This is a genomic window from Stenotrophomonas maltophilia complex sp. Om-AH-Sm3, from assembly GCF_059337855.1.
On the sequence record NZ_JBYBLQ010000001.1, the window covers coordinates 110,860 to 167,673 of the forward strand.

The following is a 56,814-nucleotide window of genomic DNA, read 5'->3' on the forward strand; positions in this document are numbered from 1 at the left end:
CAGCGAACGATAGTCGGCCGCTTCTTCGGCCACACTCGCCCGGCCCTTGCCCTTACCCTTCTTGGCTTCCTTCTCGGCGGCATCCGAACGCGCGCCTTCGAGGACATCGACGATCGGGCGCGCCACCGAGCGCGGCACGATGCCATGTTCTTCGTTGTACTCGACCTGCTTGGCACGGCGCCGGTCGGTCTCATCGATCGCCGCCTGCATCGAGCGGGTGATCTTGTCGGCGTACAGGATCGCCTTGCCGCGCACGTTGCGTGCGGCGCGGCCGATGGTCTGGATCAGCGAGCCAGTGGAGCGCAGGAAGCCTTCCTTGTCGGCATCGAGGATCGCCACCAGCGATACCTCGGGCATGTCCAGGCCTTCACGCAGCAGGTTGATGCCGACCAGCACGTCGAACTTGCCCAGGCGCAGGTCGCGGATGATCTCCACGCGCTCGACCGTATCCACGTCCGAGTGCAGGTAGCGCACGCGGATACCGTGTTCGGTGAGGTACTCGGTGAGGTTTTCAGCCATGCGCTTGGTCAGCGTGGTGACCAGCACGCGGTCGCCCGCCTTGATGCGCGCGTTGGCCTCGCTCATCAGGTCGTCGACCTGGGTACCGACCGGCCGGATCTCCACCACCGGGTCGATCAGGCCGGTTGGGCGCACCACCAGTTCGGTGATCTCGTCACCGGCTTCACGCAGTTCATAGGGCCCGGGCGTGGCCGACACGTAGATGCTGCGCGGGCAGCGCTCCTCCCATTCCTCGAAGCGCAGCGGGCGGTTGTCCAGCGCCGACGGCAGGCGGAAACCGAACTCAACCAGGGTTTCCTTGCGCGAGCGGTCACCCTTGAACATGGCGCCGATCTGCGGAATGGTCACATGCGATTCGTCGATCACCAGCAGCGCATCCGGCGGCAGGTAGTCGAACAGGGTCGGTGGCGGCTCGCCGGCATTCTTGCCGGTCAGGTGCCGGGAGTAGTTCTCGATGCCGTTGCAGTAACCGACCTCGGCCATCATTTCCAGGTCGAACTGCGTGCGCTGCGCCAGGCGCTGCGCCTCCACCAGCTTGTTCTGCGCGTAGAGCTGCTCCAGCCGCTCCTTCAGCTCTACCTTGATCGTCTCGATCGCCGCCAGCACGCGCTCGCGCGTGGTCGCATAGTGGGTCTTCGGGTAGACCGTGAAGCGCTGCATGTTGCGCAGCGTCTCGCCGGTGAGCGGATCGAACAGGGTGATCTTCTCGACCTCGCCATCGAACAGTTCGAGGCGCAGTGCTTCGCTGTCCGACTCGGCCGGGAACACGTCGATCACTTCGCCGCGCACGCGGAAGGTACCGCGCTGCAGCTCGTACTCATTGCGCGTGTACTGCAGCTGGGTCAGGTGGTTGATCAGGTCGCGCTGGTCGATGCGCTCGCCCTTGGACAGGATCAGGCGCAGTGAAAGGTAGTCTTCCGGCGCACCCAGGCCATAGATCGCGGACACCGTGGCCACCACGATCGCGTCCGGGCGCGACAGCAGGGTCTTGGTCGCGGCCAGCCGCATCTGCTCGATGTGCTCGTTGATCGAACTGTCCTTCTCGATGAAGGTGTCCGACGACGGCACGTAGGCTTCGGGCTGGTAGTAGTCGTAATAGCTGACGAAGTACTCCACCGCGTTGTGCGGGAAGAACGCCTTGAACTCGCCATACAGCTGCGCCGCCAGCGTCTTGTTCGGTGCCATGATCAGCGTCGGCTTCTGAACGTTCTGGATGACGTTGGCGATGGTGTAAGTCTTGCCCGAGCCGGTCACGCCCAGCAGGGTCTGCTTGGCGATGCCGGCCTCGAAGTTGCTGGTCAGCTTCGCGATGGCGTTGGGCTGGTCGCCCGCCGGCGAATACGGCGAGACAAGTTCAAAACTGTCGCTCATGGTGTTGCCAGTTTCCGGGAAGGGTCAGTATACGGGGCGAGGGGTGACGGCCGGCTGAGGGGTCTCCGGGCAGACCGCTACGGGGATTCCCGATGGCGGCCGCACAGCCGGGCGCGGAGGCTGGATGCATGCGCACTGCCCAAGCCCCCTGCCCGCTCGGCCCCCGCTCTGCGCGGGGCGTGCACCTGACCGAACTGCTGGTGGTCATCACTGTGCTGGCGGTGCTGCTGGCCGCGTCCTGGCCGGCGCTGCAGCCCCTGCTGCTGCGGCAACGCGCCGATGCACTGCAACTGACCCTGCATGCCAGCCTGTCCGGCGCACGCAGCGAGGCCGTGCGCAGACGGGAGCTGATCGGCCTCTGCGCCAGTGTCGACGGCCGGCACTGCAGTGACGACTGGAGCGCCGGCTGGATCATCTACCGCAGCGGCGACCAGCGCGGGGAGCCTGCCTCGCCGGAGGCGATCCTGAGCCACCACACCGGGCGCTCGGACGTCTCGATCCTTGCCCAGGCCAGCAGCGGGCGTCCGCTGCTGTTCTTCCAGGCAGATGGACGCAGCCCGGGGGCCAACCTGACCCTGCGCATCTGCGCGGGCAACCAGCTGCATGGCGCATTGATCGTCAACAATGGCGGCCGCGTCCGGAGTGAGCGCGTGAACCGCGATACACCCTGCTGAATGCCTGCGCAGAAAAGCAGAAGCCGCGATTTCTCGCGGCTTCTGCAGTATCTGGCGCCCGAAGTTGGACTCGAACCAACGACCCCCTGATTAACAGTCAAGTGCTCTAACCGGCTGAGCTATTCGGGCGGGGAGGCGCATTGTACTGGTCGATTACAGGAAGATCAACACCTGTTTCACCAGCAGCTGGCAACGCCACCGTCGGCCGTCTTGCGGTTGGCCTGGTCCACGCTCAACTTGCCACAGCTGTCCTTGGCCTGCGTGCCCTGCGGGGTGGCGGTGATGGTGAAGCTGGTGCCGTCTCCCTTGTAATCCAGGTTGTAGCGCGCAGTCCCTCCATCACGCGGCGACACCTTGGTCGGCAGTGCGTAGCCGGTGTAGGAGTTGTTGCTGGTGTGGTAGCGCTCCGCACGCTGCGCATACTCGGCCAGGTCCGCCTTCACCACGGCGCGATGCGATCGGCGCACGTACTCCTGGTAAGACGGAATGGCGATCGCCGCCAGGATGCCGATGACGATCACCACGATCATCAATTCAATCAACGTGAAGCCAGCCGCGCGGCGAGGCATGGGAGTGTGCAACATGGGCGTGGATCCTCGCACTTGGGTTACTGGAGCTGGCGCCAGGACTGGCGACCGCACGGGTAAGGCAGATACAGCGACTGGCTGCCCGCAGCACCCACCGCCATCCAGCAGGAGCTGCCACCGGGCGGTGCCTTGTTGTCCGTCGGACGTGGCAACACCGACAGCGAAACGTCACGCACCGGCGCGGTTCCTCCTGTCTTCAATGCAATGGCCGCGGTGCCGGAGGCGGGTCGGCTGCCGGTCGGCGAGCCATAACGGACGTTCTCCAGCATCGGCAGGCCGCTGATCGACGACAACCCGAACAGCCAGTTCGAACCACTGGTCGAACAGCCAACCGTTTCCATGTTGGGTACATAGGTCGGCATGAAGACAATGCCACTGACCAGGATCGGGTTACCTACTGCGCGTTCACCGTTGCCGGCAGGCAGCTGGATCATCCAGCCGCGGGCGTTGGCCGGCGCCGCACCCGCGGTGATCTTGCGCTCATCAACGCCTGCAGCGGCGGCCGCGGCCGTGTACGGAACCAGGTTGGCAGCGGTCACCGTCGAGGTCACCGTCTTGCCCGACAGATCGTTCACGGCGTACAGCGCCTGCTGCGACTTGTCATCCTTGTCGCTGGTGAAGGAGAAGCTGCCGGTGCCGAAGTAAAGCATCACGCCGCCCGAAGGACCGGTCGCGGCGGTCATGCCACCGGTGATCGGCTGACGGTAGGTCCTGTTGGAGGAGTCCTGGGCAACCTGGCTGGTGAACATCGGCACGGTCAACGTGGTATTCGCACTGCTGGTCAGGTCGAACTTCCACACAGCGCCACGCTGATCGGCGGCATAGACGGTGTCGGCCAGGCCATCACGACCGCGCGCATCCTGATTGGTACCGGTCCAACGATCGACAACGACCACATTGCCCAATCCGTTGTCACCGGAGATGCCAGCGCCCGAGGTACCCTCGACGGCTTCGATCATCCGGATGTCGCCACTGGCCATATCGACCACGAACAACACCGCCTTGCCGTTGGCGCTGCCGTAGCCATTACCGAAGATCGCCTTCCAGGCCACGCCGGTGCCACTCTTCACCGGCACGATCACCGGCTTGCCCAGCACGAAACCGATGTTGTTGCGCACCTCATCCCGCAGCGACGAATTGATGTCACTGATTTCCCACAGCACGTTGCCGGTGCCGAAGCTGCCCGGCGTGGTGACGTCCAGTGCGAACACCGAACGGCCACCCGCACCCGTGGTGCCTACCAGGCTGGTCTGCCAGGCGGTGCCGTTGAACGTATCGGACACCGTCACCGGACCATCGACGTAGTAACGATGACGGAAGGTCTGGTCGGCCGTGTCGGACTTGTAGGGGAACAGCAGGTTGGCCATGTGGCCCAGCGCGGTGGCCGGGATGTAGGCAAAGCTCTCCGTGCCACCGGTGCCGTCCTGCTTGGCATCGGCCTTCATGCCGCCGTCGAAGGCGTGCAGCATGCCGTCATTGGCGCCGACATAGACCATGTACCGCTGCGACTTGGCCTTGGTGGCCAGGTAGTCCGTATAGCTCTTTGCGTAGGTGCCACCCAACTGGCGGTAACCGTAGTCGTCCAGCGGCGAGCTCACCACCGGCGCCGAGTTGACGATGTCACCCAGCGGCGTGGTGCGGTCACGATACTTGCCACCGTTGCGGACTTCGGTCGAGCTGTCGGCACTGAGATAGTTGATCGCGCTGGCCAAATCAGCCTTGATCGCCGTCAGCTTGTCGGTGGAGCACACCAGCATCGTCGCGTACTTGCCGCTGGGCTTGCTGCACAGGTCCTGCAGGCTGATGCGGGCGCTGTTGAAATCCACGGGCGAACCCAGCTTGTTGGCGACGATCCGGCGGCCGGACGATGTCAGGCGGCTGGAGGCTTCCCACACCTCGGTGAGCTCGGCCACCTGGTTGGCGTTGACCTTGACGCTGGACGCGGTCAGCTTGCTCGACCAATCAGTGCCGCTGTTGGTGATGTCATAACGCGGGGTGACCGCCAACGAGCCGGTACCGATGCGTGCACCACTGATACCGATCGTGCCTGAAGGCGACGCACCACCGGTGATCGAGGACAGTACCCGGCGCATGGCCTCGGTGACGTCGGCCGGCGTCTGCGCATTGATGAACTCGCCACGGCTGTTGACGGCCGCGTGCCACAGTTCATCGATGACCGTACCGTCGTCGACATTCAGCGGGTTGCCGTTGCCAGCCCAGTTCGGCGGGTTCTTGTAGGGATCGTCGGTCGCTGCCTGGTTGACGCCATAGATCTTGCCCTGCGCGCCCAGGGTCACGCCGTAGAAGTTCATGTGCAGGTCGGTCTGGCAGTCCAGGCGCTTCCAGTCCGGGCTGCTCTTGTCCAGCGAACTGCACTTGTCACTGACCGGCACCTGGCCGGCCGGGAAGCTGGTGCCGGTGCGCAGGGGTGTGCGGGCGCCGGCATAGGCCGCCGCCGCGATGTCGGCGATGGTATTGCTGTAGCCATCGGCGAACGGAATGGACGGCAGGTGCGTGGAATTCACCGAGTCCGCATCACCGAACGATCCGTTGGGTGCATTGCCGGAGTTGGTGTAGCCGTCGGTGAACAGCATGCCGCCATTGCGCTGGCAGGCCAGCTGCACGGGGGCGTCGGCATCGGTACGACGGAACTGGTCGACCAGATATTCAACCGCGCGGCGGTTGGGCGTGCCGCCATTGCCGGTGAGCGTGTAGATCTGCTTGTAGAGATCGGCACGATTGGTGACCATGTCATACATGGTCGCGTTGCTGAGCTTGTTGATGGTGAAGTAGCCCACGCGCATCGTATCGACGCTCACCAGGGCGGCAGTCGACGAACCGACGATGGCCAGCACGCGATTGCGGTGATACTGGAACCAGTTGGAGAAATTCTGGATCGCGGCGTTGTAGGCGGCCGGGCTCGAGTAGTTGCCTGACTTGATCTGGTAGCGGCGCAGGTCGCAGCCCGGACCACAGGCACCCTTGATCACCGGGCGACTGGCGTCGTCGGTCTTGTATCCGTCCGGTGCAGGCGCTGCGGCCGGCAGGTAGAAGGTGGCCGGGAAGTAGCTGATCGCGTATGTGGTATTGCCGGTGTTGCTGATCGCAGCGGTCTTCCACCCGCCATCCCACCAGCTGTCGACATAGTATTCATTGCCGGTGCCGGAAAGGTCGGGAATCCGCATGCCGCTGACGAACTGGAACTTCTCCGACGTCTCGGCGCGATTGACGGTCATGTTGTACACGGCATTGTAGCCGCGCTGCCCGGACCGGGGATCGGCGCGGGTCTGGGTGATCGAGGCATTCGGCCACAGCGTGCCGTCGGCATTGGTCCACGGCCGGTAGGTCACTGCCGGATTGAAGTAACTGGCGTTGTAGACATGGGAACGGGCAAAGCCGTAGATGTCCAGCGGCGGAATGGCCCGGCCCGGTGAATATTCCTTGTTGAATTCCGCGTGCGGGTAAAGGTAGAGGTAACAGTCCACCGAGTTGTTGGCACACGCCGAGCCCACGCTGAAGAAGCTTCCGTCGTTGTTGAAGAAGCTGTTGGTGTTGCTGTTCCAGCGCATGCGGCCGTCACCACCGGGGAACATGCGCTCGAAGTTCATCGAACCCGAATCGTCCACCGCCATGATGAACGCCGGTGTCGCGCGGGTCTGCACGTTCATCGGCTCCTGTGCCAGCACGCCCTGCGCCTGTGCGGCAAACAAGGTATGCGCCAGATAGCCGCCAGCGGCCAACACGGCAAGGCCAACGCCTGCCAGGATCCTGCGGTTGCGAGTGTTCATGGGTTCCCCACCCTCACAGCTTGAATACGGTATCGATCGCCGCACGCGACGTCGCATCACTGGTGGTATCACCGGCATAGGTCGTGATCTGGTAGACCGGCGTTGGCTTCTCCACCGACTTGCCCATGTCCAGCGCACCCTCCCCCTGGATGCAACCCTGGATCTCACGGACATAGATGGCCGGCTTGCTGCCCAGCTTGGTTTTCGCGACCCAGGCCGACGGATCGAAGCCGTCATCGCACTGCTGGCTGATGTCGGCGGACGCTACGGCCGGATTGGCACCGGCATCCTTGCGATTGGCGATGTTCTCCACCGCGTTCTCGGCGCTGCGTGCCGCGCCTTCGGCGTTCTGGAACGCCATGTTGGTCGCCCGGTAGCCGGCCGCCATGCGCTCCTGCATGCCGGCCACCTGCATGCCGATGACGCCCAGCAGGGCCAGCAGCACCAGCATGATCAGCGCGACGTAGAGAACGGCACCCTGCTGTCGTGCCTGGGCAACGAAGGGACGGCGTCGGGAGGAAGGATGAGTGCGCATGGTCGTCAGTTCCCGAACAAGCGGTTGCGCAGCGCAACGGACGCTTCATAGGCGCCCCGATGGCGCTGGTCGTAAGGATTGGCCGGGGCAAAGCCCACCCCGAGGATGGCCGGATAGGTGGCCGCGCTGCCCGGCGCCTCGGCCGACGCACGCTGCGGGCTGCGCGCCAGCAGGCCGACCTGCACCATGCCGACGCGGCGCCACTGCCCTGCGGCGGTGGCATCGGTACCGGTGCTGACCGCACTGGCCACGCGCTGGTCGACGATGCGACCGGTCGGCGGCGTGGGCAGGGCGATATCCGGGGTGGCATCCAGTCCGTACAGGAACTGCATGTTCTCGATGCCTTCCACCAGCTCCTCGCCATCGGCGTAGCCGCCGGCGCCATTCGCGCGTGCCCGGTAAAGCGCCGGCTCGCCATTGGGATTGGTCGCGATGTAGTACGCCATGCCATCGGCGCGATACAGCATGGTCATCGCGTTGTTGATCGAATAGTTGCTCAGGTCGACCTTGTCCACCTTCACCGTCGAACCGCTGATGGTGGCCGGGAACACGTCGGCACGGGTGCAGTCGGCTATGCCGAAGACCGTCGGCGCACCTGCGGCGTTGGCCTTCAGCCGGGCCATGCCATCACTGGAGACGGTCAGCGTGGTCGCGCCCGCGGCCACGGAGATGCCGGTCACCACGGCCCCTTCCGGACTCATCAGGCGCAGCACCAGGATGTCGCTGCCCGGCAGTGGCGCCGGCTTGAGGTTGGCGATGCTCTTCGGCACCGACTGCGCCGCGCTCCACGCGCGGCCCAGGGTCAGGATGGCGCCCGGCGCCGTACCTGCTGCCTCATACCCCTGCACCGGAACCGAGAAATCCTGCGGGTCGCCACTGCCCGAGCTGATGCCCAGGTGATAACCGACATCGCCGGTGTTCTTGACCACATGGGCCTGGTCGTTGACGCAGCCGAAGTGGCCGGCCATGCGCAGGTCACGCTGCAGGAAGTCCAGCGCGAAGCGCGCGTTCTCCTGGGTACGGGCCGCACCTTCGGACAGGCGCGATGCCGCACGCGAGGCGATGAAGATCTGGGTGACGCCCAGCATCAGGACCAGGCCGATGACCATGGCGATCATCAGTTCGATCAGCGACAGGCCTCGGGTGCGCGAAATTGGACTCATGGGCATGTTCACAGGAAGGTCGTCAGGCCGAAGGTGGTAAGGCTGTCGGGGTCCTTCGGATCCCAGCGCTGGTCACCCCAGCTGATGGCCACGGTGACCTCGCCGGTGCTCTGCACGAAGGTCACCTGTGCGCTGGCCTTCTCGCCCAGCGTGCGTGCGACCTCGCACTGCCAGCGCGCGACGTTCGCCTGCGGCGTCACGGCGGCGCCGGTCGGCCAGGCGCAGGCGCCGCTGGGCTTCACCGAGCCGGCCGAGAACGAGGCCGAGGAATAGGCGCCACCGGCCAGGGTGTCGGTGCGCTGCGCGCGCATCAGTTCGATCAGGTCGTTGGCCAGGTTGGTCGCCTGGGTGCGGTAGTTCGCGCTCTGCACGAAGCGGACGTTGGTGGTCTGCAGCAGGGCGAAGCCCAGCAGCCCGAATGCCAGGATCAGCACCGCCACCATCACTTCGATCAGGCTGAAGCCCCCCTGCGACGAACGCGGGCGGGCCAGGTTGCGGCGGCTCATGAGCAGGTTCCCTTGGTCACCCGGACCTGGCCGGATTGGTTGATCGTCAACGTGCTTTTCGATTCGCCGGCCTTGCACGCATCCGGCGACAGCACCAGCGTCTGATCGGCGACCGCCCTGCGCCGGCCGCGCCCGTCGAAGGCGATGACCGCGCCCGGCGGGCCAACTACGCTCAGCTGCGGATTGCCCTGTGAAAAGCGCAGCGCGACGTCATTGCTGCCCATCTGGCCGTCGCCATCCAGGTCCGACCAGGCCAGTACCCCCTTGGACCAGTCGCCATCACAGGCTTTGCCATCGGCGCTGCCACAGACGCCGCCACCGTTGCTGTTGCGGATGCCTTCGCTGCGGGCCAGGTTGGCCAGCGCGATCAGCTCGTTGTTGGCGGTCGCCAGCCGGTTCGAGCGGATCATGCCGCGGAAGCTCGGATAGGCGATCGACGCCAGGACCACGAAGACGGCCAGCGTGACCATCAGTTCAACCAGCGTGAAGCCGTTTTGCCGGCGCAAAGACATTGGACGCTCCCCAGCGTGTTGGTGGCCACGATGGGCCATCGCCCCGCCACCGGCAAGCGGCGGCAGGATGAACGGTCAATCCGGGGCGACGGGCGTCAAAGGCTTGACGACCCGCCCTTCCCTGCCAGTGCCGGCGCGATCCCCATCGCGCCGGCCCGGGTTCAGGCCAGCACCTGGTAGCAGGGCTGGTACTCGCCGGAGATCTTCATCCGGCGCTGTTCGACGAAGGCGCGCAGCAGCGCATCCAGCGCCTGCATCATGTCCGGGTCGCCGTGAATCTGGAACGGCCCGAACTGCTCGATGCGGCGCATGCCGTCTTCCTTCACGTTGCCGGCGACGATGCCCGAGAACGCGCGGCGCAGGTCGGCCGCCAGCGCGTGCGGGGCACGCCCGTGGTGCAGGTCCAACGCCGCCATCGCTTCGTGGGTGGGTACGAACGGCTGCTGGTACTCCCACGGAATCTCGATCGACCAGTTGAAGAAGAACGAGTCCTTCTGCGCCAGGCGGTGCTCGCGCACGCGCTTGATGCCAGTGGCCATCTTCTTCGCAACCGCCACCGGGTCGCCGATGATGATCTCGTAGCGCTCGGCAGCCGCATCGCCCAGGGTCAGGCGGATGAAGCGATCAATCTGCTCGAAGTACGGTGCCGCTACCGTCGGGCCGGTCAGGATCAGCGGGAACGGCAGGTCCTTGTTCTCCTCGCGCAGCAGGATGCCGAGCAGGTACAGGATCTCTTCGGCGGTGCCGACGCCACCGGCGAACACGATGATGCCGTGCCCGATGCGGACGAAGGCCTCAAGGCGCTTCTCGATGTCCGGCATGATCACCAGGTGGTTGACGATCGGGTTCGGCGACTCGGCGGCGATGATGCCCGGCTCGGTCAGGCCGATGTAACGCGTCACGGTACGGCGCTGCTTGGCGTGGGCGATGGTGGCACCCTTCATCGGGCCCTTCATCGCGCCCGGGCCACAGCCGGTGCAGATGTCCAGGCCGCGCAGGCCCAGTTCATAGCCCACCTGCTTGGTGTACAGGTATTCGTCGCGCGAGATCGAGTGTCCGCCCCAGCACACCACCAGGTTCGGATCACCCGGATTGAGGATGCGCGCGTTGCGCAGCAGGCCGAACACCGCGTTGGTGATGCCCTCGGATGACTCCAGCTCGGCCGCGTAGGCCGGGCCCATTTCGATGGCCATGTAGGCCAGGTCGCGCACGACGGCGAACAGCAGTTCGGCGACGCCGCGGATGATCTCGCCGTCGACGAAGGCCATCGCCGGCGCGTTGACCAGATCGATGCGCACGCCACGATCCTGTTGCGCCACCTGGATGTCGAAATCAGGGTAGAGATCGCGCGCGGCGCGCGGATCGTCCGAGGCGCTGCCGCTGGTCAGCACGGCCAGCGCGCAGCGGCGCAGCAGCTCATGCATGCCGCCGGCGGAGGCATCGCGCAGGCGGGCCACCTCGGCCCGCGACAGCACATCCAGCCCACCGCGCGGGTAGATCCGGGCATCCTGCACCGGCAGTGCACGGGCCGATTTTTCGTTCGTGGTCATATCCAATTTTTCGCTTCCTTCAAGGTTTCCGACTGTACTGCCGCCCCCTTAAAAAGCAAAACGGCCGGGAAACCCGACCGTTGGATGTGTGCCACCCGCGTCCGCCATTCCGGGACCGCATCGGCGGCGTTGGCACCGCGCACATTTCTGGATGCTACGCCGTTGCCCCACGCCCTGCAAGGACTTTCGCCTGAACGGGAAACGGCCGGGTTTCCCCGGCCGTTTCCACTTACCGCTTCAAGCGCTGATGGATCAGAACTTGTACTTCAGGGTCAGCTGCATCGACCAACGCGACACGGCGGTGTTGCCCTTGTCGTTGTTGTTTTCCTGCACCGACGGGTTGTCGGTCGAACCAGTGAAGGAGTACACGTACTTGCCGGTGGCCGGATCGATACCTGCGTAGTTGGCAACGCGACGGGTCGAGTAGAAGCCGTAGTCGTCGATCAGGCCCCACTTCTTGTTCAGCAGGTTGCCGACATTCATGATGTCCAGGGCGACTTCACCCTTGTGACCCTTCATGAAGCCCGGGAATTCCTGGCTGACGCGGACGTCGAAGCTGTTGACCCACGAGGCGCGGTGGCGGTTGGCCGGGACCACGCTGCCACGGTAGGCATCGAGTTCCGGGTTCTGCGCCAGCCAGTCGAAGAACTGCTTCTCCATCGCGGCACCGCCGGTGAACAGCACGTCGCCCGGACCCTTCGGCACGTAGAACAGGTCGTTGGTGGCAGCACCGTCGCCGTTGGCATCGTTGTAGAAGATGTAGCTGTACGGACGGCCCGAACGGCCTTCGTAGAACAGGCCGACGCGGGTAGCGTTGTCACCGAAGAAGTTGTGCTTCCACTCCAGGGTGCCGGTGACGCGGTCCTTCATCGCATAACGCGAGTTGTAGGCCACGTTCTCGTTGGCATTGAAGATCAGCGTGTTGTTCCAGTTCGAGGTGTTCTGCGAGCTGGACAGCGGGCTGACTTCGGTGGACTTGGTGTAGGTGTAACCCAGCGACCAGCCCCAGTTCTCGGTCAGCGGCTTGGCCAGCGAGAAGGTGGCCTGGGTGCCGCGGCCCTTGTCGGTGTTGCGCAGGACCAGCACGTCGCCGATGTCGGACGGACGGTTGGCGCGGTCAACCGCACCCTTGGTACCGGTCGACATGCCGTAGTCGACACCCTTGTCGATACGGGTATTGGCCTGGTTGCGGCCAGCGGCGTTCCAGTAGATCGCGCGGCCATCCTGACCGAAGGCGGTCGGCGCCGACACGTCCAGACGGTCGAAGTAGATGCCGTCCTTGACCTTGGTGAACAGCACTTCGGCCGACGCGACGATGCCGTACCACGGCAGCTCATGGTCGAACGCCAGGTTGGCCTTCCACACCGACGGCAGGCGGGTGCCCGGCGCGATGATGTCGACGTTCTGACGGGCCGAAGCCGGGCCACCGGCCGGGATGTACGGGTTGTTGCCGTCCGGAGTGAAGGCACCGGCCGGGATGCTGCGCTCGTCGTACTCGATGTAGTTCAGGCCGGTGTTCTGGTAGGCACCTGCCAGCCACACGTTCGGGGCGGCGCCGCCGAACAGGCCCACGCCACCGCGCAGCTGGGTCGGGCGATCGCTGTCGAAGGTGTAGTTGAAGCCGACGCGCGGCTGCACCAGGTTCTTGTCGACCAGCTTGGTGTTGTTGAAGCCGTACAGCTGCTCGATGCGCGGGTTGTACAGGCGCTGGGTGCTGAAGTCAGGCATGTCGATGCGCACGCCGAACATCAGGTTCAGGTTGTAGTTGATCGCCCAGGTGTCCTGCACGAACACGCCGGTGTTCTTCAGGGTGAAGTCGGCCGGGATGTCGCTGCGGCTGCCATCGGCGCGCGGAGCACGCAGCTGGTAGCGCGAAGCCTTGCCCGCCAGGAAATCGTTGACGCTGTTGAATTCGTACACGCCGTTGAGGTTGCGGCCGTAGAAGTTCATCAGGTCATTCTTCGAGTAATCGAAGCCGAACTTGACGGTGTGGTCACCGATGTACCAGGTACCGGCACCAAAGGCGCTCAGTTCCTTCGACTCGACGATGTTGACGTGGGTGTTCTGTTCGGTACCGACGTACAGCGAATCGTTGCCCGACTTGATGCGGATCTGCGGCATGTCCACCAGCGGGACGCGGTTGGCCGAGTAATCCTTGTGCGAAACCTTGAACTCGGTCGAGAAGTTCTCGGACCAGTCACTGAACAGTTCGCCCATCCAGGTTTCGTACTGGGTCGGCTGCTGGTACCAGAAGTTGCTCAGCGAGATGGCGCTGCTGCTGACCTGCGGGAAGCGAACGACGTTCTGCTCCATCTTGTTGTAGCGCAGGGCCGCACGGTGGTTCTCGTTGATGTTCCAGTCCAGCTTGACCGCATACTCTTCGATCTCGGTCTTGCTGTTCGGCGCCGCCAGGCTGCCCGGGTCGTAGCCCAGCTTGCCCAGGAAGTTCTGGACGTCGGTGATCTGCTGCTGGGTGATGGTGCCACGGCCGATCGGCGTGTCGCTCAGGGCGACGCCGGCAGCCGAGCGCTCGTACTTTTCATAGTTGGTGAAGAAGAACAGCTTGTCCTTGACGATCGGACCGCCGAAGGTCATGCCGTAGGTCTTCTCGTCCTCGAAGCCGTTGAAGTCCTGCTTGTCACCTTCCAGGCGCGAGCGGACCATGTCCTTGTCGCGGTACGAACCGTACACGGTGCCGTGGAATTCATTGGTACCCGACTTGGTCACGGCGTTGATCACCGCGCCGGTGCCACCGGCGATGGTGGTGTCGTAGTTGGCCAGGTCGATGTTGATTTCCTGGATGGCGTCCATCGACACCGGCTGACGCTCGGTCGGCAGGTTGTTGGAACCCAGGCCGAACGGATCGGAGGCGCTGATGCCGTCGATGCGGATGGCGTTGTAACGGGTGTTCTGGCCGCCGGCCGAGATCGCGCCGTCCGCCTTGCTGACCTGCGAGATGCGCGGGTCGAGACGCACGTAGTCCTGGATGTTGCGGCTGGCCGACGGCAGCGCATCCATCGTTTCGCGGGTGACGTTGGTGCCGGTGCCCATCTTGTTGGCACTGAACAGGTCCAGGCCGCCGGCGGTGGCAACAACGTTCACCGCGTCCAGGTTGGTTGCAGCCAGGTCACCACCCAGGTTGGCGTTGACGGTGTTGACCTGGTTCAGGTTCAGGTAGACACCTTCCTCGGTCTTGGTGCCTTCACCGGACTTGGTGATGGTGATGGTGTACGGACCACCCACGCGCAGGCCGCGCGCGTTGTATCGGCCCGACGCATCGGTGGTGGCACGCGAAACAGTGCCCGACTCGGTGTGCGTGATGGTGACTTCAGCGCCGGCGACAGGCTGGCCTGCAGCGGACATCACCTGGCCGCCGACACCGGCGGAGGTGCTGCTCTGGGCGAAGGCGGGAGCGGCAGCAAGTGCAGCCACGAGACCAAGGGTAAGCTTGGACATCCGGAGTGGGTGGGTCATTTTTCGGTAGCCTCGATGCGAGTTGGCGATGGCGGAAAAAAAGCGCATCCAAGCAGCCCTGCGGGTGGCTGATCGGAGAGTTATCTGGGGTTCCCTACCGCTCGGCTGAAGGCAGCCCTAACGGTTAACACTAGATTAACACGCTACGCCATCAATGTGACGGTTGTGCGACAAACGGCACCGGTTCGCAACGCAATCGTGACGGGTTCTTCACTCCGTCTTTCCACAGGGCTCACCTTTCCCGGGGCGTCTCACTGGCATCGAGAATCTGCCCGCGCCAGGTGCTCCCGGCGGCGGACAGCAGGGTCACCGCAGCGGCCGCCGCGGCTTCCGGGCCTTGCGCAGCCGGGTCCTGGTCCACGGAATAGGCGCGGGCCCGAAGCGCCGTGCGCAGGGGGCCGGGGTACAGGCCACTGACCCGGACGGGACTGCGGCCCAGTTCATCGTGCAGGCTGGCGATCAGGCCACGCAGGCCGTGCTGGGCCACGCCATACCCCCCCCAATAGGCCTGCCCCACCCGGTCGGGGGCATCGACCGCGAACACCATGGCGGCATCCTCGCGTTGCCGCAGCAGCGGCAGGCAGGCCTGGGCCAGCCAGGCCGGTGCGGTCAGGGTGACATGGACCGCACGGGCGAAACTGGCCGGGTCAGCCAGTTCAAACGGAGTCAGCCCGGGGAAATGCGCGGCGCAGACCAGCAGTCCATCCAGTCGCCCCAGCTCGCGCTGCAGGGCCTGGGCCAGTTCGGCATAGTCATCGGGGCTGGCGCCTTCCAGGTCCAGCGGGTACAGAAGCGGTTCCGGACCGACCGCCTGGACCTGGGCATAGACCCGGTCCAGCCGGCGCGGCTTGCGTCCCAGCAGGACCACGGTGGCACCGGCTGCGGCTGCGGCGACCGCCGCGGCACTGCCCAGCCCTCCCCCGGCGCCGGCGACCAGTACGACGCGATCCTGCAACGGGCGGCCATCGATCGCCCCGTCAGTCGGTGACGTCGACGGCCAGGCACTCATCCCTGGGTCGCCTCTTCGACGATGCGCTTGAGCTCGCCGGATTCAAACAGTTCCATGACGATGTCGCAGCCGCCGATCAACTCACCATTGATGAACAGCTGCGGGAAGGTCGGCAGATTGGAAAAACGCGGCAGGTTGGCGCGGATCTCCGGCTCTTCGAGCACGTTGACAGTGCGCAGGGTGACGGCGCCGGCTGCCATCAACGCCTGCACGGCGCGACTGGAAAAGCCGCACATCGGGTATTGCGGGGTGCCCTTCATGAACAGCACGAGCGGGTAACGATCGACCTCGGCCTGGATTTGCTGCATTACCGCCACAACCACACTCCTTGCTTCGCCGGACAAACCGACCGTGATGGTCGGCTAGACTGCCCACGGTAGCCGCCATTGTAAGCGGATGGAACAGGCTGCCGCCGTCCCCCTGGCCACGAACCTGTCCATGCCCGTCGAATTGCCTGCCCTGCCCTACCTCCCCGGCTCCCTGCAGCCCCACCTGTCCGCGCAGACCGTTGAGTTGCATCACGGCCGCCACCACCGCGCCTACGTTGACGCGGTCAACGCCGGCACTCTCGGCACCGAGTGGGAGGAGGCGTCACTGGAAGAGATCGTGCGCCATGCCCAGGGCACGCTGTTCGATGCGGCCGCCCAGGCCTGGAACCACGGCTTCTATTGGCAGTGCCTGCGCCCGCGCGGCGGCGGCGAGCCGCAGGGCCGGCTGGGCGAGCTGGTCAAGCGCCAGTTCGGTGATGCGCAGCGCCTGCGCGAGGAATTCAACCGCACCGCGCTGGGCCTGTTCGGATCGGGCTGGGTGTGGCTGGTGCAGCACCCCGGTGGCCAGCTCGGCATCCAGGCCACCCGCAACGCCGGCACGCCACTGACCGGCGAAAGCACCCCGCTGCTGTGCTGCGATGTCTGGGAGCACGCCTACTACACCGATTACCAGAATGATCGCGCGCGTTACCTGGATGCCTTCTGGCAGATGGTCAACTGGGAATTCGCCGAGAGCCAGCTGCGCTGAGGCAGCGGCTCGGTCACGGGGTAGTGCCGGCCGCTGGCCGGCAACCCACTGGACGTACAAGGACACCGGGGTTGCCGGCCAGCGGCCGGCGCTACCGAAATGCAGAGCGGAGCGTCACGCGTTCTCGTGCGCAGCCACCGCGTCCATCACCCGCGCCGAGTACACCAGCGCCGCGCCGGCGTTGAGCGACACCGCCACGCCCAGTGCTTCGGCGATTTCCTCGCGGCTGGCGCCATGCTTCAGCGCAGCGTCCACGTGCACGGTGATGCAGCCGTCGCAGCGGGTGGTCACCGCCACCGCCAATGCGATCAGCTCACGGGTCTTGGCATCCAGATGGTTGGTCTGGGCACCGGCATTGGCCAGGGTGGCGTAGCCCTTGACCGTGTCCGGCGAGAGCTTGCCGATCTCGCCGATGCGGCCCTTCAGTTCCTTGCGGTAGGCATTCCAGTCCAGCATGGTCGTGACTCCTGTGAAAGGAGCTCCACGCTACCACCGGCAATGGTGCGCCGATGCCTGCACCGGCGCGCCACACCGTTGCAGGCATACAAGGTTGTGCCGGCCATTGGCCGGCACGCCCGGGCTCAGCGGTTGCGCAGCGCGTGTACCGCCGGCGCCACCTGGGCCTGGCGGTCCAGCTCCAGGCCGACCTGGTCCAGCGCATCGGCCAATGCAGCGGCATCATCGTCGCGCAACGTGGCGTGGCCGACCTTGCGACCTTCGCGCGGCTCCTTGCCGTAGTCGTGCCAATGGCCACTGGCCTGACCCAGCACCGGCGCCGGATCGGGCATCGCGCCCAGCCAGTTCAGCATGCAGGCATGGCCGAGCATGCGGGTGCTGCCCAGCGGCAGGCCCAGCACCGCACGCAGATGGTTCTCGAACTGCGAGGTCTCGCTGCCTTCGATGGTCCAGTGGCCGGAGTTGTGCACGCGCGGTGCCATCTCGTTGGCCAGCAGCTCACCATCACGGCAGAACAGCTCCAGCGCGAACACGCCCACATACTGCAGGTGCTCGGCGACGCGGCGGGCATAGCCGATCGCTGCCTGCTGCTCGGCGTCGGACAGCACCGCCGGTGCCACGCTGGCCGACAGCACGCCGTCGACATGCCAGTTGCCGGTGACCGGCCAGGCTTCGAAGCTGCCATCGCGGCCACGCACGGCCACCACGCTGACCTCGCGCTGGAAGGCCACGAAGCCTTCCAGGATCAGTCCGGTGCGCTCCACCTGGGCACCGAGCGCATCCCATGCGGCGTCGATGTCGGCTTCGCTGCGCAGGCGGAACTGACCCTTGCCGTCGTAGCCGAGGCGGCGGGTCTTGAGGATGCACGGCAGGCCGAACTCAGCCACCTTCGCCGCCAGCTCGTCGCGGCTGCGGATGTCGGCGAAGGCCGGCAGCGGAATACCCAGCTGCTGGAACAGGGTCTTCTCGCTCAACCGGTCCTGGGCCACCGCCAGCGCGGCCGGCGGCGGATAGACCGGCACGCGGTCAGCCAGGAACTGTGCACTGTCGGCAGGCACGTTCTCGAAATCGAAGGTGACCACATCGACCTTGGCGGCGAAGTCCGCCAAGGCCTGGCGGTCGTCGAAGGCGCCCACGGTGAGCGGCGCCAGCGGGCCGCTGCAGGCGTCGGCGGCCGGGTCGTACAGTTCGAAGCGAAGCCCCAGCGGCGCACCGGCCAGGACCATCATGCGGGCGAGCTGGCCGCCGCCCAGGATGCCGACAGTCAGGCTCATTGGCGCGGATCGTCGTGGGTCATCACGTCTTCGGTCTGGCGTGCACGGAAGGCATCGAGCGCCTGGCCGATCGCCGGCTGGTCGCTGGCCAGCATCGCCGCCGCGAACAGCGCGGCGTTGGAGGCGCCGGCGTTGCCGATGGCGAAGGTGGCGACCGGGATGCCGGCCGGCATCTGCACGATCGACAGCAGGGAATCCATTCCGTTGAGGGCCTTGGACTGCACCGGCACGCCCAGCACCGGCACGGCGGTCTTGGCCGCGATCATGCCCGGCAGGTGCGCGGCCCCGCCGGCACCGGCGATGATCGCGCGCAGGCCACGCGGGCCCGCCTGCTCGGCGTAACTGAACAACACATCCGGCGTCCGATGCGCGGACACCACCTTCACTTCGAACGGAACACCCAGGGCTTCAAGCTTCTGGGCGGCGTGCTGCATGGTTTCCCAGTCGGAACGGGAACCCATGACGATGCCGACAAGCGGCGCGATCGGGTTGGGGGTCATTGGCCGTCACCTGCCTTAAAGACGTATTCTAGCCGTCTTCCACGCAAGACGAAGAACCATGGATCGCAAGCTGCTCGACCTGCTGGTGTCCCCGGACACCCGCCAGCCCCTGTCCCTGCTGGATGGCAAGGGCCTGGAAGCCCTCAACAAGGCCATTTCCGCCGGCACGGTGACCAAGGCCGATGGCAACCCGCTGGCGCAGCCGCTGCGCGAGGCGCTGGTCACCCGTGACCGCAAGCAGGTGTTCCGCGTCGACGACGGCATCCCGGTGCTGCTGGCCGAGGAAGCCATTCCGACCGTCCAGATCGCCGACTTCCCGGCGGCATGAGCACGCTGCCGACGCCGGATGCGGCCATTGTCGCCGCCGATGTCGCGCGCGCGCTGGCCGAGGACCTGGGCAGCGGTGATGTCACCGCCGCCCTGCTCCCCGACCAGGCCGACAGCGCCTACCTGCTGTGCAAGCAGGATGCGGTGATCGCCGGGCGCCCCTGGTTCGACGCTACCCATCGCGCGCTCGACCCTGACGTGCGCATTGAATGGCACATCGCCGAAGGCGATGCCGTCACCGCCGGCACCGTGCTGGCCCTGCTGCACGGGCGCAGCCGCAGCCTGGTCAGTGCCGAGCGCACTTCGCTGAACTTCCTGCAGACGCTGTCCGGCACCGCTACCACCACTGCCCGCTACGTGGCCGCGGTGGCCGGTACCGGTACCCGCATCCTCGACACCCGCAAGACCCTGCCCGGCCTGCGCTTGGCGCAGAAGTACGCGGTGCGCTGCGGCGGCGGCGAGAACCACCGCTTCGGCCTGTACGACACGGTGATGCTGAAGGAGAACCACATCCGCGCCGCCGGTTCGCTGGCCGCGGCGGTGGCCGCCGCACGCCGGCAGTGGCCTGCGCTGCCACTGGTGGTCGAGGTCGAAGACCTGGCACAGCTGCGCCAGGCGCTCGAAGCCGGTTGCGAACGCATCCTGCTGGATGACTTCAGTCCCGACCTGCGCCGCGAGGCGGTGCGCATCACCGCCGGACGCATTCCGCTGGAAGTCTCCGGCAGCGTCGGCCTGGGCGGCCTGCGCTCGATCGCTGAGGATGGCGTCGATTGCATCTCCATCGGCGGACTGACCAAGCATGTGCAGGCCATCGATCTGTCGTTGAAGCTGGGCCCGCCGCCGGCTTGAGGCCTACGGGAGACCTTGTGGAGCCGAGCGTAGGCTCGGCTCTACACGACCCGGGCGCCTTCACGGCTCGGCTACGCCAGCCTCTGCGACGCTGCGGGCATCCCCCACAGGAGCCGCGCATGCGCCGGATGCTCTTGCCTGCCTGTCTGCTGCTCGCGGCAGCCCCCTTGTCCGCCGCAGCCGCTGAAGCCTGCGATGTCCCTCCCCGCTTCGGCCTGAGCCCATTGGCGGTGGCCATCCGCAATACCGCCTGCAACGAGCACCGGTTGTGGTTCCGGCCCTTCATCGATCGCGATGGCCGCGCCGCCAGCCTCAGCGTCACCGAAGCCGAAAGCGATCACCTGGCCGACAACGGCCTGATCGCCTGGCAGCGCGTGGCCGGCTACTGGCGCAACAGCGGCACGCTCAACGCGATGGGCAGCATCGCCGGCGCCAGCAGCTGTCTGGCACCACTGGGCACGCGCTACACCGACAGCGACTGCCGCGCGTTCCTGATCGACAACCCGTGGTCGGCCGCTTTCATTTCCTGGGTGATGGTGCAGGCCGGCGTTCCCGGCTTCAACACGTCGCCGCGCCACATCGACTACATCCGTGCCGCGTACCAGGGCGGCCCCTCGGGCGTGCCGTACCGGCTGGTCGATCCCGCGACCGCAAAGCCCGCACCGGGCGACCTGTTGTGCTTCCTGCGCGACCGCAGCACGACGCTCAGCTACAGCGGGCTGGTGCAGGCGCTGGGCAACGGTTCGGTGGGCCACTGGAAATCGCATTGCGAAGTGGTGGTGGCTGCCAACCTGGGAGGCGACCAGACCCTGTACCTGGTCGGTGGCAACGTGATGAACACCGTGGCGATGCGGTTGCTGCCGCTGGACCGCACCGGGCTGATCAAGCTGCCCCCGGCACGCGAACGCAACAGCACCGGCATCGACCCCAGCTGCACGCCGGGCCACGAGGACGAATGCAGCTTCAACCGCCAGGACTGGGCAGCGCTGCTGCAGCTGACCGCGACTGCGCCATTGGTGATGCCGTCACCCTCCGCAGCGCCGATGCAGGCCGTACCGGCCAACGCGCCCGCAGCGCCGACGACGGGCCAGCCACCGCCGAGGCGGTGATACCCGTGCTTGATCCAGCGCACGTTCGCCGCCATCTTTGCCGGATCGACCTCTGACGGCTGACGCCATGCCTACCCTGCTGCTGTTGTTGATTGCCGGCGGAATCATCTACTTCTTCTGGAACGCCGCACGCTCGGCCGCCGAGCGCGCGGTCGAGCTGGGACGCAATGCCTGCCGCGCCGCCGACGTGCAGTGGCTGGACCAGGCGGTGCACGCCACCGGCCTGCGACTGTCGCGTGGCGAAGATGGCCGGCTCGGTTTCGAGCGCACCTTCAAGTTCGAGTATTCCTACGATGGCATCGATCGCCACGTGGGCCGCATGGTGCTGCGTGGCGACCAGCTGATCTCGTTCACCGGCCCCGGTGCCGCGCGGATCAGCCAGATCCGGCCGGATGTGGAGGACGCCGAGGATGTGTAAGAACTGAAGGTGTGCCGACCAACGGTCGGCACCCACACAATTCCGGCACCCACCGGTAAAACCTGCAAAGGAAGACGCCGCCCATCGGGGCGGCGTCGGAAGGGTTACTTGACCACGCGCAGGTTCGGGCGGCCCTTCGGCGGCGGACTGGCCGGCGGCGTGTCGTCCGGCGGCGTGCCTTCCTCGTGCAGCAGCTCATCGCGGGTCGGTGCGGTTTCGTTGCCCGGAATGTCATCCGGCAATGCCATGCCCTGCCCGGTCTCGCGGGCGTAGACCGCCAGCACGGCGCTGATCGGCACCTGCACCGGGTAGCTGGTTCCGGAGAAGCGGGCCGAGAAGCTCACCATTTCGTTGTCGATCATCAGCCGCACCACGGCACGTTCGGCGATGTTGAGCACGACCCGGCCATCCTTGACCGCCGAAGGCGGGACCTGCACGCCGGGGACGCCGGCGTCGACCAGGATGTGCGGGGTCAGCTGGTTGTCGTTGATCCATTCCACCAGCGCCCGCAGCAGGTACGGGCGGTGGCTGGTCATGTGGAAGAAGTCTTCGGTCATGCGTGAAGTGTACGCGCCCGGCGCCCCGCCGGGGCGGATCGTCTGCACGCCGGTCGGCGTGCAGACGGGTAACGCGGGGCCGGATCAGACTGGCAGGTCGCGCAGTTTCTTTTCCTGCTCGGTCAGGCTGCGGACAAATCCCGGATGGCGGAAGATGCGGTTGCCGTAGTCCTCGATCGCCTTGCCGTCCTTCGGCAGCGGCACATCCAGCGACTGCAGGCGCCAGATGATCGGCGCCATCGCGCAGTCGGCCAGGCTCATTTCCGGGTTGAGGAAGAACTTGCTGGCCTTGAACAGCGGCAGCGACGCGGTCAGCAGTTCCTTCAGGCGCTTGCGCCCAGCCTCGGCCTGGGTCTTGTTGCCCAGCTGGATGGCCTGCACCTGCGGCACCCAGTCGTGCTCGATGCGGAGCATGGCCAGGCGGATGCGTGCACGCGACAACGGGTCGACCGGCATCAGTGGCGGATGCGGGTAGCGCTCATCCAGGTACTCGCTGACCACCGATGCGGCGTACAGCACCAGCTCGCGTTCGACCAGGGTCGGCACCGAGTGGTACGGATTGAGGTCGATCAGGTCTTCAGGCGGGTTCTGCGGATCGACCGGAACGAAGTCGAAGGTGACGCCCTTGGCCGCCAGGACCAGGCGTACACGGTGGCACAGTACGTCGTCGTTCGAGGAAAACAGCGTCAGTGTATTGCGCATGCGTACGCTCGCCGCCATCAAAGGCTCTCCCACGACAGGAGACCGCCTGCCGCATCGGCGCCGCCGGCACCGTGCCAGCGGTCGACTCCTCCCCGAGTGTGCAACCGACCATCACAAAAGCCAATAGGCCCATGCGATGGCCGGTGGCAGAATCAGTGAACGTCCTTCCAGTATTCCTTCTTCAGCAGGTACAGCAGGAAGGTCAGCAGGGCCAGGAACAGGATCACCCACACGCCCAGCTGCTGGCGCTTGAGTGCGGCCGGTTCGCCGGCGTATTCGAGGAAGTTGGTGATGTCCCGCACGGCCTGGTCGTACTGCCCGGCGTCCACCGATCCCGGCGTTTCAATCTTCAGGCCGGTCACCGGCGGGTCCATACCGGGCGCTTCCGCCTTGCCGTGCACCGCATGCTGCAGCCCCTGCATCTCCCACAGCGGGTTGGGCATGGAGGCGTTGGCGAACAGCGCGTTGTTCCAGCCCAGCGGGCGGCTGCTGTCCAGATAGAACGACTTGAGATAGGTATAGACCCAGTCGCTGCCACGCACACGCGCGATCAGGCTGAGATCGGGCGGCATCTTGCCGAACCACTTCTCCGCGTTTTCCTTGGGCATCGCCACCGGGATCGGGTCGCCGATCGCCGAGCCGGTGAAGTTGAGGTTGTTCATCACCTCTTCTTCGGTCAGGCCCAGGTCCTGCGCCATCCGCGAGTAGCGCAGGTACTTCAGCGCGTGGCAGCCGGAGCAGTAGTTCATGTAGAGCTGCGCCCCCCGCTGCAGCGAGGCGCGGTCACCGAGGTCGTTGCCGGCCTGCAGCAGCTTGGTGCCGCCCTCGGCGGCGGAGGCCAGGAAACTGCCCAGCATCAGGGTGGCCGTCAGGGCCAGCCGGACCATCCAGCGCTCAGTCATGCGTGGTCACCCTCTCCGGTACCGGCTTGGTCTTGTCCAACCTTGTCCATAGCGGCATGGTGATGAAGAACGCGAAGTACAGGAAGGTCAGCACCCGCCCGATGTAGGTTTCATGCACGTCGGTGCCCGGGCCGGAGCCGATCACGCCCAGCCACACGAAGCACACCGCCAGCACGCCCAGCATCACCTTCGAGATCCAGCCGCGGTAGCGCACCGACTTCACCCTGGCCTTGTCCAGCCACGGCACCAGGAACAGGATCGCAATGGCCGAGAACATCACCAGCACGCCACCGAGCTTGTTCGGTACCACGCGCAACATCGCGTAGTAAGGCGTGTAGTACCAGACCGGCTTGATGTGTTCGGGGGTCACCAGGCGGTTGGCCTCGGTGAAGTTGTCGTGTTCCAGGAACAGGCCGCCGAAGCCCGGTGCGAAGAAGATGATGAAGGCGGCGATGATAAGCAGGAAGCCGGCGCCGACACCATCCTTGAGCGTGTAGTACGGATGGAACGGAATACCGTCGGCCGGAGCATTCGGCGACCAGCGGTTGCCCTTCGGCCCCTTCTTGATCTCCACGCCATCGGGGTTGTTCGACCCCACTTCGTGCAGCGCGCCCAGATGCAGCACCACCAGCAACAGCAGCACCAGCGGCAGTGCGATGACGTGCAGCGCGAAGAAGCGGTTGAGCGTGGCGTCACTGGGCAGGTAGTCGCCCATGATCCATTCGGTCAGGCCGTTGCCGATCACCGGTATCGCGCCGAACAGCGAGATGATCACTTTGGCGCCCCAGAACGACATCTGGCCCCACGGCAGCACATAGCCCATGAAGGCCTCGGCCATCAGCACCAGGTAGATCAGCATGCCCAGGATCCACACCAGCTCGCGCGGCTTCTGGTAGCTGCCGTACAGCAGGCCACGGAACATGTGCAGGTAGACCACGATGAAGAACAGCGAGGCGCCGGTGGAGTGCATGTAGCGGATCAGCCAGCCCCACTCCACATCACGCATGATGTATTCGATGGAGCCGAACGCCTCCGCGGCGCTGGTCTTGTAGTGCATCGTCAGGAAGATGCCGGTGACGATCTGGTTGACCAGCACCAGCAGTGCCAGCGAACCGAAGTAGTACCAGATGTTGAAGTTCTTCGGCGCGTAATACTCGGTAACGTGCTTGCGGTAGACCGGCATCAGGCCCGGCGCGCGGGCATTGACCCAGTCGGCGACGCCGCTGGCGGTACGGGCGAGGATATTGGCCATCAGGCTGCCCCCTGCGGATCGACACCGATGATGATGGTGTTGTCGTCCTGGTAATGGTGCGCGGGCACCTTCAGGTTGATCGGTGCCGGCACATCCTTGAAGACGCGGCCGGACATGTCGAAGCGCGACTTGTGGCAGGGGCAGAAGTAGCCCCCCTTCCACTGCGGGTCGTAGGGCTCAGGCCGGATCTCGGCGACCATTTCCGGCGAGCAGCCCAGGTGCGTGCACAGGCCGACCAGCACGGAGATGTCCGGCTTGATCGAGCGCAGCTCGGGGTTCTGCTTCAGCACGTAGTCCGGCTGCTGGTCCTTCTCGCCGGACTCGGGGTCCTTGAGGCGGCCATCCAGCCCGTGCAGTGCATCCAGGATCGCCTTGGACCGCTTGACGATCCAGATCGGCTGGCCACGCCACTCCACGATCAGGCGTTGGCCTTCCTGCAGGGCGCTGATGTCGGCCACGACCGGTGCACCGGCAAGCTTGGCACGGGCACTGGGGTTCCAGGATTTGATGAAAGGAACGGCGGTGAATCCGACGCCGACGGCGCCAACCACAGCAGTGGTGGCAGAAAGAAAACGCCGACGTCCGGTGTTGACTGGATCGTGTACCCCATCGTTGGCCATCCGGCACTCCGATATTGATTAGGTAGCTTTAAGGCTGCCAGCGGATCCGGTGGGGGCCAGAGCCGCATTGAATCATGGGCGAGTGTAGCGGAACCGTCGCGCGCCACACAACGCATTGCAACAACATTGATTACGGGGTTGCCGGCCAGCGGCCGGCACTACTGGTGTGTCAATGCGGTGCGGTAACGCTCGGCCAGCTGCCCAACCCGGCGCACGTAGTACTGGGTCTCGCTGTAGGGCGGCACGCCACCGTGGCGGTCGACCGCGCCTTCGCCGGCGTTGTAGCCGGCCGCGGCCAGGGTCAGGTCGCCATTGAAGCGCTTCAGCAACCACGCAAGATACTGCACGCCACCACGGATGTTCTGCCCCGCATCATAGGAATCGCTGACCCCGAAGCGGGCCGCGGTCGGCGGCATCAGCTGCATCAGGCCCTGCGCGCCGGCGCGGCTGAGCGCGGTCGGGTTGTAGGCCGACTCGGCGTGGATGATGGCGCGCACCACGGCTTCTTCGACGCCGAACTCGCGTGCGGCCGCGGTGATCTCGGTCTGGAACGCGGTGGTGTTCAAGCGCACCGAACCGAAGTCCACGCGTGGGTTGACGCCACAGGCATAACAGCGCTCCATGAAACTGTAGCGGATGGTACGCACCGGGCCGAGGTTGGCGACTTGGGTCGGCCGCGCACTGGTGTAGTGGCGCACCCCATCCTTCATGAAGGAATAGACCTGGCCGCTGACCATCCGCCCGGCCCGCGAGGCCGTCGGTACCGCGGCAGGCGCGGGTGCAGCAGGCGTCGGCGCGACTGCAGCGGGCGCAGCGGCGCTGGCCGCCACGGCGACCGGATTGCGTTCGATGCTGGCCACCGAGGTCGGCGCAGGCTTCGGTGCGGCCACCACGGGGCGCGGTGCCGGGCGGGTATCACGGCTGTAGCTGATGCTGCTGCAACGCGCGCCGGCCACTCGCTTGCTAACGTAGCTGGTGACCCCGTCGGCGCCCTGGCACTTGTACAGGGTGCCAGCGCTGGCCGGCGCAGCGGTCAGCGCAGCGATGATGATCGCCGTTGTCCCCAGTATCCCCTTCATGCCGCGAGTGTCCCAGCTTCGCCGGGGCTTGCCAAGCGACGCGGCTCAGCCTGTGACCGGCGGCACAGCCAGCACCTGGCCCAATCCGGCCAAACGCTGTGCCAGCTCATCGCGCAGGCCCGGCGGTGTGGTCCACAACGCCACCGGCACCCGGTCCAGGCTGAGGATCTGCGCCAGCATCATGCCGCCGCTCTCGGCGCCCATGCGCAACAGGCAATGGTCGGCGCCATCAGCCTCCAGCACACCACACCACGGCGGGATGCGCCCTTCCAGCTCGGTGCGGCTGCCGGCCAGGCGGACGATGGCCTGCAGCGCGAAGGGCGCCTGGCTGACCGCCTGCCGCACCATCACGTCCGGGGGCGCGGGCGTGCGTCGATGCATGCCCGGCCCGGCGCATTCGCGCACCGCGCCCATCCGGTCCACGCGCAGGGTGCGCCAGTCCTGGCGGCCCAGATCCCAGGCCAGCAGGTACCAGCGCCGCCCATAGTTGACCAGGTGCTGCGCCTCGACCTCGCGCTGGGTCACCGCCTCCTGCGCACTGCGGTACTCGAAGGCCAGCCGTGACGCCTGCCGGCAATGCTGGGCCAGCCGTCCCAGCAGGCGTGCGTCAGTGGAGGGAAGGTCGGACAGGGTGGCCGTCGCCGCATGCACCTCGCCGGCCTGCTGGCGGCGACGGGTCGGCACCAGCGGGTCGAGCTTGGACAACAGGCCCCGGGCGGTGTCGTCGATGCCAGCGACGGTCGCGGACGCGGCCCGCAGGGCGATCGCCAGGGTCGTCGCCTCGTCCTCGTCCAGCAGCATCGGCAGTACCGGTGCCCCGGCCCCGAGCTGATAGCCGCCACCGACCCCCGACGAGGACCGGACCGGATAGCCCAGTTCGCGCAGGCGTTCGATATCACGGCGGATGCTGCGCCGGTCCACGCCCATGCGCTCGGCCAGCTCAGCCCCGGACCACTGGCGGCGGGCCTGCAGCAGGGCGATCAGGCGCAGCAGTCGATGGGCGGTATGGCGCATGAAGAATCGAGGACAGAAGTCGTCCGCAATAGTGCCCCAGGATGGCTTCCAGTTCACCCACCCACCGCAAGGAGCAATGCCATGAACTCACGCCAGATCACCCTGTACCACGCCGCCCGATCCCGCTCGAGCGGCGCCGTGGCCCTGCTCGAAGCGCTGGGTGCCGACTACCGCATGCAGGTGCTGGACCTGAAGGCCGGTGCCAACCTGGCCCCGGCCTATCTGGCCATCAACCCGATGGGCAAGGTGCCGGCCATCGTCCACAACGGCGCACTGGTGACCGAGCAGGTCGCCATTTATCTGTACCTGGCCGACCTGTATCCGGAGGCCGGGCTGGCGCCGCCGATCGGCGACGCCCTGCGCGGCCCCTACCTGCGCTGGATGGCCTTCTACGGTGCCTGTTTCGAGCCGGCGATGATCGACAAGGCGATGCACCGCGAGCCGCCGCCGCGCATGATGTCGCCGTACAACGACGCCGAGACCGTGCTGCAGGTGGTCGAGGCCCAGCTGGCACAGGGTCGCTACCTGCTCGGCGAGACGATGAGTGCCGCCGACGTGCTGTGGGGCAATGCGCTGGCCTGGACCACGGCCTTCGGTCTGGTGCAGCCTGCACCGGCCACGGCTGATTACATCGCACGGATGAGCGCGATGACCGCCTTCGACCGTTCGCGGCAGATCGATGCGGAGCTGGCGGCGGCATAAGCAGCGCCGGCTGGAGCAGCGCCGGCTGGCTTTCCTTGTAGAGCCGAGCCCACGCTCGGCTGGCTTCAGTAGATCCAGGCCATGCCAGGCTGCCCCTGGGAAGCGGGAAGAGCAGCCGAGCGTGGGCTCGGCTCTACAAGGGCGCGGCGGCTGGCGCGGGATGCGGGTAGAATTGCCCGCTTTCCCGCCACCCGAATGGATTAAGCGCCATGACCGGGACGCCAGACGTCTTTCCGCCCGCCACCCCGGGCGGTACCCCGCTCGTTGCCCTGCCCGCTGGTCCGCGCAAGCCTGACCAGGTCAAGGGCAAGCTGTACATCAAGACCCACGGTTGCCAGATGAACGAGTACGACTCGGCCAAGATGGCCGACGTGCTTGCCGCCAGCGATGGCCTGGAACTGACCGACAGCCCGGACGACGCCGACGTCATCCTGGTCAACACCTGCTCCATCCGCGAGAAGGCGCAGGAGAAGGTGTTCAGCCAACTCGGCGTGTGGAAGGGCCTGAAGAACAAGGGCCGCGAGGTCATCATCGGCGTGGGCGGCTGCGTTGCCTCGCAGGAAGGCGAAGCGATCATCAAGCGCGCCCCGTTCGTGGACCTTGTGTTCGGCCCGCAGACCCTGCATCGCCTGCCGGAACTGATCCGCGCGCGGCGCGAGCAGAAGCGCCCGCAGGTGGACATCAGCTTCCCCGAGATCGAGAAGTTCGACCGCCTGCCCGAGCCACGCGCCGAAGGTGCCTCGGCGTTCGTGTCGATCATGGAAGGCTGTTCCAAGTACTGCTCGTTCTGCGTGGTGCCCTACACCCGCGGCACCGAAGTCAGCCGCCCGTTCGAGGACGTGGTGGTGGAAGTGGCGCAGCTCGCCGCGCAGGGCGTGCGCGAGATCAACCTGCTCGGCCAGAACGTCAACGCCTATCGCGGCCCGTATGGAGACGGTGAGTTTGCCGACCTCGGCCTGCTGATCCGCACCATCGCCGAGATCGATGGGGTCGGCCGCATCCGCTTCACCACCTCGCACCCGCTCGAGTTCAGCGATTCGCTGATCGATGCGTTCCGCGACGTTCCGCAGCTGGCCAACTTCCTGCACCTGCCGGTGCAGGCCGGCAGCGACCGCGTGCTGTCGGCGATGAAGCGCGGCTACACCGCGCTGGAATTCAAGTCGAAGATCCGCAAGCTGCGCGCGGTGCGCCCGGACATTTCAATCAGCTCGGACTTCATCGTCGGCTTCCCCGGCGAGACCGATGCCGACTTCGAGAAGACCATGAAGCTGATCGAGGACATCGGCTTCGACCACAGTTTCTCCTTCATCTATTCGCGTCGACCAGGTACGCCGGCGGCCGATCTGGAGGACACGATCAGCGATGCCGAGAAGCATGCGCGTCTGTCGCGCCTGCAGGAGCGCATCAATGCGCACGCCGCCAGCATCTCGGAGAAGATGGTCGGTACCGTGCAGACCGTGCTGGTGGAAGGGCCGTCGCGCAAGAACCCGAACGAGCTGACCGGCAAGACCGAGAACATGCGGTCGGTGAATTTCCCGGCGCCTGCGCGCCTGATCGGGCAGTTCGTGGATGTGGTGATCACCGAAGCGCTGACCAATTCGCTGCGCGGGCGCGTGGTGGCGGAATAAGGCGTGCCGACCAACGGTCGGCACCCACCGGGGTAGATGCCGACCGTTGGTCGGCATTCACTAATCCAGACGCTTGCGGAAACGCAGGATCGCCAGGGTCATCATCACCACGATGAAGGCCAGCAGCGCCAGTGCGTCGTGCCACAGCTCCCACAGCGAGGCGCCGCGCAGCATGATGCCGCGCACCAGGCGCAGGAAGTGGGTCAGCGGCAGCACTTCGGCCAGCCACTGCACCGGCCGCGGCATGCCGGCGAACGGGAACATGAAGCCCGACAGCAGGATCGACGGCAGGAACAGGAACAGGGTCATCTGCATCGCCTGGAACTGCGAACGCGCGCGCGTGGAGATCAGCAGGCCCAGCGCCAGGTTGGCCAGCACCAGCAGCACCGCGGCCAGGTAGATGTCGAGCAGGCTGCCGCGAATCGGCACCTGGAACAGCCAGGTGCCCAGCACCAGCACCAGCGTGGTCTGCAGCAGACCGATCGCTGCATAGGGCAGCACCTTGCCGACCATCAGTTCGCTGCGCGATACCGGCGTGGCGATCAGCAGTTCCATGTTGCCGCGCTCGCGTTCGCGCACCACCGCCACCGCCGTGAACATCACCAGGGTCATGGTCAGGATCACCCCGATCAGGCCGGGCACGATGTTCACCGCCGAGCGCCGTTGCGGGTTGTAGAAACTGGTCACGCTGACCTGGCCACCGGCAATGCTGCCTTCGCGCAGCGGCCGCGTATTGCTGGTCGGGCGCGTATCCAGTGGCACCTGCGCCAGCTGGATCGCCGCACTCTGCACCACGGTGTCGCTGCCATCGACCAGCACCTGTACCGCTTCGCGTCCATCGAAGCGGCGACGCTCGAAGTCGACCGGCACCACGATGCCGACGCTGATCTCGCCGCGGCGCAGCGCCTGCATCAGCTGGTCCGGCGTGTAGGCCTCGCTGCGTGGCGTGATCACGCCGGTGGCGACCATGTCCTGCACCAGCGCGCGTGAGGCGGTGCTGTTGGCCTGGTCGGCGATACCCGCATCGAGGTGGCGCAGGTTGAGGTTGATCGCATACCCGAACAGCAGCAGCTGCATCACCGGAATGCCGACGATCATCGCCAGCGTGATGCGGTCGCGGCGCAGCTGCCGCAGCTCCTTGAGCATGATCGCCCACAGCCTGCGCAGGTTCATGCCGCTGGCTCCCTGCCACGGCCACGGGTGGCGGCCACGAACACGTCCTCCAGGTTCGGCGCCACGATTTCGATATGCGCTTGCGGGTCGGCGCTGGCCAGCGCGCGCCGCAGCACTGCGACATCCGCTGCGCCCTCATTGCACAGCACGCGCAGATGGGTGCCGATCTGCGCCACGCTCAGCACGCCGGGCAGCTCGGCCAGCACGCGGCTGGCCTGGCGTGGCTGCGATGACGTGACCTGCAGCGTGCGTCCTTGCAGCCGTGAACAGAGCTCGGCCGGCGTGCCGTCGGCCACCAGTGCGCCGCGATCAAGGATCGCCAGGCGATGGCAGCGCTCGGCTTCGTCCATGTAATGGGTCGACACCAGCACCGTGGTTCCCGCGTCGGCCAGTTCGAACAGGGCCTCCCAGAAGTCGCGGCGCGATTCCGGGTCGACCGCGCTGGTCGGCTCATCCAGGAACAGCAGTTCGGGCGAATGCACCACGGCGCCGGCCAGGGCCAGGCGCTGCTTCTGTCCACCGCTGAGCGTGCCGGCCAGCTGCGGCTGCCGGTCCTGCAACCGGTACTGCTGCAGCAGCGCATCGACCCGTTGCCGGGCCTGGTTGCGCGGCAGGTCCTGGATGGCGGCGAGGAATTCCAGGTTCTCGCGTACCGACAGGTCTTCGTACAGCGAGAAGCGCTGGGTCATGTAGCCGATGCGCCGGCGCAGTGCTTCGGCCTGCTCGGGAACCGCCAGGCCCAGCACCTCGATCTGCCCCGCACTGGGTTCCAGCAGGCCGCACAGCATGCGGATGGTGGTCGACTTGCCTGACCCGTTCGGGCCCAGGAAGCCGTACACCTGCCCGCGCGGGACGGTCAGGTCGACCTTGTCCACGGCCAGCAGTTCACCGAAGCGGCGAGTCAGGCCCTGCGCATGCACCGCGATGTCCGCACCGGTGTTCAGAAGCGCACCTGCACCGGCAGTCCGGCCGGAAGCTTCTGCATGTCGCTGGCTGCATCCACTTCGATCTCGGCGAGGTAGCTCAGGCGCTCGACGTCATCGCCGGTCAGTGCGTAGTACGGGGTGAAAGAAGGCTCGCTGCGGATCGCGCGCACATGGCCCTTCAGTACGGTGGTGCCCCCTCCCTCCAGCTGTATCTGCGCTGGCTGACCGACCTTGACCTGCAGGCGCAGCGGCTGCGGCAGGTAGACGCGCGCATAGGGGCGCTCGCCGACCAGCATCACCGCCAGCGGCGCCCCGATCGGTGCCTGGTCACCCTGCCGGTAGGGCAAGGCATCGATCACGCCATCGCGCGGTGCGCGCAGCTGCAGCTTCTGCAGGTTGACGCCCTGCACCACTTGCTGCGCCTGTGCGGCGTCGGCGGCCGCCTGGCCCTGGGCGATGTCCTGCGCGCGACTGCCGTGCACCCGTTCCAGCCAGGCCTGCTCGGCGGCACGCACGCTGGCCGCGGCATGGCCGGCGGCCGCCCGTGCACGGTCCAGCTCGGCGGCGGCGATCAGGCGCTGGCGTGCCAATGGCTGCACCCGACGATAGTAGGCAGTGGCTTCAGCAGACTGCGCGCGCAACGCGGCCAGTTGTGCCTGGGCCTGTGCGATCTGTTCCTGCCGCGGGCCGAGCTTCAGCTCTTCCAGCTGGGCCTGCGCGCGCGCCGTGTCGGCCTGCGCCGCCGCGAACTGCGCGTCGCCGCGGGCGGGATCGAGCTGCATCAGCACGGCCCCGGCCTTGACCCGCTGGCCCTCGCGCACCTCCACCGTGGCGATCACCTCGGCCGCCGGCGCCGGCACCGTGATCCGGTCCCACTCCAGCGTGCCCAGCGCCGTTGGCGTTGACTGCCCACAGCCCGCCAGCAGGCCGATGCCCGCCAGCCCGAGTCCACGCATCCCGTTGCCGATGCCCATGCCATCCCCTCCTGCGACGGCGACACGGTGCCACCTGCCCCGTGCACCCTCAATGATTCCGATCAGCCCTGACGGTTTTTTCGCCAAGCGCGGACAAGCCTTTTGCTGCAAGGTTCCTCGCCACCTATCCACAGCTTGATTCAGCATCATTCCACAGCCGGTGTGGAGAACCGGACGGGGGCGGCCGTACTGGCTGCCTGGCAGCGGAAGATGCGCTGCCGTCACGGGAGCGGCCGACCGTGACGGTTTTTTCACCACCACCTCATACGCCTTGTGGCACAAGCACTGCGAAGGCCTATCCACAGGTTTTCGCGCCCCCCGTCCACACCGGGTGTGGAAAACCGCGTATCGGCCCGCCGCTGGCCGCATGCCCGGTACGCGCGTAACCTTGTCACCCCGAGTCCATCGCGGTGGACGGCGACCCCGCCCCACCCCAAGCAATGAAAAGCATCGATCATCGAGACTTCACCCTGTCACCGGAAGACAACGAGCGACTGGCCAACCTGTGCGGCCCCTTCGACGGGCACCTGCGCCAGATCGAGCTGAAGCTCGGCGTGGAGATCGCCAATCGTGGCTTCGTGTTCCGCATCAGCGGGCCCAACGAAGCCATCGTCGAGGCGCAGAAGCTGGTTGAAGCGCTGTACGCCGAAGCCGGCGAAACCACCTTCGACAACCACGCCATCCACCTGCGCCTGGCGCAGGCCAACGTCGAGCAGATCGCCGAACGCTCCTACGAAGCGCAGGACGTGGCAATCAAGGTCAAGCGTGGCACGGTACGTGGCCGCGGCGCCAACCAGGGCCGCTACCTGCACCAGATCGCCACGCATGACATCAACTTCGGCATCGGCCCGGCCGGAACCGGCAAGACCTTCCTGGCCGTGGCCAGCGCGGTCGAAGCACTGAACGAGTCACGGGTGCAGCGCCTGATCCTGGTGCGCCCGGCGGTGGAAGCCGGCGAGAAGCTGGGCTTCCTGCCCGGCGACCTGAGCCAGAAGGTCGACCCGTACCTGCGACCGCTGTACGACGCCCTGTACGAGATGATGGGCGTGGAGAAGGTGGTCAAGCTGCTGGAGAAGAACGTCATCGAGATCGCGCCGCTGGCCTACATGCGCGGCCGCACGCTCAACGATGCGTTCGTGATCCTGGACGAGGCGCAGAACACCACCATCGAACAGATGAAGATGTTCCTGACCCGCCTGGGCTACGGCTCCACGGCGGTGGTCACCGGTGACCTGACCCAGACCGACCTGCCCAAGCACGTGAAGTCCGGCCTGCGCGACGCGATCGATGTGCTGCGCGAGGTCGAGGGCGTCAGCTTCACCTTCTTCGAATCCCGCGACGTGGTCCGGCATCCGCTGGTGGCGCGCATCGTCAGCGCCTACGACCGCCGCGACCTGCATCAGATCCAGCCTGGAGCAACGCCATGACCCGTGGTCCCGTGCGACTGGACGTCGCCGTCAGTTATGCCCTGCCGCGTACCGGGCTGCCGGCCGCAGTGAGCTTCCGCAAGTGGGTGGCCGCTGCGTTGAAGGGCCGCATCCGTGAGGCCGACCTGGCCATCCGCGTGGTCGATGCCAAGGAGGGGCAGTCGCTGAACCGCCATTACCGTGGCAAGGACTACGCCACCAACGTGCTCAGCTTCCCGGCCGACGTGCCCGAAGGCCTGCCCAAGGGCGTCAAGTTTCCATTGCTCGGCGACCTGGTGATCTGCGCACCGGTGGTGGCCCGCGAAGCCGACGAACAGGGCAAGGCGCTCAACGCCCATTACGCGCACCTGACCGTGCACGGCGTGCTGCACCTGCTTGGCTGGGACCACGAGGACGACAAGGAAGCCGACGCAATGGAACAGCTGGAGCGCGAGATCCTGGCCGAGCTCGGCATCGCCGATCCCTACGCCGGCGAGCGCTGACGGCCACGCATACCGGGTTCATCACAGAGGACACCCCCATCGCGCTGTTGCCCGCACTCATTGCCGCTCTTCTGCAGGTAACCACTGCCCCGGGCATCGACCCCGACCGGGAACGACCGTCGCCGTTCCCGGCCAGCGACAGCGCCGCCGACATTGCCGCCAAAGTCGCCGAGATGCAGGCCTTCTTTGACGTCAGCCAGCAGACGGCCCGCCAGGCGGTCGCCGAGGCGCAGCAGCACGCGTTGATGGAACGCTTGAGAGCGCGCCACGCGGCACGCCTGGCCGGTATGTGGGTGGACAATGCGACGGGGTGGAACGTCGTCGTGCGATTGACTGGCCCAGCCTCTGAGGCGGATGAGACCCATCCAGGGGCGGACGGCCCGCAACGCGTGCGCTACATCATCGGCGCTTCAATGACCGAAGCGGAGATGCAGCGCCGTCTTCAGGCGCAGCAGGGCTGGTTCATCCCGCAGCTGCCCGGCCTGACCGGCTATGGCCTGGACGTCATGACCGGTGAACTGGAGCTGGAACTCCGGGATACCGCTGGCGCGCGCGCAACGGCGGCGACCGTGCGCGACCACCTGCAGGCGCTGCTGGGCTACCCGGTCAGGCTGCGCTGGTACCCAGCGGCATCGCACCTGCAATCTCCCTGACTGCGTAGAGACGCTCGCGATAGCCGACCGGGACCGGTACGATCACCGGCCTGCCTTCCGTTGCGGATCCAGTGCCCGTGCTGCGTATTGTCCTGCCCCTGCTGCTCGTCGCGTCCGCCCCGGCCGCTGCCTTGGACCTGCCGGCGCTGATCGAATGCCGCCAGGGCGTAGCCGATCACGCTGCACTGGCACCGCTGCTGGCTGATCCGCTGAAGGCCGTCGCCCACGGCCTGCAGCCGCTGCCCCAGGGCAACCAGTTCATGAGCGAGTACCGACTGGCCCAGCCGATCAGCGTGTTCGGCGACCGCACCGAACGGGTCGCCGTGGCCGGCTCCAGCATCATGGCGATCCTCGACCAGGCTGACCCGCGGCCGTTGGCCAAACGCCTGGCGCTGGAGACCGGCTACGACCAGGACGGCAAGTTCATGGCCGGCCGCGAGCTGGTCAGCCGCGACGTGACCGACCCGAAGAGCGGCGAGGCCCAGATCGAGTCGATCATCCTCAGCGTCTCCACCGTGGCCTCCCATCCGGGCAAGACCCTGGCCGGCTGTACCTACAGTCTGGACCTGCCTGAAGAAGAAGCCCCTGCCCGGCCTGAACTGGCCCCGCCGCCGATCACCGGACCGGGCAGCGACGGTCACTGACAGGCCGCCACATCCTGCTAGACTTGGGCCAACGCCCGGCCTGCCGGGTGCCTTTTTTCCAGAGATGTCAGAAGACGACAGTAGTAGCTCCCCTGCGGAGCACAGTGAAAAGAAGCGCGGTTGGCTTGAACGCCTGACCTCGGCCTTCTCCGGCGAACCCCACACCCGCGACGAGCTGGTCGCTGTCCTGCACACCGCGCAGGAAGAGGGTCTGATCGCCGCCGATACCCTGAAGATGATGGAAGGCGCCATTTCGGTGGCCGAGCTGACCGTGGGCGACGTGATGATCTCGCGCTCGCAGATGGTCTCGCTGCCGGTCGAAGCGCCCTTCCTGGAACTGATGAAGCAGGTGGTCGAATCGGGCCATTCGCGCTTCCCGGTGCACGGCGAGAACAAGGACGACATCCTTGGCATCCTGCTGGCCAAGGACCTGCTGCGCGGCGTGGTCGCCGACAACGGCCCGGCCAACGTGCGCGAGCTGCTGCGCCCGGCGGTGCTGATCCCGGAGGCGAAGAAGCTGAACGTGCTTCTGAAGGAGTTCCGCCTGTCGCGCAACCACATGGCCATCGTGGTCGACGAGTACGGCGGTGTTGCCGGTCTGGTCACCATCGAGGACGTGCTGGAGCAGATCGTCGGCGAGATCGACGACGAGCACGACGAGGCCGAGGATCCGTCCGCGCAGATCGCCATCCAGTCCGACGGCCAGTACGTGGTCGACGCGCTGACCCCGATCGGCGACTTCAACGAGCGCTTCGGCGCGACGTTCTCCGACGAGGACTACGACACCATCGGTGGCCTGGTCACCGAGGCCGTGGGCCACCTTCCGGAAGTCGGCGATGAGCTGGCACTGGACCGCTTCATGTTCCGCGTGGCCCGCGCCGATGCGCGCCGGGTTCAGGCCTTCCACGTGACCGTGCTGCCGCCGGACGCGCAGGACGACGCTTGAAGCGCCGCGGCCTGATCCTCATGGTGTGGCTGGCACTGTGGGTGCTGGCCATGGCCCTGCCGCTGGCGGCCTTCGCGCAGCCGGCGGCAGCCGTGCCCGCACCGGCCACCGCCAACGCGGAGGCCCCGGCCCCGCGCATCGGCGTGGTGACCATGCAGCCGGGCACGGTTTTCTTCGAACGCTTCGGCCATGACGCCATCGTCGTGGTCGATCCGGCCAGTGGCGAAGCGACCTCATACAACTTCGGCTACTTCGATCCGTCCGAGGACGACTTCATCAGCCGCTTCGTGCGCGGCGACATGATGTATTACCTGGTGGCGCTGCCGCTGCAGCAGGACCTGTCGTACTACGACGAGACCGGCCGCGGTGCCAGCGTGCAGTGGCTGGACCTGCGCCCCGAACAGGCGCGTTCCCTGGCCGCTGACCTGGCCGAGCGGGCCAAGCCGGAAAACGCGCGCTACCACTACGACTACTACACCGCCAACTGCGCCACGATGGTACGCGACACAGTGGACAAGGCACTGGGCGGTGGCCTGCAGTCGCAGTTGTCGGGGCGTTCGCGCGGCAACACCTACCGCAGCGAGTCGGTGCGCCTGGCCTCGCCCGCCCCGTGGATGTGGCTGGGCTTCGATGTCGGCCTGGGGCCGTTCGCCGACCAGCCGCTGTCGCGCTGGCAGGAAGCGTTCGTGCCGATGCGCCTGGCCGATGCGCTGCGCCAAGCACGCAACAGTGATGGCCGGCCGCTGGTGCAGTCCGAACAGGAACTGCTGCCACACCGCATCGATCCGGAGCCGAAGGAATTCGCGCGTCGCTGGTGGCCGTGGCTGCTGCTTGGTCTGGTCGTGGCCGGCGGCGTGCTGGCGCTGCGCAACCGGCCGCGCCTGCTGGCTGGGCTGGCCCTGCCGTTCTGGCTGTTGTGCGCCGTCGCCGGCAGCCTGCTGGTGTTCCTGTGGGGCTTCAGCACCCACTACGCCGCCTGGGCCAACCGCAACCTGCTGCTGCTTTCGCCGCTGGCCGTGCTGCTGCTGCCCGGAGCAATCAGCCTGCTGCGCCGGCGCGTGCCGGGGCGCATGTTCAGGGTCGTGCTGTGGCTGCTGGCGGTACAGGCCATGGCCGCGCTGGTACTGCACTGGCTGAGCCTGCAGGCCCAGTACAACGTGCAATGGATCGTACTGCTGTTGCCCGTGCACGCGGCACTGGCCTGGGTGTTGGGGCGCCGTCCTCACTTGTCCGAAACACGGCGCTGACGCACGATGGCGGGCATGTCATTGCCCGCCTCCGCTTCCGCCCCTGCTTCAGCCAACCCCGCCTGCGTCATCAACTGCGTCCACTATGATGACGAGGGCTTACGCCACGACATCAGCCTGGACGCCATCAGCGATGTCATCGCCAGTGGCAATGGCTTCGTGTGGGTCGGCCTGTACGATCCCAACGACGATGTGCTGCTGAAACTGCAGGAGGAATTCTGCCTGCACGACCTGGCCATCGAGGATGCGCGCAACGCGCACCAGCGGCCCAAGGTCGAGACCTACGGCAATTCAATGTTCGTGGTGGTGACCACCGCGCAGATGGTCGACGAGCGCATCCAGTATGGCGAAACCCATGCCTTCCTCGGCCCGCGCTTCCTGGTGACGGTGCGCCACGGCGCCTCGCTGTCCTACGCGCCGGTACGTGCTCGGGTCGAGCGTGAGCCGCAGCTGCTGAAGATGGGCCCGTCGTACTGCCTGTACGCGGTGACCGACTTCGTGGTCGACAATTACCTGCCGATCGTGCACCGCTTCCGCGACACCCTGGACCTGCTGGAAAAGGACATCTTCGCCGAGAACTACAAGCGCAGCACCGTGGTGCGCCTGTACGAGCTCAAGCGCGAACTGAACAAGATGCGGATGGCGGTGGCGCCGCTGCAGGATGTGCTGGCCCAGCTGCGCCGTTACCAGGGCGAGCTGGTTCCGGACGAAGTGAAGCTGTACATCCGTGACGTGCACGACCACGCGGTACGCATCAGCGATGTGATCGACACCCTGCGCGAGATGCTGGGCACCGCGCTCAGCGTGAACCTGTCGCTGGTGACGCTGGCGCAGGGCGAGACGGTCAAGCGCCTCGGTGCGTGGGCCGCGCTGCTGGCGGCACCGACGCTGATCACCAGCTGGTACGGGATGAACTTCAGCCACATGCCGGAGCTGAGCCAACCGTGGGCCTACCCACTGATGATCGTTGGTGTGGGCGGCGTCTGCGTGGGCCTGTACCGGTTGTTCAAGCGTTCGGGCTGGCTGTAGAGCGTATCGACCCGCGGTCGATACCCACAAAACCGGGGACATATCGACCAACGGTCGATACCCACCAGACTGGTAGGCCACGACCGTTGGTCGTGGCGCATTGCATGATCCATCAAGCCACGTAAACGGTCTTGATGTTCATGAACTCATGGATGCCGTGGTCGGCCAGTTCCCGGCCAAAGCCAGACTGCTTGCTGCCGCCGAACGGCAGCCGCGCATCGCTTTTGACGATGGCATTGACGAAGGCCGCACCGCATTCCATGCGTTGCGCGAAGGCTTCGCCGCGCACCGGATCGCGCGTCCACACACTGCCGCCCAGGCCGAAGCGCGTGTCGTTGGCCACGCGCAGTGCCTCGCTCTCATCAGCGACCCGGATCACCGCAGCCACCGGACCGAACAGTTCCTCGTCGTAGGCCGGCATGCCCGGGCCGACCTGGTCGAGCACCGTGGCCGGATAGCCGGCATGGGTGCCGGCAATCGGCTCGCCGCCTATCAGCACCCGCGCACCCTTGGCCACGCTGGCCTGTACCTGCTTGTGCAGTTCATCGCGCAGATCGGCACGGGCCATCGGCGCCAGCGTGGTGCCCCGCTCATCGGGGTCGCCGTACTGGCGCTCGGCCGCAGCTTCAACGAAGCGGCGGGTGAATTCATCGGCTACCGCCTCGACCACGATGAACCGCTTGGCCGCGATGCAGGTCTGCCCGCTGTTGTCGAAGCGCGACTTCACCGCTGCCGCAACCGTCTTGTCGAGGTCGGCATCGTCGAGCACCACGAAGGCATCGCTGCCACCCAGCTCCATCACCGACTTCTTCAATTGGCTGCCGGCGTTGGAGGCGATCGAGCGCCCTGCCCGCTCGCTGCCGGTCAGCGTCACCGCCTTCACCCGTGCGTCGCGCAGCACGTCGGCGGCCTGGTCGTTGTCGATGTGCAGCACGTCGAACACGCCGTCCGGCAGGCCGCCATCACGGCACACCGCCAGGATCAGGTCGGCACACTGCGGCACGTTGCTGGCGTGCTTGAGCAGGGCCACGTTGCCGGCCATGAACGCCGGTGCGAGGAAGCGGAACACCTGCCAGATCGGGAAATTCCACGGCATCACCGCGAATACACAGCCGATCGGCTCGTAGCGCACGTAGCTGCGCTGGGCTTCGGTGTCGATCAACTGCGGCTTGAGGTAGTCGGCCGCGTGGTCGGCGTAGTACTCGCAGGCGGCAGCGCACTTGTCGACCTCGGCCAGCGCTTCGGCCTTGAGCTTGCCCATCTCGTGGGTCATCGCCTGCTGCAGGTCGTCGCGGCGCGTGCGCAGCTGCGCCGCGATCTGGCGCAGGATCACGCCGCGTTCCTGCAGCGAACGCTCGGCCCAGCCGGGGAACGCATCGGCGGCGGCCTGCAGGCGCTGCTCGATGTCGGCAGCGCCCATCAGTTCATGGCGGTAGGTCACCTGGCCGGTGGCCGGGTCGACGATCTCGACGGTCATGGGGAATCTCCATCTGGAAGACCCCCATTGTGCGCCGCCGGCCGTGAGCCGGGTGTTGCCGGCACAGTGGGCGGATCGTGTACTCAGCCGTTGTCCTGCCGCGCCAGCTGCAGGTCGCGCTGGCGCCGCTTCTCGGCGCGGGCATTGATGTACCAGCCGATCACCGCGGCGATCGATACCGCCGACACCAGCAGCGTGGCCAGTGCATTGATCTTCGGGCTGATGCCCATGCGCACCGACGCGAACACCTTCATCGGCAGCGTGGTCGAGCCCGGCGTGGCGACGAAGCTGGCCACCACCACGTCATCCAGCGACAGGGTGAACGCCAGCAGCCAGCCCGCCACCAGCGCCGGCGCGATGATCGGCAGGGTGATGCGGGTGAACACGGTCAGCCGGCTGGCCCCGAGGTCCATCGCGGCTTCTTCCAGCGACAGGTCCATTTCCTGCAGGCGCGAAGACACCACCACGGTGACGAAGCACAGGGTGAAGGTGACGTGGGCGATCCAGATGGTGGCCAGGCCGCGCGCCGGGAAGCCGGGAATCGCGCCCATCGAGGCCAGCAGCGCCATCAGCGAGAAGCCCAGGATCACATCCGGCATCACCAGCGGCGCGGTGACCAGCGCACCGAACAGCGGCTTGCCACGGAAGCGCTTGAAGCGGGTCATCACCATCGCCGCCAGCGTGCCCAGCACGGTGGCGGTACAGGCGGTCCAGAACGCCACCACCAGGCTGGTCCACATCGCCTCCATCAGCGCGCGGTCGGCGAACAGGTCACTGTAGGCGCGGGTGGAAAACCCGGCCCAGACCATCGCCAGCCGCGAGCTGTTGAACGAATAGAACATCAACAGCAGGATCGGCAGGTACAGGAAGGCGAAGCCGAGCAGCAGCACGCCCAGCCCCAGGCCCTTGGCGGTACGCGGGCTCATGCCTGCTTCCCTTCCAGCAGGCGCTGCTGGGAACGGTTGAACAGCAGGATCGGCACCAGCAGCAACAGGATCATCGCCACCGCCATCGCCGACGCGCCCGGCCAGTTGCGGTTGTTGAAGAACTCGTTCCACAGCTGGCGGCCGACCATAAGCGTCTCCGAGCCCCCCAGCATTTCCGGAATCACGAATTCACCCACTGCCGGGATCATCACCAGCATGCAGCCGGCGATGATGCCGGCCTTCGACAGCGGCAGGGTGATGCGGAGGAAGGCCTGCCATGGCTTGGCACCCAGGTCGTAGGCCGCTTCCAGCAGGCGGTGGTCATGCTTGACCAGGTTGGCGTACAGCGGCAGCACCATGAACGGCAGGTAGCAGTAGACGATGCCGATGTAGGCCGCGGTCGGCGTATCGATCAACTGCAGTTTCGGCAGGCCCATCGACGTCATCAGCGCCTGCAGGCCGGTGAACTGCAGGAACTGGTCAAGCAGGCCATTGCGGTCCAGGATCGCCTTCCACGCGTACACGCGGATCAGGAACGAGGTCCACGACGGCAGCACCACCAGCATCATCGCCACGTTGCGTGCGGCCGGCGACAGGCGGGCGATGGCATAGGCCATCGGGTAGCCGATCAGCAGGGTCAGGAAGGTGGAGATGGCCGCGATCCTGATCGAGCTCAGGAAGGCCTGCGCATAGATCGAATCGCGGAACAGCGCCAGGTAATTCTCCAGGTTCAGCTTCAGCGAGAACCCGCCGTCCACGTACTGCAACAGCCAGGTATACGGCGGCGAGCCGACCCGGCTGAGCGAGAAACTGATCATCAGCACGATCAGGAACGGCACTGCGAAGAACAGCAGCAGCCACAGGTACGGAATGCCGATCACCGTGGCACGCAGCCCCGGCAGCCAGCGCTTCAGGCCGGCGACGCTCATGAGGTGAGCACCACGCCGTCGTTGTCGCGCCAGTGCACCCACACCTCGTCGCCCCAGGTGAAGCCATCACTGGCCCAGCGCTGCGAGTTGGCGAAGTTGGCCAGCACCTTGGCGCCGCTGGGCAGGCGCACGTGATAGACCGAGTGGCTGCCGAAGTAGGCGATGTCCTCGATCACGCCCTGCGCCTTGTTGGTGTGCCCTTCTGGCTCGTCCTTGCCGATCATCACCTTCTCCGGGCGCAGCGCGAACGCGACCGGCTGCCCTTCATAGCAGGTGATGCCATGGGCAATGTAGATCGGCGCCGGGAACAGCGGCGAGCGCACGGTCACGTACTCGGGCAGGTCCTCGTCGATCACCCCGTCAAACAGGTTGACCGAACCGATGAACTCGGCGACGAAGCGGTTGGCCGGCTGCTCGTAGACCTCGTCCGGCTTGCCGACCTGCTGGATCCAGCCGGCATCCATCACCGCGATGCGGGTGGCCATGGTCATCGCTTCTTCCTGGTCGTGGGTGACCATCACGCAGGTCACGCCCGACGATTCGATGATGCTGACCAGTTCCAGCTGCATCTGCGAGCGCAGCTTCTTGTCCAGCGCGCCCATCGGTTCGTCCAGCAGCAGCAGCTTCGGCCCCTTGGCCAGCGACCGCGCCAGCGCCACGCGCTGCTGCTGGCCACCGGACAGCTGGTGCGGCTTGCGCTTGCCCAGGTGGCCCATCTGCACCAGGTCGAGCATCTCGCCGACGCGCTTGCTGATCGCGTCCTTGCCCAGGCCATCCTGCTTCAGGCCGAAGGCGATGTTCTGCTCCACCGTCATGTGCGGGAACAGGGCATAGGACTGGAACATCATGTTGACCGGCCGCTGGTACGGCGGCAGCGCGTCCAGGCGCTGGCCATCGACGGTGATGCTGCCCTTGGTGGGCGTCTCGAAGCCGCCCAGGCAGCGCAGCAGGGTCGATTTACCACTGCCGGAGCCACCGAGCAGGGCAAAGATCTCGCCCTTGCGCACGTCCAGGTTGACGTCGTCGACGGCGACGAATCCGTCGAATTCCTTGCGCAGATCACGAATGGAGAGATAGCCGGGCGCACCGGTCGTGTCGACGACGGCGGCTACCGGCTGGGCTTCAACGGGCATGGGGGCTCCGGGAGCGGGCGGTGGACAGCGGCGGCCATTCTAACGGCCGGGGGCCGAAGGGGATATGACGGCAGTGGGTGGAAGCGGCCGCTGGCTCGCCCAGGCCCCCCCGAGGTGTGTCGGTTTTCCCCCGCCATGGTGGCCTGTGCGCCGGAAGGCCCGGGCTCTCCTCGACGCCCGGACGGCCGTCCCGGCCAGACACCACGGGCGGCGGCCCGATCTGCAACATTTTTCAGAGCGGGATCCATTGAATGCCCGGGACATTCCCCGCGCAATGCCCCGGATCTAGGCCTTGCATGGACCGACCCTGGTGATTTCCCTGGACAGCCCCTCCCCTTTCCCGCCCCGCCTGCCAGGCTGCCTGCCTGCACGGCTGCCGCTGGTCATCATCGGCGCCGGCCAGGCCGGGTTGTCGCTCAGCGCGCTCCTGCAGGAGGCCGGCGTCGAGCATCGCGTGCTGGAGGCCGAAACCGTGGGTGCCAGCTGGCGGCGACGCTGGGATTCGTTCCAGACCAACACCGCCAACGCGACCATGGCCCTGCATGGCCATGCCTATGCCGGGGATGACCCGGAAGGGTTCATGGGGGCCCCGGAAGTGATCCGGAGGCTCCGCGACTATGCCGACGAGCGCTCGTTGCCGATCAGCGAAGGGTGCGTGGTCCATCGGGTCGGGCCCGAGTCCGGTGGCTATGCCATCGACAGCAGCCGGGGATTGATCCATGCCCAGGCGGTGGTGGTTGCCACCGGTGAATACCGCCGGGCGCGGTTGCCCCGGGCCCCGTTCGCGCCCGCACCAGGCCTCACCGTGCTGCACTCCAGCGACTACCGCGGTCCCGGCCAGCTACCCGAGGGCGCGGTGCTGGTCATCGGCGGCGGCCAGTCCGGCGCGCAGATCGCCCAGGACCTGCGCGACGGTGGTCGCAGCGTGTACTGGTCATTGGCCGATCGTCATTCGCACACCCGTCGGCTGCGCGGCAAGGACTCGATGACCTGGTGGGACATGGCCGGGCGCATCCATCAACACGTAAGCCAATCGGCGGCCGTACTGGCAGGCGAGCCGGACGCGCTGCGCAAGGCCCGCACCGCGGAGTTCCCCCTGATTTCCGGCAAGGGAGGCGCCGGCCTGGGCAGTTCGATCAGCCTGCTGGCGATGCACCGTGCAGGCATCAGGTTGCTGGGCCGGTTGCAGGAATTCAATGGAAACACCGCCCGCTTCGCCGATGTCCGCCCGCAGCTTCGCACCGCGATCGAAGCGACGCGGGCCGAGTACGCCTATCTCGATTCGCTGGCCAGCGCGTACTACGCCACGCGGCCCGAGCCGCGCACCGACGATGCCCGCTACATTCCCGAAGAGGTCTACCTGCACTGGGAGCCGGAACCGTCCCCGTGCGAGCTGGATCTGCCGTCCGCAGACATCCGCTCGGTGGTGCTGGCCACCGGTTTCGTCGCCGAGTGGCCCTGGCTCGATGTACAGGGCGCGCTGGATGCCCACGGCTATCCGCTGGGCGAGTTTGGCGTTTCCCCGCAACCGGGCTTGTTCTTCATCGGCATGCACAACCTGCAGCGGATGAGTTCGTCGTTCCTGTGCAACGGCGGCCGCGATGCACGCGACCTGCTGCCGGCCATCCTGAGGCACCTTGGCGAGGGCGGCGGTACCGATTCCGGCACGGTGAAGCAAGGCGGCCGCCGGGCAACGCCCGGCGGCGCCAGACCCGCTTAACGGCCGGTCTTCACCTCGGTCCACAGCCGGGTGTAGAGCTTGTCAGTCTCCGGCGTGTTGATCGAGTAGGTGAACATCTTCTCGGCCACGTCAGCCGGCGGATAGATCGTCGGGTCGGTGCGGATCGCCTCGTCCACCAGCGGTGTCGCGGCCGGGATCGGGTTGGCGTAGTGGATGAAGTTGGTGTTGGCCGCGGCGACCTTCGGTTCCAGCAGATAGTTGATGAACCTGTAAGCCGCTTCCGGGTGCTTGGCGTCCTTCGGGATCGCCAGCATGTCAAACCACTGCGGCGCACCTTCCTTCGGGATCGAATAAGCCACGTGCACGCCATTGCTGGCTTCCTCGGCGCGGTCGCGGGCCTGGATGATGTCACCCGACCAGCCGACCACCAGGCAGGTGCCGCCATTGGCCAGCGAACCGACGTACTGCGAGGAGTGGAAATTCTGCACGTACGGGCGGATCGACTTCAGCAGGTCGGCCGCCTTCTGCAGTTCGGCCGGGTCGCCGCTGTGCGGATCCAGGCCCAGGTAATGCAGCGCGATCGGGATCATGTCGGCCGGCGTGTCCAGGATGGTCACGCCGCAGTCCTTCATCTTGCTGATGTTCTCCGGCTTGAACACCAGGTCCCAGCTGTTGGCGATATCGGTGCTGCCGCCGAAGCGCTGCTTCAGCATGTCCACGTTGTAGCCGATGCCGGTGGTGCCGATCATGTACGGCACGCCGTACTGGTTGCCCGGATCCTGGGTGGCGATGCGCTTCATCACCGCCGGATCGAGGTTGGCCAGGTTCGGGATCTTGCTCTTGTCCAGCGGCAGGAACACGCCGGCCTGGATCTGGCGGCCGAAGAAGTTCAGGGTCGGCACCACCACGTCGTAGCCGCTGTTGCCGGCCAGCAGCTTGGTCTCGACCATCTCATCGCTGTCGAACACATCGTAGGTCACCTTGATGCCGCTCTCCTTCTCGAAGGTCGGAATGGTGTCCTCGGCGATGTAATCGCTGTAGTTGTAGACGTTCAGGACCTGGCTGTCCTGCGCGCCGCCGTTGCCACCGCCACAGGCGGCAAGCATGGCGGAGGCCAGGCCGAGCGTGAGGATACGCAGCTTCATCGGGTGCTCCAGAATGCGGGAAGGGGGGCCGGCGGGGCCGGCGACGGGTGCCAGCCTACCCCCCGGCGGCGGATTTTTCTATTCCAGATGCTCAGACGTTCAGCAGCAGGAACTCGCGCTCCCACGAGCTGATGACGCGGAAAAAGGTCTCGTATTCCTTGCGCTTGACCGAGATGTAGGCGCGGCAGAAACGCTCGCCCAGCAGGGCCTGGAGCTCGCTGCACTGCTCCAGCCCGTCCAGTGCCTCGCCCAGCGAGCGCGGCAGGTTGTAGCCCAGTTCCTTCGCGCTGCCGGTCACCGGCGCGTCCGGCGCCAGCCGCTCGCGGATGCCGAGCAGGCCGCAGGCCAGGGTCGCGGCCATCGCCAGGTAGGGGTTGGCGTCGGAGCCGGCGAAACGGCTCTCCACGCGCATGTTTTCCGGCGTATCCAGCGGCACGCGCAGGCCGCAGGTGCGGTTGTCGAAGCCCCAGTGCACGTTGCTCGGCGAGACTTCGCCGAACACCAGGCGCCGATAGGAATTCACGTTCGGCGCGAAGAACGCCATCGCCTGCGGCGCGTACTTCTGCAGGCCGCCCAGGTAGTGGCCGAACACCGGGCTGAACTCGCCCTCAGCATCGGTCTCGCCAGCGAACACATTGCTGCCATCGCTCACCCGCACCAGGCTCTGGTGGATGTGCATGGCACTACCGGGCTCGTTCTCCATGGGCTTGGCCAGGAACGTGGCGTACACCCCGTGGCGCATCGCCGCCTCGCGCATGGTGCGCTTGAACAGGAACACCTGGTCGGCCAGGTCCATCGCATCGGCATGGGTGAAGTTCACCTCCAGCTGTGCTGCGCCGGATTCGTGGATCAGCGTGTCCACGTCCAGCTTCATCGCATCGGCGTAGTCGTACATCAGGTCGAGGATCGGGTCGAACTCGTTGACCGCGTCGATCGAGTACGACTGCCGCGCGGTCTCCGGGCGCCCCGAGCGACCGGCCGGTGGCAGCAGCGGGAAGTCCGGGTCGGTGTTCTTCTGCACCAGGAAGAACTCCAGCTCCGGCGCCACCACCGGGCGCAGGCCCAGTTCCGCATAAGCCGCCAGTACGCGGCGCAGCACGTTGCGCGGCGCAAGCTCGTGCGGTTCGCCGCTCTTGGTGTAGCAATCGTGGATGACCTGCGCGGTGGCATCGGCTGCCCACGGCACCATGCGCACCGTATCCGGATCGGGCCGCAGCATCATGTCCGAGTCCGACGGCGAGGTCAGGTCGTAGTAATCGTCAGGGAACTCGCCGGTGACGGTGGTGGCGAAGATGCCTTCCGGCAGGCGCGTGCCGTAGTCGTGCGAGAACTTGTCGGCAGGAATGATCTTGCCGCGGGCGTTGCCGGTGATGTCCGGCACCAGGCATTCCACCTCGGTGATGCGCCGCTCCTTCAGCCAGCGCAGCAGGCTGCTTTCCTGCGGTGCGGGGGGCGTGGCCGTCTTGCGCGGGCGCGTTCGGGAACTCATCGGGAATCCAGTCGGTTCTGTTGGTGCTGCCGGCAAGCTTGGCCGAACGCACGGAAAATAGCGTGATAGAACGGCGTCTGCGTGACACGCCACTCCGGATGCCACTGTACGCCGAGCACAAATCCATGGTGCAGGCTGCGCGCTGCCTCGACCAGTCCGTCATCGGCCATGGCCTCGACCTGCAGGCCCTGCGCGAGGCGGGCGATGCCCTGTCCGTGCACCGAATTGACCTGCGCGCGGCCACTGCCGTGCCACTGCGCCAGCCAGCCATCGGTGGCCAGGGTCACCGCATGGGCCGGCCCATACTGCACTTCCACCAGCGCCTGCGGGTCTTCGCGATGGTCGGCCAGGCCGGCCACCGCATGCACCTGCGGATGCAGGCTGCCACCCAGCGCGACGTTCAATTCCTGGAAACCGCGACAGATCGCCAGCACCGGCAGGTCCAGCGCCAGCGCTTCGTGCAGCAACGCAAAGGCATTGGCATCCCGGGCCGGATCATGCGGATTGCCTGGCCAACTGCGGCCACCCTCGTAGTGCTGCGGTTCGATATTGCTGACCGCGCCCGTCAACAGCAGGCCATCGAGCCCAAGCAGCCAGTCGCTGGCCGGCAACGGTGGCTGCAGGCTCGGCAACACCACCGGGGTCACCTCGGCCGCCTCGGCCAGCGCGCGCACGTACTTCTCGCCGGCCACCGCGAAACGGTGGTGGCCGAGCACGGTGCTGTCGGTGGGCAGGCCCACCCAAGGCAGGCGGCGCATGGGGACACTCCTTGGCGTGCCGACACGTTACCCGTCGCCTGGCAACGGCGGCAAGTCGCTGCCGTCACACCGCAGCTGCCGCGCATCGGCGAAACTACCAGGGTGAACGCTGATCGACCTGCCCTGCTCCGCCCTCCCGCACTGCACCCGCGAGGCCTGCAGTGAGCGCCGCGTTTCCGCCCAGCTGGTATGCCTCCAGCCTGCCCGAACCGCCCGCACTGCCCTCGTTGCAGGGGCAGGTGCAGGCCGACGTTGCGGTGCTGGGCGCCGGCTATACCGGCCTGACCGCCGCACTGGAACTGGCCGCGCGTGGCCAGCGCGTGGTGGTGCTGGACGCACAGCGGGTCGGCTGGGGCGCGTCCGGCCGCAATGGTGGCCAGGCGCTGGCCGGCTATGGCTGCGAGGTGGACGAACTGGAGCGTCAGCTCGGCCGTGACGATGCGCGCCACCTGTTCGACTGGTCGCGCGAAGCGGTACAGGCGATGCGCAGGCGCATCGATCGCCATGGTATCGACTGCCATTGGGTGGAGGGCCACGCCAGCGTCGCCATCCGCGAACGCCACGAGCGCGACCTGCAGGCCAACTGCGAGCACCTTCAGCGCCACTACGACTACCCGATGCAGTGGTGGGACCGTGATGCCCTGCGCGCGCAGCTGGACAGCCCGCGCTACCGCGCCGCGATGTTCGATCCGCACAGCGCGCACTTGCACCCGCTGGCCTATGCGCGTGGCCTGGCCGATGCGGCGCGCGCGGCCGGCGTGGTGATCCACGAGAACTCCGCAGTGACCCGCGTGCAGCGCGGACCGCAGCCCACCCTGCATACCGCGCAGGGAAGCGTGCGCGCTGCGCATCTGGTGGTGGCCGGCAATGCCTGGCTGCAGGGCCTGCTGCCCGACCTGGAACGGCGGATCATGCCGGTCGGCACCTATATCGGCGCCAGCGCGCCGCTGGGGGCCGAGCGCGCCCGCGCCCTGATCGGCAACAACATGGCCGTGGCCGACACCGCGTGGGCACTGGACTATTTCCGCCTCAGCCACGACCACCGGCTGCTGTTCGGCGGCCGCGCCAGTTACTCGGCGTTGCCCCCACCCGGCCTGCACAGGGTGATGCAGCGGCGCATGCACCAGGTGTTTCCACAACTGGCCGACGTGCCGCTGGAGCAGGTCTGGGGCGGTTACGTGGACATCACCCGCAACCGCGCTCCGCATTGGGGCCGGCTGGACGGCAACCTGTACTTCGCGCAGGGGTTCTCCGGCCATGGGGTGGCCGCCGCCGGGCTGGCCGGCGAAGTCATCGCCGCCGCGATTGCCGGCCAGAGCGAGCGCCTGGACGTGTTCCAGCGGCTGCGGCATGCGCCTTTCCCTGGCGGCCGGCTGCTGCGCACGCCGCTGCTGGTGGCGGCGATGTCGTGGTACAAGCTGCGGGATGCGTTGTGGTGAAGATTCTGCATCTCCACCTGTATTGAACGTTCTGACAAGCGCACCGCAGCGCTGATCGTGCTGCACACGTCACAGATTTTCACGCAACATGTGTGATGGATGGTTGGTCAATTACCTAAATGCGCAGCTGTGCAATTGCATAATCGTTCGCAGACCGATAACGTCCTGAGAAACCGGGCCCCGCGGCGAATGGAAGCTGACAGGGGACACGTAGGAGAGGGGGACGTGCGATTGGACTGGTGGAAAGAAGGATTGTTGCTGAAGGTGCGCATTCGTCCGGCTGGCCTGATGCTTGCCTTGCTTTATGCAGTTGCCTATTGGGCAACCCGACAGCTGTCGCTGGATCAGTTCTATTTGCCAGCCGGCATCCGGGTGGCGGCCGTACTGTTGTGCCCGCCGCGCCTGTGGCCTTATCTGCTGCTGGGCGAATATGCGTACTTTGCACAGTCCCGCGTGCCAATGATCGAGAAGTACGGCCTGACATGGGTCATTGTTGCCTCCGCGTTCCTCATGCCCGCAGTGATGTTGATTGTGAAGCTGCAACGGCGACTGATGGCGGAGTCGCAGACGATCGGCCTCTTGTTGATTGCCGCCGCTTCCAGCGTCGTTATTACTCTGCTGAACCTCAGCTTTTCCCATCTGCTCTGGCCAACACCCCCTTCCACGCCCTTCCTGACCAATGCGGCGCGTTACAGCGTGGGCGACTTCATCGGCATTCTGACGGTGGCCCCCATCGCCATGCTGTGGGCGCGACAGGACGTGGGGCAGGAGTGGAACGCTGGACGAAAGACCCCGATGCTGGCGGTACTTTCGTTGATGCTGCTGATCGGGATAGCAGCAACTCAACTGCCCGCAGACTGGGTTGCGCTGAAGGCAACGCTCCTGCTGCTGTTGGCACTCCCCGCGGCCGCACTTACCTGCCTGTATGGCTGGAAGGGTGCCGCCCTTGCAGTGCCGGTGCTCAACATGGTCATCGGCCTGACCACGCCCAACACACATCCAACCGCATTCGATCCAGCGGCCTTCATCACCCAGCAGATCATGGCGATCAGCGGCATCGTATTGCTGTTGCTCGGATCACGCATCACCCACTTCTACCATCGTTACAGGCTGCGCGAGATGGGGGAAAGGGACGCCATCCATCTTGCGAGGAGCTCGCAATTGGCCAGCGAGATGGAGCTGCGTGAGCGTGCCCTGCACCTTCGCAAGCTCGGCGACGGCATTGATACGTCGCTGGTTGAGCTGGCCGACTGGCTCAAGGCCCAGGGACATCACGCAGTGGCCAGCAGCCTTCTGCATACCTCAAATGTACATTCGCGGCTCTTTCGCGAACAGACAAGCATGGTCTATCCCTCGGGCCTGGAGCATCTTGGGCTTTACGTGGCTTTGCAGGCTGGCGGCATCCGTGAGTCATGGAAGCTGACGGAGCGCGTTCTCCGCCCGGATCTGAAGGGCGACCCCTGCAACCTGAGCGTGGAACTGCAGTTGGCCGCTTACCGAACACTCATTGATGCGGTCTCCATTCTTCTCAAGCATGAAGGTGGCCAGATTCGCATTCGTGCAAGGTGCGGCGGAATGGGTTCCAGGCGCGGAATCCTCATGGTCGTGTCGCTGCTGGAGTCGCGTCGGCGCCTTTCCCAGCAGACAACCATGGCAGCGTTCGAGCGGCTGTCCGGGCGAACCCTGCCCTATGACGGGACCGTTGACTGCTATGGCAACCGGGTCAGGATTCTGTTCCTCGACCGTGAATCAAAACTTGAGGCAGTGCCCAGCGCTCCATCGCAGTACAGCTGCCCCGCACCCTCTGCGCTGCAGTAGTGCATTTCACAGTCAAGCGGCCGGAGCGAACCAAAGCAGCGGAATCGCATAAGCGTCCCGCTCATCCCTTGGCCAAGGGCGTCATGGGCACCCGGCGAACATCCGGGTGCCCATGCAGCCCGACACTCAAGCTCGCCGATATCCCGGCAACAGGCAGTATCAGGGTGCCTCTACCGCCCACAACACATCAGCTCCGCCAGCATATCTGACCAGCGTGAATGCGGAAGACCGATAGACAACCGTTCTGGTGGCTTTTGCGGGAACAGGCAGGCGCTGCTCCGGCAACGACACCCTCGCAGATGGGTCACCTGCCGGCAGCACCCAGAACGTGCCGGCAGCATTGCCGATCACGATGTGCACGTGCCCTGCGAGATCGTTTACCTGGAAATAGTCCATGCCATCGCGCTCGAACCCATAGACCAACCAGCCGGGATCCACGCTCAGGTCTTGTGCCTGCGGAATCGACTGGCCGAGTCCTTGGCCGGCCATCTTGATTCCATGGTCGTCACCCGGGGCAAAAGCAAAAACGGATACCGGCACCAACATCAATGCACCAGCAAATGCATGAATTCGGAAACTTCTCACACTAACCTCCAGGTTGGATGCAATACGGATCAAGAAGGATGCTACCGCCAATCGCATCAGCATATACCGGGCGGACTCCGTAGTGCCCATGGGACATAATCCACTGGATCGATGCAAACCCATGCCACGCCGATGCTGCGTCCGAAATCGCCAATACCTGCATCGAAACCCGCCACGGTGCAGGTCAGTGGCATCTGAGACAAGGACCTGGACAAGCGCGTGTAACTGCAGGACATCGTCGATTGTGTGATGGGGAACACAGCGGACAGCATCAACTGCCCAATGTGCCTGGTGCAACGGCTAAAACGTGATCGAACCGTGGGCGCGCTGATTGTGGAAGATTAACCGTCCGTTGGTGGCTATGCCGCCGCACTGCCGGGCGTGTAGGGCCACGAAGCACAGGAAGCCGCCAATTGCAGCGCAAAGGGAGGCCACGCACCTCGATTGCGCCCTTCTCCAACTGTCGATAATGTCTTCGGAAGTGGCCAGTCATCATTGGCCGGGAGACGGGAGACGCGGGCTTGGAGCGATTCAAAGAATCGATTGAACTGAGCTTCCGGATCCGACCCGTCGGAATCGCACTCGCGGCCGTCTACGCCCTGAGCTGCCTTGCCTCCCGTCAGTTCTCGCTGGATCAGTTCTTCCTGCCTGCGGGCATCCGGGCAGCGGCACTACTGATCGTCCCGACCCGCCTGTGGCCCTACCTGCTGCTTGGGGAGTACGCGTACTTCGCAACCCTGCGCATCCCCATGATCGATAGCTACGGCCTGGTCTGGGTCATCCTGGCCTCGACTCTGCTGATGCCGCTGGCGATGCTGGTGGTCTACTTGCATCGCATGAGAATGCCATCAGAGTCCGCCACCGGCCTCTGGCTGCTGTCGCTGACCTTCTGCACGGCATTGTTCGTCCCGGCTCTCAATATGGGCATTTCATTTGCTCTGTGGTCGAACCCGCCGCCCAGCAACCTGCTTAGCGCAGTTGATCGCACGATCTTTGGCCACTTCGCCGCCATCATCACCCTCGTGCCGTTGGCATTCCTCTGGTCGCGACGACACGCGGATCCCAATTGGACGCGCCGCTTTGCTGCGCCTACGGTCACGGCCATCCTGGTGATGCTGGTCCTGGGCCTGTGCATGCAGCTGACGGCCATCAGCGCCCACACCACACGCACCCACCTGGTGCTGCTGTCCTCCCTCCCAGCGATCGCCCTGACCTTCATGCATGGGTGGCGTGGCGCTGCCATCGCGATTCCGCTGTTGAACCTTCCACTCCATTTCGCCACACCCAGCACCGGCCTACCGTCCTCGTTCGACCTGGGCACCTTCGCCACCCAGCAGAACATGGCCGTGATGAGTGTCGCACTGCTCGCACTGGGATCCAGCATCAGCTATCACCATGAGCGTGCACGGTCCCGTGGACTGGCTGAGGAAACCACATTGCGCTTGGCACGCAGTTCGCATCAGACCCGTGAGCGTGAGCTTCGCGAGCGCGCCTCCCATCTCAAGCAACTCGGCGAAGGCATGGACAGCTCGCTCGGCGAGATGGTCAGCTGGCTGAAGGCGCAGGGGCATCATGCCGTGGCCAACAGCCTGCAGCACGCCTCATCCGTGCACTCGCGGCTGTTCCGTGAACAGGCCAGTCTGGTCTACCCCACGGGGCTGGAGCAGGTTGGGCTGTATATCGCGCTTCGGGTTGGCGGCGCATGCGAGACCTGGAACAACTCCCATCGCGTGATTCCGCCCCGGCTGGAGGGCAACCCCTGCTTGCTGACGGTGGACCTGCAACTCGCCATCTATCGCTCGCTGATCGAGGCGGTGTCGCTGCTGCTGGAGCTGGAGTCGGGACAGGTCAGCGTGCGCGCCCGGAGCGGCCAGGCTGGCGAACGCCGCGGCATCGTGGTGGTTGTGGGCCTGCTTGACCGTGGTTGCACGCTGTCGAACCGGACCGTTCAGCAAGCCACCGAGCGTCTGGCCGGCCGGATAATGGCCTACGGCGGCACGGTGCATTGCCGTAGCAACCGGCTCCGGCTCGTCCTGCACGAATCGATTGCGGGTACAGCGGCGGCATTCGCATCGCCTGCCTGACCGGGAACGACGCGCAGGGCACGCTGCTCCGCTAAAGTTGCGCCCGAAACCGCCGCTATCCGTGCCGAGCCCCTCCCTCGTGAGCCACCGCATCATGCCCGTGCCGCCGCAGGCCGCCGTCGATGGCGACCTGGCCGATCCGCTGCCACAGCGGATCCTGCTGGTCGAAAACTCCCGTGCGTTCACCGGCATGCTGCGCGAAGCGATCGAGCAGCGCCTGGAACTGCCGGTGGTGATCGCCTCCACCCTGGCCGAGGCCGACCGGCTGCTCAGCGAAGGCGGGGGCTGGTTCCTGGTGCTGACCGGACTGGTGCTGGCCGATGGCGACCGCGATGCGGTGGTCGAGTTCTTCCTCAAGCGCGACCTGCCGACGGTGGTGGTCAGCGGCGTGTACGACGAGGACCTGCGCAAGCGCGTGCTGCAGCAGCAGATCATCGACTACGTGCTGAAGAACACCCCGGGCAGCATCGACTACCTGGTGTGGCTGGTGCAGCGGCTGGAACGCAACCGACGCATCGCCGCGCTGGTGGTGGACGATTCGCCGTCCGCGCGTGGCTATGCCGCCGCCCTGCTGCGCATGTATGGGCATGAGGTGCACGAAGCCGCCGACGGCAACGAGGGCCTGGCTGCAATCGAGGCGCATCCGGCGATCCGCCTGGCGGTGGTCGACCAGGAAATGCCCGGCATGCAGGGCGTGGAATTCACCCGTCGCCTGCGCACCCTGCGCTCGCGCGACAAGGTGGCGGTGATCGGCATCTCCGGCAATACCGACGCCTCATTGATCCCGCGCTTCCTGAAGAACGGCGCCAACGATTTCCTGCGCAAGCCGTTCTCGCGCGAGGAGTTCTTCTGCCGCGTCTCGCAGAACGTGGACCAGCTGGAACTGATCGGCACCCTGCAGGACCTGGCCACCCGCGACTTCCTCACCGGCCTGCCCAACCGACGCTTCTTCCTGGAGCAGAGCCAGCGTCAGCTGCCGCAGCTGCAGCTGCACGGCCAATGCGTGGCGGTGGCGATGATCGACATCGACCACTTCAAGCACATCAACGACACCCATGGCCACGAAGCGGGCGACGACGCGCTGCGCGCGGTGGCCGGCGCGGTGACCGCGCATGCACGCAGCCACGACCTGATCGCGCGCTTCGGCGGCGAGGAGTTCTGCCTGCTGGTGCCAGACATGGAACAGGACGAGGCGCTGCTGTACTTCGAGGAGCTGCGCCAGCGCATCGCCGCACTGGAGGTGGACATCGGCACCGCTACCCTGCGCATGACGGTCAGCATCGGCCTGTGCTGTCTGCGCCCGCAGCGCGATGCGCTGCACCGGCTGATCTCCGAGGCCGACCGCCAGCTGTACCTGGCCAAGGCCGGTGGCCGCAATCGGGTCAGCTGCACCACGGTGGCCAGCCCGCTGCGTCCACGCGAGCCGCGCTGACCTGACCGGCTCGCTTTGATCCAGATCAACGCCGTTCCCGCACGGCAGCTCTACAGTCGGCCCCGACATACGCATGAAGGGGAGCCGGGGATGGCACTACTGGTCTGGCAGGACGATCTGAACATCGGCATCGATGTGATCGACCAACAACACCGCCGCATCATCGAGATGCTCAACCACCTGCACGTGGCCCAGTCCAGCCTGCAGCGCGCGGCAGTGGGTGAAGTGATCGACGAGGTGGTCGACTACACCATGTCGCACTTCGCGTTCGAGGAAGAGCTGATGGAGGAAGCGGGCTACCCGTTCTGTGCCGCGCACAAGCG

Annotated in this window: 53 protein-coding genes and 1 tRNA gene (2 of these 54 cut by a window edge); 21 read left to right on the plus strand and 33 right to left on the minus strand. The window is 66.1% G+C overall.

Going from position 1 to position 56,814, the window contains the following annotated elements; genetic code table 11:
- Positions 1-1,890, minus strand: partial view of an excinuclease ABC subunit UvrB gene (gene uvrB / locus AC10QF_RS00590; protein ID WP_005415968.1) — the 5' portion only. It extends 135 nt beyond the left edge of the window; only the first 1,890 of its 2,025 coding nucleotides appear in the window; its start codon is at positions 1,888-1,890; its stop codon lies off the left edge, out of view.
- A gap of 128 nt (positions 1,891-2,018) precedes the next feature.
- Here uvrB and AC10QF_RS00595 point away from each other — a divergent pair, with 128 nt between their 5' ends.
- On the plus strand, positions 2,019-2,564 hold the full coding sequence (locus AC10QF_RS00595; RefSeq protein ID WP_005415967.1) for a GspH/FimT family pseudopilin: 546 nt from the start codon (positions 2,019-2,021) through the stop codon (positions 2,562-2,564).
- 52 nt (positions 2,565-2,616) lie between these two features.
- Here AC10QF_RS00595 and AC10QF_RS00600 read toward each other — a convergent pair.
- From AC10QF_RS00600 to grxD, 11 genes are all read right to left on the minus strand, one after another.
- Positions 2,617-2,693, minus strand: a tRNA-Asn gene (locus AC10QF_RS00600).
- A gap of 47 nt (positions 2,694-2,740) precedes the next feature.
- The gene (locus AC10QF_RS00605) at positions 2,741-3,148 is read right to left on the minus strand and encodes a type IV pilin protein (RefSeq protein ID WP_005415966.1); all 408 of its coding nucleotides are present in this window, start codon (positions 3,146-3,148) and stop codon (positions 2,741-2,743) included.
- A gap of 23 nt (positions 3,149-3,171) precedes the next feature.
- Positions 3,172-6,939 carry a pilus assembly protein gene (locus AC10QF_RS00610; protein ID WP_253137088.1) on the minus strand — a complete coding sequence of 1,256 codons (3,768 nt, stop codon included), beginning with the start codon at positions 6,937-6,939 and terminating at the stop codon, positions 3,172-3,174.
- A gap of 13 nt (positions 6,940-6,952) precedes the next feature.
- Entirely contained in the window at positions 6,953-7,474 is a 522-nt protein-coding gene (locus AC10QF_RS00615) for a pilus assembly PilX family protein (protein WP_032954069.1), read from the minus strand.
- 5 nt (positions 7,475-7,479) lie between these two features.
- Positions 7,480-8,637: a PilW family protein gene (locus tag AC10QF_RS00620; protein WP_494541559.1), complete on the minus strand. Its 1,158-nt coding sequence runs from the start codon at positions 8,635-8,637 to the stop codon at positions 7,480-7,482.
- A gap of 8 nt (positions 8,638-8,645) precedes the next feature.
- Entirely contained in the window at positions 8,646-9,143 is a 498-nt protein-coding gene (gene pilV / locus AC10QF_RS00625; RefSeq protein ID WP_005415962.1) for a type IV pilus modification protein PilV, read from the minus strand.
- Positions 9,140-9,655: a pilus assembly FimT family protein gene (locus AC10QF_RS00630; RefSeq protein ID WP_005415961.1), complete on the minus strand. Its 516-nt coding sequence runs from the start codon at positions 9,653-9,655 to the stop codon at positions 9,140-9,142. Before AC10QF_RS00630 ends, pilV begins: the two co-directional genes overlap by 4 nt.
- Positions 9,656-9,816: 161 nt before the next feature.
- Positions 9,817-11,205 (minus strand): nucleotide 5'-monophosphate nucleosidase PpnN, encoded by a 1,389-nt coding sequence (gene ppnN, locus AC10QF_RS00635; RefSeq protein ID WP_019659018.1) that lies wholly within the window; start codon positions 11,203-11,205, stop codon positions 9,817-9,819.
- 252 nt (positions 11,206-11,457) lie between these two features.
- A complete protein-coding gene (locus AC10QF_RS00640; RefSeq protein WP_072166746.1) occupies positions 11,458-14,679 on the minus strand; it encodes a TonB-dependent receptor in 3,222 nt (1,073 codons plus the stop codon).
- 232 nt (positions 14,680-14,911) lie between these two features.
- Positions 14,912-15,688, minus strand: a complete 777-nt coding sequence (locus AC10QF_RS00645) for an SDR family NAD(P)-dependent oxidoreductase (protein WP_053500310.1) — start codon at positions 15,686-15,688, stop codon at positions 14,912-14,914.
- The gene (gene grxD / locus AC10QF_RS00650; RefSeq protein WP_005415957.1) at positions 15,685-16,005 is read right to left on the minus strand and encodes a Grx4 family monothiol glutaredoxin; all 321 of its coding nucleotides are present in this window, start codon (positions 16,003-16,005) and stop codon (positions 15,685-15,687) included. The genes AC10QF_RS00645 and grxD overlap by 4 nt, the downstream gene beginning before the upstream one ends.
- 121 nt (positions 16,006-16,126) lie before the next feature.
- Here grxD and AC10QF_RS00655 point away from each other — a divergent pair, with 121 nt between their 5' ends.
- Positions 16,127-16,705: a superoxide dismutase gene (locus AC10QF_RS00655; protein ID WP_032954072.1), complete on the plus strand. Its 579-nt coding sequence runs from the start codon at positions 16,127-16,129 to the stop codon at positions 16,703-16,705.
- Between the two features lie 114 nt (positions 16,706-16,819).
- Here AC10QF_RS00655 and AC10QF_RS00660 read toward each other — a convergent pair whose 3' ends face one another.
- From AC10QF_RS00660 to purE, 3 genes are all read right to left on the minus strand, one after another.
- Positions 16,820-17,161, minus strand: coding sequence for a carboxymuconolactone decarboxylase family protein (locus AC10QF_RS00660; protein WP_019659022.1), 342 nt, complete (start codon positions 17,159-17,161; stop codon positions 16,820-16,822).
- 125 nt (positions 17,162-17,286) lie between these two features.
- Positions 17,287-18,435 carry a 5-(carboxyamino)imidazole ribonucleotide synthase gene (locus tag AC10QF_RS00665; RefSeq protein ID WP_069137945.1) on the minus strand — a complete coding sequence of 383 codons (1,149 nt, stop codon included), beginning with the start codon at positions 18,433-18,435 and terminating at the stop codon, positions 17,287-17,289.
- Positions 18,432-18,935 carry a 5-(carboxyamino)imidazole ribonucleotide mutase gene (gene purE, locus AC10QF_RS00670; protein WP_494541560.1) on the minus strand — a complete coding sequence of 168 codons (504 nt, stop codon included), beginning with the start codon at positions 18,933-18,935 and terminating at the stop codon, positions 18,432-18,434. The genes AC10QF_RS00665 and purE overlap by 4 nt, the downstream gene beginning before the upstream one ends.
- 58 nt (positions 18,936-18,993) lie before the next feature.
- Between purE and AC10QF_RS00675 the strand changes: the two genes are divergently transcribed.
- The 4 genes from AC10QF_RS00675 (at position 18,994) to AC10QF_RS00690 (ending at position 21,638) form a co-directional block, all read left to right on the plus strand.
- Positions 18,994-19,263 carry a Trm112 family protein gene (locus AC10QF_RS00675; protein ID WP_353075013.1) on the plus strand — a complete coding sequence of 90 codons (270 nt, stop codon included), beginning with the start codon at positions 18,994-18,996 and terminating at the stop codon, positions 19,261-19,263.
- Positions 19,260-20,111, plus strand: a complete 852-nt coding sequence (gene nadC, locus AC10QF_RS00680) for a carboxylating nicotinate-nucleotide diphosphorylase (protein WP_069137946.1) — start codon at positions 19,260-19,262, stop codon at positions 20,109-20,111. The genes AC10QF_RS00675 and nadC overlap by 4 nt, the downstream gene beginning before the upstream one ends.
- Positions 20,112-20,230: 119 nt before the next feature.
- Entirely contained in the window at positions 20,231-21,220 is a 990-nt protein-coding gene (locus AC10QF_RS00685) for a DUF2272 domain-containing protein (protein WP_494541561.1), read from the plus strand.
- A 67-nt stretch (positions 21,221-21,287) separates the two neighbouring features.
- Entirely contained in the window at positions 21,288-21,638 is a 351-nt protein-coding gene (locus AC10QF_RS00690; RefSeq protein ID WP_005415950.1) for a DUF3301 domain-containing protein, read from the plus strand.
- 104 nt (positions 21,639-21,742) lie between these two features.
- Here AC10QF_RS00690 and AC10QF_RS00695 read toward each other — a convergent pair whose 3' ends face one another.
- The 7 genes from AC10QF_RS00695 to AC10QF_RS00725 form a co-directional block, all read right to left on the minus strand.
- On the minus strand, positions 21,743-22,195 hold the full coding sequence (locus tag AC10QF_RS00695; RefSeq protein WP_005415949.1) for a ClpXP protease specificity-enhancing factor: 453 nt from the start codon (positions 22,193-22,195) through the stop codon (positions 21,743-21,745).
- Positions 22,196-22,279: 84 nt separating this feature from the next.
- Positions 22,280-22,915 carry a glutathione S-transferase N-terminal domain-containing protein gene (locus tag AC10QF_RS00700; protein ID WP_005415948.1) on the minus strand — a complete coding sequence of 212 codons (636 nt, stop codon included), beginning with the start codon at positions 22,913-22,915 and terminating at the stop codon, positions 22,280-22,282.
- A gap of 134 nt (positions 22,916-23,049) precedes the next feature.
- Positions 23,050-23,799: a cytochrome c1 gene (locus AC10QF_RS00705; protein ID WP_049414892.1), complete on the minus strand. Its 750-nt coding sequence runs from the start codon at positions 23,797-23,799 to the stop codon at positions 23,050-23,052.
- A complete protein-coding gene (locus AC10QF_RS00710; RefSeq protein ID WP_049451337.1) occupies positions 23,792-25,051 on the minus strand; it encodes a cytochrome b in 1,260 nt (419 codons plus the stop codon). The genes AC10QF_RS00705 and AC10QF_RS00710 overlap by 8 nt, the downstream gene beginning before the upstream one ends.
- Positions 25,051-25,671, minus strand: a complete 621-nt coding sequence (petA, locus tag AC10QF_RS00715) for a ubiquinol-cytochrome c reductase iron-sulfur subunit (RefSeq protein WP_004151998.1) — start codon at positions 25,669-25,671, stop codon at positions 25,051-25,053. The genes AC10QF_RS00710 and petA overlap by 1 nt, the downstream gene beginning before the upstream one ends.
- Positions 25,672-25,829: 158 nt before the next feature.
- Positions 25,830-26,750 carry a lytic transglycosylase domain-containing protein gene (locus AC10QF_RS00720; RefSeq protein ID WP_494541562.1) on the minus strand — a complete coding sequence of 307 codons (921 nt, stop codon included), beginning with the start codon at positions 26,748-26,750 and terminating at the stop codon, positions 25,830-25,832.
- Positions 26,751-26,795: 45 nt separating this feature from the next.
- Positions 26,796-27,764 carry a helix-turn-helix transcriptional regulator gene (locus AC10QF_RS00725; protein ID WP_494541563.1) on the minus strand — a complete coding sequence of 323 codons (969 nt, stop codon included), beginning with the start codon at positions 27,762-27,764 and terminating at the stop codon, positions 26,796-26,798.
- An 81-nt stretch (positions 27,765-27,845) separates the two neighbouring features.
- Here AC10QF_RS00725 and AC10QF_RS00730 point away from each other — a divergent pair, with 81 nt between their 5' ends.
- Positions 27,846-28,466: a glutathione S-transferase family protein gene (locus AC10QF_RS00730; RefSeq protein WP_069137949.1), complete on the plus strand. Its 621-nt coding sequence runs from the start codon at positions 27,846-27,848 to the stop codon at positions 28,464-28,466.
- 209 nt (positions 28,467-28,675) lie between these two features.
- On the plus strand, positions 28,676-30,094 hold the full coding sequence (miaB, locus tag AC10QF_RS00735; protein WP_005415941.1) for a tRNA (N6-isopentenyl adenosine(37)-C2)-methylthiotransferase MiaB: 1,419 nt from the start codon (positions 28,676-28,678) through the stop codon (positions 30,092-30,094).
- Between the two features lie 60 nt (positions 30,095-30,154).
- Here the strand turns inward: miaB and AC10QF_RS00740 are convergent, their stop codons facing one another.
- From AC10QF_RS00740 to AC10QF_RS00750, 3 genes are read right to left on the minus strand one after another with little or no spacing between them, the layout of a single operon-like run.
- Positions 30,155-31,267 carry an ABC transporter permease gene (locus AC10QF_RS00740; protein WP_494541564.1) on the minus strand — a complete coding sequence of 371 codons (1,113 nt, stop codon included), beginning with the start codon at positions 31,265-31,267 and terminating at the stop codon, positions 30,155-30,157.
- On the minus strand, positions 31,264-32,187 hold the full coding sequence (locus AC10QF_RS00745; RefSeq protein ID WP_005415939.1) for an ABC transporter ATP-binding protein: 924 nt from the start codon (positions 32,185-32,187) through the stop codon (positions 31,264-31,266). The genes AC10QF_RS00740 and AC10QF_RS00745 overlap by 4 nt, the downstream gene beginning before the upstream one ends.
- Positions 32,188-32,207: 20 nt before the next feature.
- On the minus strand, positions 32,208-33,167 hold the full coding sequence (locus AC10QF_RS00750) for an HlyD family secretion protein (protein WP_494541565.1): 960 nt from the start codon (positions 33,165-33,167) through the stop codon (positions 32,208-32,210).
- Between the two features lie 440 nt (positions 33,168-33,607).
- Between AC10QF_RS00750 and AC10QF_RS00755 the strand changes: the two genes are divergently transcribed.
- The 7 genes from AC10QF_RS00755 to AC10QF_RS00785 all read left to right on the plus strand — a co-directional run bounded on the left by AC10QF_RS00755 (position 33,608) and on the right by AC10QF_RS00785 (position 39,595).
- Entirely contained in the window at positions 33,608-34,594 is a 987-nt protein-coding gene (locus tag AC10QF_RS00755; protein ID WP_005415936.1) for a PhoH family protein, read from the plus strand.
- Positions 34,591-35,076, plus strand: a complete 486-nt coding sequence (gene ybeY, locus AC10QF_RS00760; protein WP_065177391.1) for an rRNA maturation RNase YbeY — start codon at positions 34,591-34,593, stop codon at positions 35,074-35,076. The genes AC10QF_RS00755 and ybeY overlap by 4 nt, the downstream gene beginning before the upstream one ends.
- A 47-nt stretch (positions 35,077-35,123) precedes the next feature.
- Complete coding sequence (locus AC10QF_RS00765; RefSeq protein ID WP_494541566.1) at positions 35,124-35,729, plus strand: hypothetical protein; 606 nt, start codon at positions 35,124-35,126, stop codon at positions 35,727-35,729.
- A gap of 77 nt (positions 35,730-35,806) precedes the next feature.
- Positions 35,807-36,373, plus strand: a complete 567-nt coding sequence (locus AC10QF_RS00770) for a hypothetical protein (protein WP_005415933.1) — start codon at positions 35,807-35,809, stop codon at positions 36,371-36,373.
- Positions 36,374-36,437: 64 nt separating this feature from the next.
- A complete protein-coding gene (locus AC10QF_RS00775) occupies positions 36,438-37,319 on the plus strand; it encodes a CorC family transporter (RefSeq protein WP_005408827.1) in 882 nt (293 codons plus the stop codon).
- Positions 37,316-38,566, plus strand: coding sequence for a lipoprotein N-acyltransferase Lnb domain-containing protein (locus tag AC10QF_RS00780; protein ID WP_494541567.1), 1,251 nt, complete (start codon positions 37,316-37,318; stop codon positions 38,564-38,566). Before AC10QF_RS00775 ends, AC10QF_RS00780 begins: the two co-directional genes overlap by 4 nt.
- A gap of 6 nt (positions 38,567-38,572) precedes the next feature.
- The gene (locus AC10QF_RS00785; RefSeq protein WP_494541568.1) at positions 38,573-39,595 is read left to right on the plus strand and encodes a magnesium and cobalt transport protein CorA; all 1,023 of its coding nucleotides are present in this window, start codon (positions 38,573-38,575) and stop codon (positions 39,593-39,595) included.
- A gap of 112 nt (positions 39,596-39,707) precedes the next feature.
- Here AC10QF_RS00785 and AC10QF_RS00790 read toward each other — a convergent pair whose 3' ends face one another.
- The 4 genes from AC10QF_RS00790 to AC10QF_RS00805 form a co-directional block, all read right to left on the minus strand.
- The gene (locus tag AC10QF_RS00790; RefSeq protein WP_111127081.1) at positions 39,708-41,072 is read right to left on the minus strand and encodes an NAD-dependent succinate-semialdehyde dehydrogenase; all 1,365 of its coding nucleotides are present in this window, start codon (positions 41,070-41,072) and stop codon (positions 39,708-39,710) included.
- Positions 41,073-41,155: 83 nt separating this feature from the next.
- Positions 41,156-41,998 (minus strand): ABC transporter permease subunit, encoded by an 843-nt coding sequence (locus AC10QF_RS00795; RefSeq protein WP_021203562.1) that lies wholly within the window; start codon positions 41,996-41,998, stop codon positions 41,156-41,158.
- Positions 41,995-42,927, minus strand: coding sequence for an ABC transporter permease subunit (locus tag AC10QF_RS00800; RefSeq protein ID WP_005415927.1), 933 nt, complete (start codon positions 42,925-42,927; stop codon positions 41,995-41,997). Before AC10QF_RS00800 ends, AC10QF_RS00795 begins: the two co-directional genes overlap by 4 nt.
- Entirely contained in the window at positions 42,924-44,060 is a 1,137-nt protein-coding gene (locus AC10QF_RS00805; protein WP_005415926.1) for an ABC transporter ATP-binding protein, read from the minus strand. Before AC10QF_RS00805 ends, AC10QF_RS00800 begins: the two co-directional genes overlap by 4 nt.
- Before the next feature lie 292 nt (positions 44,061-44,352).
- Here AC10QF_RS00805 and AC10QF_RS00810 point away from each other — a divergent pair, with 292 nt between their 5' ends.
- Entirely contained in the window at positions 44,353-45,780 is a 1,428-nt protein-coding gene (locus AC10QF_RS00810) for a flavin-containing monooxygenase (RefSeq protein WP_494541569.1), read from the plus strand.
- Here the strand turns inward: AC10QF_RS00810 and AC10QF_RS00815 are convergent.
- The 3 genes from AC10QF_RS00815 to AC10QF_RS00825 all read right to left on the minus strand — a co-directional run bounded on the left by AC10QF_RS00815 (position 45,777) and on the right by AC10QF_RS00825 (position 49,133).
- Complete coding sequence (locus tag AC10QF_RS00815; protein WP_005415924.1) at positions 45,777-46,886, minus strand: polyamine ABC transporter substrate-binding protein; 1,110 nt, start codon at positions 46,884-46,886, stop codon at positions 45,777-45,779. The two genes, AC10QF_RS00810 and AC10QF_RS00815, sit on opposite strands and share 4 nt — an antisense overlap.
- A 91-nt stretch (positions 46,887-46,977) precedes the next feature.
- Positions 46,978-48,375: a glutamine synthetase family protein gene (locus AC10QF_RS00820; protein ID WP_005415923.1), complete on the minus strand. Its 1,398-nt coding sequence runs from the start codon at positions 48,373-48,375 to the stop codon at positions 46,978-46,980.
- Positions 48,372-49,133, minus strand: a complete 762-nt coding sequence (locus AC10QF_RS00825) for a gamma-glutamyl-gamma-aminobutyrate hydrolase family protein (RefSeq protein WP_494541570.1) — start codon at positions 49,131-49,133, stop codon at positions 48,372-48,374. The genes AC10QF_RS00820 and AC10QF_RS00825 overlap by 4 nt, the downstream gene beginning before the upstream one ends.
- Positions 49,134-49,294: 161 nt before the next feature.
- Here AC10QF_RS00825 and AC10QF_RS00830 point away from each other — a divergent pair, with 161 nt between their 5' ends.
- Positions 49,295-50,572 (plus strand): NAD(P)/FAD-dependent oxidoreductase, encoded by a 1,278-nt coding sequence (locus AC10QF_RS00830; protein ID WP_494541571.1) that lies wholly within the window; start codon positions 49,295-49,297, stop codon positions 50,570-50,572.
- Between the two features lie 225 nt (positions 50,573-50,797).
- Positions 50,798-52,390 carry an MASE1 domain-containing protein gene (locus AC10QF_RS00835; RefSeq protein ID WP_069138028.1) on the plus strand — a complete coding sequence of 531 codons (1,593 nt, stop codon included), beginning with the start codon at positions 50,798-50,800 and terminating at the stop codon, positions 52,388-52,390.
- Positions 52,391-52,549: 159 nt separating this feature from the next.
- Here the strand turns inward: AC10QF_RS00835 and AC10QF_RS00840 are convergent, their stop codons facing one another.
- On the minus strand, positions 52,550-53,038 hold the full coding sequence (locus tag AC10QF_RS00840) for a hypothetical protein (RefSeq protein ID WP_032954065.1): 489 nt from the start codon (positions 53,036-53,038) through the stop codon (positions 52,550-52,552).
- 458 nt (positions 53,039-53,496) lie between these two features.
- Between AC10QF_RS00840 and AC10QF_RS00845 the strand changes: the two genes are divergently transcribed.
- From AC10QF_RS00845 to AC10QF_RS00855, 3 genes are all read left to right on the plus strand, one after another.
- Positions 53,497-55,059, plus strand: coding sequence for an MASE1 domain-containing protein (locus tag AC10QF_RS00845; protein WP_005415918.1), 1,563 nt, complete (start codon positions 53,497-53,499; stop codon positions 55,057-55,059).
- A gap of 94 nt (positions 55,060-55,153) precedes the next feature.
- Positions 55,154-56,491, plus strand: coding sequence for a diguanylate cyclase (locus AC10QF_RS00850; RefSeq protein ID WP_069138029.1), 1,338 nt, complete (start codon positions 55,154-55,156; stop codon positions 56,489-56,491).
- 90 nt (positions 56,492-56,581) lie between these two features.
- Positions 56,582-56,814, plus strand: partial view of a bacteriohemerythrin gene (locus tag AC10QF_RS00855; protein ID WP_005415916.1) — the 5' portion only. The gene runs 229 nt beyond the window's last position; 233 of the gene's 462 nt are visible here — the first part of the coding sequence; the start codon lies at positions 56,582-56,584; its stop codon lies beyond the right edge, outside the window.

Bases quoted from the DNA above. Each gene is read 5' to 3' on its own strand.
- AC10QF_RS00595 (WP_005415967.1), top strand. From the start codon at position 2,019: ATGCGCACTGCCCAAGCCCCCTGCCCGCTCGGCCCCCGCTCTGCGCGG.
- AC10QF_RS00605 (WP_005415966.1), bottom strand. From the start codon at position 3,148: ATGTTGCACACTCCCATGCCTCGCCGCGCGGCTGGCTTCACGTTGATT.
- AC10QF_RS00610 (WP_253137088.1), bottom strand. From the start codon at position 6,939: ATGAACACTCGCAACCGCAGGATCCTGGCAGGCGTTGGCCTTGCCGTG.
- AC10QF_RS00615 (WP_032954069.1), bottom strand. From the start codon at position 7,474: ATGCGCACTCATCCTTCCTCCCGACGCCGTCCCTTCGTTGCCCAGGCA.
- AC10QF_RS00620 (WP_494541559.1), bottom strand. From the start codon at position 8,637: ATGAGTCCAATTTCGCGCACCCGAGGCCTGTCGCTGATCGAACTGATG.
- pilV (WP_005415962.1), bottom strand. From the start codon at position 9,143: ATGAGCCGCCGCAACCTGGCCCGCCCGCGTTCGTCGCAGGGGGGCTTC.
- AC10QF_RS00630 (WP_005415961.1), bottom strand. From the start codon at position 9,655: ATGTCTTTGCGCCGGCAAAACGGCTTCACGCTGGTTGAACTGATGGTC.
- ppnN (WP_019659018.1), bottom strand. From the start codon at position 11,205: ATGACCACGAACGAAAAATCGGCCCGTGCACTGCCGGTGCAGGATGCC.
- AC10QF_RS00640 (WP_072166746.1), bottom strand. From the start codon at position 14,679: ATGACCCACCCACTCCGGATGTCCAAGCTTACCCTTGGTCTCGTGGCT.
- AC10QF_RS00645 (WP_053500310.1), bottom strand. From the start codon at position 15,688: ATGAGTGCCTGGCCGTCGACGTCACCGACTGACGGGGCGATCGATGGC.
- AC10QF_RS00655 (WP_032954072.1), top strand. From the start codon at position 16,127: ATGCCCGTCGAATTGCCTGCCCTGCCCTACCTCCCCGGCTCCCTGCAG.
- AC10QF_RS00660 (WP_019659022.1), bottom strand. From the start codon at position 17,161: ATGCTGGACTGGAATGCCTACCGCAAGGAACTGAAGGGCCGCATCGGC.
- AC10QF_RS00665 (WP_069137945.1), bottom strand. From the start codon at position 18,435: ATGAGCCTGACTGTCGGCATCCTGGGCGGCGGCCAGCTCGCCCGCATG.
- purE (WP_494541560.1), bottom strand. From the start codon at position 18,935: ATGACCCCCAACCCGATCGCGCCGCTTGTCGGCATCGTCATGGGTTCC.
- AC10QF_RS00675 (WP_353075013.1), top strand. From the start codon at position 18,994: ATGGATCGCAAGCTGCTCGACCTGCTGGTGTCCCCGGACACCCGCCAG.
- nadC (WP_069137946.1), top strand. From the start codon at position 19,260: ATGAGCACGCTGCCGACGCCGGATGCGGCCATTGTCGCCGCCGATGTC.
- AC10QF_RS00685 (WP_494541561.1), top strand. From the start codon at position 20,231: ATGCGCCGGATGCTCTTGCCTGCCTGTCTGCTGCTCGCGGCAGCCCCC.
- AC10QF_RS00690 (WP_005415950.1), top strand. From the start codon at position 21,288: ATGCCTACCCTGCTGCTGTTGTTGATTGCCGGCGGAATCATCTACTTC.
- AC10QF_RS00695 (WP_005415949.1), bottom strand. From the start codon at position 22,195: ATGACCGAAGACTTCTTCCACATGACCAGCCACCGCCCGTACCTGCTG.
- AC10QF_RS00700 (WP_005415948.1), bottom strand. From the start codon at position 22,915: ATGGCGGCGAGCGTACGCATGCGCAATACACTGACGCTGTTTTCCTCG.
- AC10QF_RS00705 (WP_049414892.1), bottom strand. From the start codon at position 23,799: ATGACTGAGCGCTGGATGGTCCGGCTGGCCCTGACGGCCACCCTGATG.
- AC10QF_RS00710 (WP_049451337.1), bottom strand. From the start codon at position 25,051: ATGGCCAATATCCTCGCCCGTACCGCCAGCGGCGTCGCCGACTGGGTC.
- petA (WP_004151998.1), bottom strand. From the start codon at position 25,671: ATGGCCAACGATGGGGTACACGATCCAGTCAACACCGGACGTCGGCGT.
- AC10QF_RS00720 (WP_494541562.1), bottom strand. From the start codon at position 26,750: ATGAAGGGGATACTGGGGACAACGGCGATCATCATCGCTGCGCTGACC.
- AC10QF_RS00725 (WP_494541563.1), bottom strand. From the start codon at position 27,764: ATGCGCCATACCGCCCATCGACTGCTGCGCCTGATCGCCCTGCTGCAG.
- AC10QF_RS00730 (WP_069137949.1), top strand. From the start codon at position 27,846: ATGAACTCACGCCAGATCACCCTGTACCACGCCGCCCGATCCCGCTCG.
- miaB (WP_005415941.1), top strand. From the start codon at position 28,676: ATGACCGGGACGCCAGACGTCTTTCCGCCCGCCACCCCGGGCGGTACC.
- AC10QF_RS00740 (WP_494541564.1), bottom strand. From the start codon at position 31,267: ATGAACCTGCGCAGGCTGTGGGCGATCATGCTCAAGGAGCTGCGGCAG.
- AC10QF_RS00750 (WP_494541565.1), bottom strand. From the start codon at position 33,167: ATGGGCATCGGCAACGGGATGCGTGGACTCGGGCTGGCGGGCATCGGC.
- AC10QF_RS00755 (WP_005415936.1), top strand. From the start codon at position 33,608: ATGAAAAGCATCGATCATCGAGACTTCACCCTGTCACCGGAAGACAAC.
- ybeY (WP_065177391.1), top strand. From the start codon at position 34,591: ATGACCCGTGGTCCCGTGCGACTGGACGTCGCCGTCAGTTATGCCCTG.
- AC10QF_RS00775 (WP_005408827.1), top strand. From the start codon at position 36,438: ATGTCAGAAGACGACAGTAGTAGCTCCCCTGCGGAGCACAGTGAAAAG.
- AC10QF_RS00785 (WP_494541568.1), top strand. From the start codon at position 38,573: ATGGCGGGCATGTCATTGCCCGCCTCCGCTTCCGCCCCTGCTTCAGCC.
- AC10QF_RS00790 (WP_111127081.1), bottom strand. From the start codon at position 41,072: ATGACCGTCGAGATCGTCGACCCGGCCACCGGCCAGGTGACCTACCGC.
- AC10QF_RS00795 (WP_021203562.1), bottom strand. From the start codon at position 41,998: ATGAGCCCGCGTACCGCCAAGGGCCTGGGGCTGGGCGTGCTGCTGCTC.
- AC10QF_RS00800 (WP_005415927.1), bottom strand. From the start codon at position 42,927: ATGAGCGTCGCCGGCCTGAAGCGCTGGCTGCCGGGGCTGCGTGCCACG.
- AC10QF_RS00805 (WP_005415926.1), bottom strand. From the start codon at position 44,060: ATGCCCGTTGAAGCCCAGCCGGTAGCCGCCGTCGTCGACACGACCGGT.
- AC10QF_RS00815 (WP_005415924.1), bottom strand. From the start codon at position 46,886: ATGAAGCTGCGTATCCTCACGCTCGGCCTGGCCTCCGCCATGCTTGCC.
- AC10QF_RS00820 (WP_005415923.1), bottom strand. From the start codon at position 48,375: ATGAGTTCCCGAACGCGCCCGCGCAAGACGGCCACGCCCCCCGCACCG.
- AC10QF_RS00825 (WP_494541570.1), bottom strand. From the start codon at position 49,133: ATGCGCCGCCTGCCTTGGGTGGGCCTGCCCACCGACAGCACCGTGCTC.
- AC10QF_RS00840 (WP_032954065.1), bottom strand. From the start codon at position 53,038: ATGCTGATGCGATTGGCGGTAGCATCCTTCTTGATCCGTATTGCATCC.
- AC10QF_RS00850 (WP_069138029.1), top strand. From the start codon at position 55,154: ATGCCCGTGCCGCCGCAGGCCGCCGTCGATGGCGACCTGGCCGATCCG.